The organism is Alkalibacterium sp. 20 (genome assembly GCF_001885615.1).
GTDB lineage: Bacteria > Bacillota > Bacilli > Lactobacillales > Carnobacteriaceae_A > Alkalibacterium.
Genome location: NZ_LSRN01000045.1, coordinates 57,672 through 115,342, shown reverse-complemented (window position 1 = coordinate 115,342; position 57,671 = coordinate 57,672). Strand labels below are relative to the sequence as shown.

Below are 57,671 nucleotides of genomic sequence, written 5' to 3'. Positions count from 1 at the left end.
GCAGATGGTGACGAGAAATTAGCCCTGCATATTGCCGAGGAAATCATTAATCAGCGTTATCAGCCAGCCACCCCAACTTTTCTTAATGCCGGACGTAAGCGGCGTGGTGAATTTGTCTCATGTTTCTTGATTCAGACCACCGATGACATGAACAGTATCGGCCGTACGATCAATTCTGCTTTGCAGTTATCAAGAATCGGTGGAGGCGTCGGTGTCAACTTGACGAATTTAAGAGCGGCAGGCGATCCGATCAAGAAAATCGAGAATGCCTCAAGCGGTGTCTTGCCTGTGATGAAGTTACTCGAAGACAGCTTCAGTTATTCCAATCAGCTCGGCCAGCGAAATGGAGCCGGAGCGGTTTACCTAAATGTCTTCCATCCCGATATTCTGCGTTTCTTATCCACCAAGAAAGAGAATGCAGATGAAAAAGTACGCGTGAAGACATTATCACTGGGCCTCGTGGTACCAGATAAATTCTACGAACTCGCTGCAGATAATCAGGAGATGTACCTGTTCAGTCCTTATGACGTTGAACGTTTTTACGGCGAACCTTTTTCGTACGTCGATATCACAAAAGAGTACGACAAACTGGTCGCCAATCCGGAGATCAAGAAAACAAAGATCAATGCACGCGAACTGGAGAATGAAATCTCTAAACTTCAGCAGGAGTCAGGTTATCCGTATATAATTAATATCGATACGGCCAACAGAGAAAACCCGGTCGACGGGACGATCACGATGAGCAATCTGTGCAGTGAAATCCTGCAGATCCAGACCCCGTCAGTCATCAAAGACAATCAGGAATATGAAGTCTTAGGGACTGATATCAGCTGTAATTTAGGTTCTACCAACGTGGTCAATTTAATGAACACGCCAGACTTTGAACAGTCCGTTAATACGATGGTCAGAGCGTTGACGTATGTGACCGATCATTCCAGCATCGATACGGTACCTACCGTGAAAAATGGCAATGACAAGTATCATACGATAGGTCTTGGAGCTATGGGACTGCACACCTTCTTTGCCCTGAATCAGATGCATTATGGCTCTTTGGAATCGATTGAATTTACCGATGTTTACTTCATGCTGCTTAATTACTACACATTGAAAGCAAGCAATGACATGGCTAAAGAACGTCAAACCGTGTTCCATAACTTCGAAAAATCAGAGTATGCCAGCGGAACGTATTTTGACAAATTTATAGAAGAACCGTTTGCTTTCAAACACGATAAGGTTGAGCGGATTTTCAGCAATCGCGGCATTTCCGTTCCTTCAAAAGAAGATTGGGAGTCTCTTAAAAAAGAGGTGCAGACACATGGCCTGTATCATCAGAACCGTTTGGCAGTGGCGCCCACAGGGTCGATCAGTTACGTGAACGAAACATCTGCCAGTATCCATCCGATCACGCGCCTGGTGGAAGAGCGTCAGGAAAAAATGACCGGGAAGACATATTACCCGGCACCTCATTTGTCTAATGAAACGATGCCTTTCTATACGAGTGCCTATGATATGGATATGCGACGAGTCATTGATGTCTATGCCGCAGCTCAAAAACATGTCGACCAGGGAATGAGTTTGACGCTCTTTATGCGTTCGGCGATTCCTGAAGGTTTGTATGAATGGAAAGAAGGACGTACCAGCAAGCAAACGACCCGCGATTTGACCATTCTGAGACATTATGCCCATAAAAAAGGGGTCAAATCGATTTATTACGTGCGTACATTTACTGATGACCAGGAAGAAATCGGCGCAAACGCCTGTGAGAGCTGCACGATTTAAACCTGATCTAAACCTGTAAGAATAGTAGAAGACAGCTCGACTGGTCTTCTTTGGAATAAAGGAGAATAAACTATGACAGAAGCATATAAAGCCATTAACTGGAATCGTATTGATGACATGATCGACAAGTTGACTTGGGAAAAATTAGTGGAACAGTTCTGGACAGATACCCGTATTCCTTTGTCCAACGACCTAAGTGACTGGAACAAACTGTCTTTAGGGGAGAAAGATATGATTGCGAAAGTGTTTGGAGGTTTAACCTTACTGGACACACTGCAGTCTCAAGACGGGATAGAAGTCCTGAAAAAAAGTAGTCGCACACAGCATGAAGAAGCGGTCTATAATAATATTGAGTTTATGGAGTCCATGCATGCGAAAAGTTACAGTGCCATTTTCAGCACGCTGAATACGAAATCTGAAATAGAAGAGATTTTTGAGTGGACACAAACCGATCCGATGCTTCAGAAAAAAGCACAGAAAATCAACGGGATCTATCAGGAGGGGACGGAGTTACAAAAGAAAGTAGCCAGTGTCTTCCTGGAATCCTTTTTATTCTATTCCGGATTTTATGCGCCTCTTTATTATTTAGGAAACGGTAAGCTGACCAATGTCGCTGAAATCATAAAACTGATCTTGCGTGACGAATCGGTACACGGAACCTATATCGGCTATAAATTTCAGATTGGATACAATCAGTTAGGTGAAAAAGAAAAAGACGAATTGAAAAACTGGACATTCGAGTTGTTGTTCGAACTTTATGAGAATGAAACCGAGTATACAAGTTACCTGTACGATGAAATGGGCTGGACAGAAGATGTCGGGGTCTTTCTGCGTTATAACGCCAATAAAGCGTTGCAGAATCTGGGCTTTGATCCATTGTTCCCCGATAAAGCCGATGATGTCAATCCCATCATCATGAATGGGATATCGACCGGCACAAGCAATCACGACTTCTTCTCTCAAGTCGGCAATGGTTACCTTGTCGGCATGGTTGAATCCATGGATGACAGTGACTACGAAAAGTGGATGAGTTAAGGGATACCGATTTAGTTTACAGGCGTTTCTCTCTGTGTGAAACGCCTGCAGCTAAATAATATAAGTACATATTTTTTTAGCCGGTATTGTGAATTGTTGAATAAGCAGGAGGAGTTAATGGATGCAAAATAGTAAGGTGACCAATCAAGTAGTAAAACAGAACGGTTCGAGTGATAGCATATCAGACGTTGAAAAACGTGATGGAAGAGTACAAACGTTCAACCGCAAAAAAATAACAGAGGCTTTGTTTCAGGCCGCTCAGCAACTGGACTTGACTTATTCGTTTGATGAGTTGAAAGACATCTCGGCAGAAGTGGAAGAGAATATCGTCACAAACGGGGCAGCAAACATAGATACCAAAGCCATTGATCTGGTCGTTTTAGCTGTGCTGAAAAAACATGGATGCGACGACTTAGCGGAAGGTTATGTCCAAAGAAGAGAAGAAAAAGAGAACAATCGTGAAACCAGACGTGATGTGAACGCTATGGTCGAACGTTTGCTGAAACAAGATAAATCAATTATAAATGAGAATGCCAACAAAGACAGTAAGGTATTCAACACCCAGCGTGATCTGACGGCAGGTATCGTAGGGAAGGCTTTAGGTTTGAAATTTTTGCCTCCTCATGTCGCCAATGCCCATGAAAAAGGAGACATCCATTATCACGACCTGGATTACACCCCGTATTCTCCAATGACTAACTGCTGCTTGATCGACTTTGAAAACATGTTTGAAGAAGGCTTTCAAATCGGCAATGCAGAAGTGGAATCTCCCCGGTCCATTCAGACCGCGACGGCTCAAACGGCTCAAATCATTGCGAATGTGGCTTCAAGCCAATATGGTGGCTGCAGCTTTGACCGCGTGGATGAAGTACTGGCTCCTTATGCTGAACTGAACTATCAGAAACATTTGAGAACAGCGCGGGAGTGGATCGACGGCGCAGACAAGCATGAAGCCTTTGCTATTGACAAGACTAAAAAAGATATTTATGATGCGATGCAGAGTTTGGAATATGAAATCAATACCCTTTATACAAGCCAAGGCCAGACACCCTTCACCAGTTTGGGATTCGGTTTGGGAACGAATTGGATCGAACGAGAAATCCAAAAGGCTATTCTGACCGTGCGAATCAAAGGCTTGGGCAAAGAAAAACGAACCGCTATTTTTCCTAAACTCATTTTCGCCTTGAAAAGAGACTTGAACTTGAATGCAACTGATCCAAACTATGATATTAAACAGTTGGCTTTAGAATGCTCGACAAAACGCATGTATCCGGATGTACTGAACTACGAAAAATTAGTGGAAATCACTGGCAGTTTTAAAACACCGATGGGTTGCCGTTCATTTCTACAGGGATGGAAAAATGAACAGGGGGAAGATGTGTCAGTCGGGCGCATGAACCTGGGTGTCGTTACATTGAATGTGCCCCGTATAGCCATCGAATCGAAGGGCAATAGGGAAAAATTCAATGCTTTGCTGGAAGAACGTCTTTCCGTCCTTAAGGATGCGCTGTTATTTAAAGCTAACCGGGTAATGGAAGCTGAGCCGGTAAATGCCCCTATTTTGTATATGTATGGTGCTTTTGGAAAACGACTGGCCAAAGAAGATAATGTATCTGATCTCTTTTTGAATAAACGCGCGACCGTTTCATTAGGATATATTGGTCTATACGAAGCAGCCACCGTTTTTTATGGTAACGAATGGGAAGATAACGAAGAAGCCAAAACGTTCACCTTGGAAATCATGCAGACACTCAAAGCGCATGCAGACGAGTGGGGGCAGGAAAGTGGTTTACACGTGAGTGTGTATTCGACACCGAGCGAAAGTCTGACGGACCGTTTCTGTCAGCTGGACACTGAAAAATTTGGCAGCATCTCGGATATCACGGATAAGGGTTATTACACAAACAGTTTCCATTACGACGTGCGTAAAAATCCCACACCATTTGAGAAGATCGATTTTGAAAAAGACTATGCCAAGTACACTGGCGGCGGTTTTATTCATTACTGTGAGTACCCTAAACTGCAAACGAATCCGAAAGCTTTGGAAACCGTCTGGGACTATGCGTATGATCGAATCGGTTATCTCGGTACAAACACGCCCATCGATCGCTGTTATAAGTGTGATTTTGAAGGAGACTTCAAACCGACTGAAAATGGCTTTGAATGTCCGCAATGTGGCAATACTGATGCTGAGACCTGTGACGTGGTCAAACGGACATGCGGCTATCTCGGCAATCCGCAAAAACGACCAATGGTTGGCGGACGACACAAAGAGATTTCTTCACGCACGAAACATATGAAAGGGTTTGGTCCTGATGCCAGTTGATCCGATTGCCTGGACTTCTGAGCGGTTCAGTAAAAATTTTATCGCCGACTACAAACCGTATAACTTTGTTGACGGCGAAGGAGTCAGGTGCAGCCTGTATGTCAGTGGCTGTCCTTTTGCCTGTAAAGGCTGCTACAACAAATCCGCCCAAGATTTTTCGTATGGGACTCCTTACTCAGAAGCGTTGGAAGAACAGATAATGGAAGACTTGCAAGCCGATTACTGCCAGGGATTAACGCTGTTGGGCGGCGAGCCGTTTTTGAACACCGGCGTGACTGTTCCACTGTGCAGGAGAATCAGAGAAGATTTCGGTGAAACCAAGGACGTCTGGTCCTGGACCGGATACACTTGGGAAGAACTGATGCAAGGTACGAAAGACAAGAAAGAATTGCTGGAAGTTATCGATGTCCTCGTTGACGGCCGGTTCGAACAAGATAAAATGGATCTAAATTTAGCTTTTAGAGGCAGCTCCAATCAGCGCATTATTGACGTGAAAAAGTCTTTAGCGGTTGAAGAAGTCGTTCTCTGGAAGAACGGCGACTACAAATAAAAGACTTCAAGAAGGTGAGACTTCAATTCATCCACCTTCTTGAAGTCTTTTTTCTTTTGATTTTGGGTTTGATAAGTGTGTTGTTCTTTCTGAAAGTTGATTATAGCGAGACGAATCAAAGAAATATGAGCTTTTTAGGTGACGTTAGGTTTACTCAAGAGAGTTTTTTGACGAGTGATGCTAAGAGCAGATACCTTCGGCAAGCTCAGGCGGAAAGAGCGGTGAGTAAACCGAAGAGGGAGCAACTTCGGCAAGCTCAGGCGGAAAGAGCGGTGAGTAAACCGAAGAACGGGCAACTTCGGCAAACTCAGGCGGAAAGAGCGGTGAGTAAACCGAAGAATGGGCAACTTCGGCAAGCTCAGGCGGAAAGAGCGGTGAGTAAACCGAAGAGGGAGCAACTTCGGCAAGCTCAGGCGGAAAGAGCGGTGAGTAAACCGAAGAGGGAGCACCTTCGGCAATCTCAGGCGGAAAACGAATTGGGCTAACCGAATAGAGCGCTAAATCAACCCGCAAGAGCCTGTCATTTGCTTATTTTCCAGAAAATGGTATACTAAGAGGACGTTAAAAGTAAATATGAAATATAATATAAACACGTTTTAAGGAAATTTATTCAAACTGGCGCAACTATGGAGTTGTAAGGACACGGTAGAGGTAGGGATTGTGTCGTATAAATGAGAAACTTAGTCGTATTCATATGAATAGGAATACCAACGATTCACTTTAGAAATATTTATTTTTGATTATAGAAAGCCGCTCACTTGTGAGCGGCTTTTGTCAATTCTACGGTCTTTTTTTATTTATCAAAAAGAAGCAAAAAAACGATGATGTTTTTGGTATACTTAATAAAATGATGATAAAGGAAGCAAAAGTATTATGGAAATTCAATTGAAAAACGATGAACGCATTGATCAGCTGATGCAATACGATTTAGAAATCATACAAAGCCCGTCTGTCTTTTCATTTTCTCTGGATGCAGTCTTGCTAGGTGACTTTGCTAAAGTCCCTAAACATAACCGGGCCAAAATCGTTGATTTGTGTTCGGGTAACGGTGCAGTGGCATTGATGCTGAGTCAGAAAACCAAGAGCAAAATAATAGCATTGGAACTGCAGGACCGACTCGTCGATATGGCGCAGCGAAGCATTCAACTGAATCACTTGGAAAGCCAGGTCGAGATGATCCACGGCGATGTCAATGAAGCAACGACGCATATCAAAAAAGATTCAGTGGATGTACTGACATGTAACCCGCCTTATTTTATTGTGTCAGATGCGAGCCGGAAAAATCCGAACGAACATCTAGCTATCGCCAGGCACGAACTGCATCTAACGCTGAGAGAATTAATGACTGTTTCGGCAGGCTTGCTTAAAACTAAAGGGAAAGCCTATTTCGTCCACAGACCTGAACGGTTTCTGGAAATCATGGATGAAATGCGGGCCGTCGATCTGGCACCTAAACGCATCCGGTTTGTCTATCCGAAACCAGATAAAGAGGCCAACATGATACTGATAGAAGGCATCAAACAAGGAAAAGAAACCGGGCTGAAAATCTTGCCTCCGTTGTATGTGTTTGATGATAATGGAGAGTACTTTCCAGAAGTAAGAAGGATGATCTACGGCAATGAGTGAAGCACAGACGAGTTACTTTTACGTTTTGCACTGTAAAGATGGATCACTGTACGGTGGTTATACGACTGATTTAACTAGAAGATTGAAAGAACACAATGACGGCATCGGAGCCAAATACACTCGGCCTAAACGTCGTCGCCCGTTATATATGGTATACGCTGAGGCATACGCCACTCGCAGCGAAGCGACCAAAGCGGAAGCCGCGTTTAAAAAGCTGATACGTAAACGAAAAGACGATTATTTAAAACAGCACGGGGTTGCATGGCCATTTAGGCAGCAAACGACGTGTGTAGTGAAAGAGGTGACAGGCAAACATGATTGAGACACAAAAAAGTTTCGAAAAGCAGGAAACAGGGACATTATATCTAGTTCCGACACCCATAGGTAATTTAGAAGACATGACCTTTCGGGCGGTCAACATTTTGAAAGAGGTCGATTTGATTGCTTCAGAGGATACCAGAAACACCCAAAAACTGTTGAATCATTTTGAAATCGTCACACACCAGATCAGTTTTCACGAACACAATTCAAAAGAACGGACACCCCAGCTCGTTGATAAACTGCTTAACGGAAATTCGATCGCTCAAGTGAGTGATGCCGGGATGCCTTCGATAAGTGATCCGGGAGTCGATCTAGTGAAAGCGGTAATCGAAGCGGATATCTCTGTTGTTCCGTTACCTGGACCGAATGCAGCCTTGACAGCCCTGATAGCATCGGGCTTATCCCCGCAACCTTTTTATTTTTTAGGCTTTTTACCGCGGAAGAAAAAAGAGTTGATCGCTGAACTGGAAGAACTGAATAAGAGGAAAGAGACCCTTGTTATTTATGAATCACCACATCGGGTCAAACAAGTTGTCGAAGAGATGAGTAACGTCTTCGGTGCTGAAAGGAAACTAGTTTTAGCTCGCGAAGTGACCAAGCGTTTTGAGGAATTTATTCGTGGAACCGTTGAAGAAGTGGTCGAGTGGTTAAATAATGAAAAAATACGAGGAGAATTTGTGGTCATCGTTGAAGGCAATGAAGATGCCGACACCGAAGAAGACAAAGTTTGGGAAAATTGGACATTAAAAGAACATGTCGAATTCATCATGGAGAATTATTCTCTCTCCAGTAAACAAGCAATGAAAGAAGTAGCCCTATTAAGAGACATACCAAAGCGTGAAGTCTATACTGCGTATCATGAATTGGATAGTTAAACAGATAGAGGAGGAAAGTAAAATGAAAAACAGAAAATATATTGTGCCGTTGGTTGCGCTAAGTTTTGGTTTGGCAGCCTGTCAAGCTGATGAGGCAGAAACAAGTACGCCTACCGAAGAAAGCTCAAGCGAAAATGAATCAAGTACTGATAAGGTAACATCTGAGCTCGTTGATGATGAAGAGCTCCTGACTGAAGAGGAGCCCGCTGATCCAAATTATGACTTGCTAGAGCAGGCTAAAGATGAATATTATAGCGGAGAACTGGATGCCGCAGCTGGAACGTTATCCAGATTACTTCAAAATGATTTATCAGATAATGAACTGTTGAAAGCTGAAGCAGAAGATTTGAAAGAAGAGATCAGTCAGCAGCAGGCAGAAAATGCCAAGGCAGCTGCCGAAATCCAAGTGGCATCAGAGTTTACAGAAGAACGTCAATCAACACTGTTAAGTGAAGAATTCGAGGAAGCCAAGGAACAGTCTTTATCAGAAGCGACAGACGAAGAGTTGGAATCGTTTTTAACTGAGAAAGAAGTACAAAAAACTGAACCGCTAGTGGATGCAGAAGCAACGGAAACAACTGAAAAAATCGCCATGACAAAACAGGAAGCCGAAAATCACGCTTTCGAACAGGTATTGGACCGCGCTGTAGTTGAAGGAGAAAATTACTTCTATTTTGTCAATTATGCACAAGAGAACTGGGTGCAAGTCGAAGCACGCGAAGCTGTGGAACAAGACGGTGTTACTTTTTCTAATTTGATCGGTATTTATCGCTATAACGTTGAAACCGATGAAATACAAAAATTAGATATCATCACAGGAGAATACAACACCCTAGAGGAACAATAAAGTGTACGCGTAAATTTGAACCAAAGGAGAGTGCGTTTGTGTCAGACAAATTATTGAGCTACATATCGTTAAATGATGAACAGCGAAAGAAAATCAATGAAACGGCGCCTGCATATGAAATCATTGAGTCATTGAGCGAAGTTGAGGATATTTCAGAAGTGAGAGCTATTTACGGATGGGATAAGGACGTCACGTCTCAACTGTTAGATGATCCTGAAAACAAGCTTAAATGGGTTCAACTGATTTCTGCCGGGGTTGATTTTGTTGATTTGAACAAGCTTGAAGAACACGGCATAACGTTGACAAATGCAAGTGGGATTCACGGACACGCAATCACTGAATCCATCTTTGGCATGATTTTGAATCACACACGTCAAATTGGTCATGCATTACTTAAGCAGCGTCAAAGGAAATGGGATCCTGTGTCAGAAGCATCAGAACTCAATCAAAAAACCATGCTGATCGTCGGAACAGGAGCCATCGGCACACAGACAGGAAAAGTGGCTCAAGCGTTTGGGATGAAAACAATTGGTGTCAACAGAAGTGGACGTCCAGTTGCGTTTATGGATGAATTAGTGACACAAGATCAGTTGGATGATGTGTTACCTCTAGCTGATTTCGTTATCAACATCTTGCCGCTGACTGATAAAACAAAGGGTCTGTTCAATTTAGGTAAATTTAGAGCAATGAAAAGTTCTGCTATCTTTGTAAATGTGGGACGTGGACAGACGGTAGTCACTGCCGACTTACTCAAAGCTCTGGATGAAAACTGGCTGAAATACGCTGCCTTGGATGTCGTTCATGAAGAGCCTTTGCCTAAGAATCATCCGATTTACAGCAGAGAAGACGTGCTCTTGACACCGCATATATCTGGAAATCTGGAAGATTACAACGCCAGCGCCTTTCCGATATTTCTGGAAAACTTACAGGCCTTTGTAAACGGACAGGATATACCAAAAAATGTTGTCGATTATGAAGCAGGTTATTAATCCAAAAGTATAAACGAATAAACAACCCTGGTACATCGTTTGGTGCTTTACCCTAAAAGTTAGAGTAAGAATCTAACTTTTAGGGAAGCACCTTTGGACAAGGTATCAGGGCGTTTTTTATAACCGATTATGATTATAGAACGATGATAAAAAGACGAGTTTTACACCGGGAATTATTAAAAAAAACTCACATTGCTAGGATAATCATGCTATAATACCCACATGAGTAATTTTTTTAATGTAGATATGACACAACGTCATAAATTTTAATAGAGTTTAAGGGGAGAAAAATATGTCAGAAGAAATACTAGATCGTTCAAGCGTAGCTGAAGACTTGAAATGGGACCTGAGTGCTATTTTTCCTAGTCAAGTAGCTTTTGAAGAAGCGTTAGAGGCGTTACCAAAAGAAGTCGACGCGTTTTCAGCAAAATATAGAGGTAATCTTACAGATGCGAATACAGTCGTTGACGCCATCAAAGAGTACGAAGATATCGTAGCAGAAGCCTCACACCTAGGTCAATATGGACACTTACCGGTATCGGTGGATATCTTTGACAGCGAAGCGTTGCAGCAAGCGCGCTTTACAGCCAACGTGCTAGCCGGTGTCAGTGCTAAATTGAGCTTCTTTAAATCTCAAATCGAAGATTTAGCTGAAAGTACACTAGATTCTGTGGTTGCTAAAGAAGCAACGTATGCAGCCTTTGTAAGACAAATAAAAAAATCCAAACAAGCCAAACTTGATCCGAATGTGGAAGAAGCCCTAGCGCAATTATCACCAGTCTTTGAAGCACCTTCAGAAATTTTTGAGCAAGCCCGTTCGGCCGATGCTGACTACGGCACATTTGAAGTGGACGGTAAAGAATACCCGCTCAGCTTTGTTTTGTATGAAGAAGTATATATGTACTCGGATGATCCGAAAATCCGTCGTGCGGCTTACGACCAATTCAGTAAAGTTTTAGGTCAATATAAAAACGTTGTGGCGACCGGTTATTACACGCATCTTCAGAAAGAAAAAACACTGGCAACTATGCGTGGCTATGATTCGATTTTTGACTATTTACTCGAAAATCAGGAAGTCGATCAGGAGTTATATCACCGTCAGATCGACATGATCATGAATGATTTTGCACCTGTCATGCGTAAATTCATCACCCATCTCAAAGACGTTCACGGTCTGGATAAAATGACCTATGCCGACTTGAAAGTGGACTTGGATCCGAACTACACCACACCGGTAAGCATTGAAGAATCGAAAGACCTTGTGAAGGAGGCCATGGCACCCCTCGGCGAAGATTACGTTAACATGATTTTACGCGCTTATCCAGAACGCTGGGTCGATTTTGCACAAAACAACGGAAAACGTTCCGGCGCTTTCTGTTCGACAACTTACGGCAAACATCCTTTTGTCATGGTGACCTATACAGGTCAATTATCCGATGCCTATACCTTGTTCCACGAATTGGGACATGCGGGTCAAGGGATCTTATCAAATGAAAATAACCCGTTGACCAGTGCGCGTCCATCCTTATATATAATCGAAGGACCGTCGACCTTTAACGAGTTGCTCTTAACGGATTACTTGAAAGATAAAGCGGAAGATCCGCGTATGGAACGTAACGTGTTATCTAAAATGATTTCAAAAACATACTTCCATAACTTCGTGACGCATTTACTTGAAGCGGCGTACCAGCGTGAAGTGTATCGTTTGATCGATGCAGGCAAGAGTTTCGATGCTAACAAGTTGAGTGAATTGACACGTAATGTCCTGGAAGAATTCTGGGGAGATTCAGTTGAACTGGAACCAGGTGCAGAACTCACTTGGATGCGTCAGATCCACTATTACATGGGACTTTATCCGTATACCTACTCAGCAGGATTGACGATCGCGACACAAGCTTTCCTGAAAATCAAGAGTGGCGAAGAAAAAGTGGATGGCTGGTTAGACTTTCTGGCATTAGGCGGACAAAAAGTGCCTGCTGAAGCAACCAAAGTCGCCGGCGTAGATATCACGACCGATCAGCCTCTGACGGACACCATTAAATATCTGGATGAATCTGTCGACCGTATTATTGAACTGACTGATGAATTAAATAAAGGATAAATTAGCAGTGTCTTGGAAAAAATGAGAGCTATAATCTTAATGGAAATCAGAGCGGATTTATCCCGCTCTGATTTTTTATACATTAAAAGAATTATAAATGTATAAAAAACGAGCAAAAAGACATTTTACATACACAAATTAAAAAAATATGCGAAAAAACGAATATTGCTGTTGACATTCTATTACACACGTTATAGACTGCTTCTAACATCAAAGAACAAGAAAGTAAATGATTTCATTCATCATAGCGAGTCAGCACAGAGTGGAAGGCTGACATGAACAATCATTGAAACGAGCTTGTGAGATGCTTTTCTGAAATAAGTCAGCTGTCAAAAAGCGAGTGTGAATCGTAACGGTTCGCCCAGTTTGAGTCAGTCTCTGTCTTAAGTAGAAAAGTCGTGTGCAGCGTTAATGCTTTGAGTTGGCAGACAGCCATTGATTTTTTTCAAAACAATACTAATTTGTCTGCAAATAGAGTGGTACCGCGATGCAATCGTCTCTGTGTAAAAACAGAAGGCGTTTTTTTTATACTCAAAAATAAGTGCAACTGAACCATAATAGAAAAGGAGAATGACATATGACTGAAAAAACTTATAACAAGATCGTACTGGCTTATTCCGGAGGACTAGACACATCCGTCATCATTCACTGGTTAAAAGAGAATTATGGAAGTGAGATCATTGCCGTCACTGCAAACGTCGGTCAGGACGATGAGCTGATTGGATTAGAAGAAAAAGCATTGAAAACCGGCGCATCTAAATTTTATCTGGCAGAGATCGAAGAGGCATTCGTTTATGATTCCATCTTCCCGACTTTAAAAGCAGGTGCCATTTATGAAAATAAATATTTATTAGGAACAGCTACGGCACGACCTATCATCGCAAAAGCGCTCGTCGATATAGCTAAACAGGAGGGTGCAGATGCCATCTGTCATGGTTGTACGGGTAAAGGAAACGATCAGGTTCGCTTTGAAATGGGCATCAAGGCACTGGCACCCGAAATGGATATCATTGCCCCATGGAGGACTTGGGACATCACTTCCCGTGAAGAAGCCATCGACTATGCTGAATTGCATCAGATTCCTTTAAAGATTTCTCGTGAGACCAACTATTCGAAAGACAAGAACCTGTGGCACTTATCCCATGAAGGACTTGATCTGGAAAATCCATTAAATGAACCGAAATATGATTCCATTTTAGAAATGAGTGTCTCACCTGAACAGGCTCCGGACAAACCGACCAATGTCAGCATCACCTTTGATGAAGGCATTCCAGTCGCCATCGACGGGAAAGAAATGAATGGCGTGAGCTTGATCAAAGCATTGAATAGTATTGGTGGTTCAAATGCCATCGGAATTCAAGACATCATCGAAAACCGTCTTGTTGGGATGAAGAGTCGTGGGGTATATGAAACACCGGGTGGTACGCTGCTGTATTTCGCACATGAGCAGTTGGAAATGATCACATTGGATAAAGAAACGCTTCAGTATAAACAGGAGCTGGCACAAAAATACGCGAACCTCATTTACAATGGTCAGTATTTTACACCTTTGAAGCAGGCATTGGATTCATTCGTGGATGAAACACAAAAAACAGTTTCAGGAACAGTTAAGTTGAAGTTATATAAAGGCAACATGATCGTTTCAAGCGTTGAGTCTCCATACAGCTTGTATTCAGAAGCCTTTGCAACATTCGATCAGGACGACGTTTACGATCAGAATGATGCAGCTGGTTTTATCAATCTTTATGGATTATCCAGTGTGATATATGCTGAAATGAAACAGAAAATCCAATTTGGAAAACAGGCTGAAGAATCATTTCAACTGAAACAGGCAGGAATAAACGCATGAGTCAAATAAAAGTGGGCGTTATTGGCGCCAGCGGTTATGTGGGTTCTGAGTTGATCGGTATCCTTCTCAAACATCAAAACGTAACGATCGCAGGGATTTCTTCAGGAAATAATAAGGATAAACCCTTCTCTGACCTGTACCCTTCTTTTATTGGACAGTTCGATCAGTTGTTTGAAGACAATGAGAGTGTCATGAACAAATCAGAAGTCGTATTCCTGTGCCTGCCTCACGGGCAAAGTGAACAGCTGGTTAAACAGTGCATCGACGAAGGAAAAAAAGTGATCGATGTCGGTGCAGATTTCAGACTCAAGGATCTGGATGTCTATGAAGACTGGTATCACGTTGAAAGTCATTACCCAGACTTACATGAACAAGCTGTTTATGGTCTGCCGGAAATGAACCGTGAGCAGATCAAAAAGACATCCCTGGTTGCGAATCCGGGATGTTATCCAACGAGTATCCTACTGGGTCTCTATCCTGCGGTCTCAAGCAAGCTGGCAAATCCCAGTAGTTTGATCATTGATGCCAAGTCGGGAGTGACGGGTGCCGGTAAAAAACTATCCGAAGCAACACATTTTGTTACAAAAAATGAAGGATTCAATGCCTATAAAGTTGCTTCTCACCGTCACACACCTGAAATCGAAGAAAAGTTGAATCAGATGGGAGCAAATGACATCAAAATATCGTTTGTTCCTCACTTGCTTCCGGTCAATCGGGGTATTTTATCAACCATGTATATGGATCTGGAAACAGAAACAGATTTAGACAGCATCCACGCATTGTATGAAGAGTGGTACACGGATGAGCCGTTTGTCACCGTACTGAAAAATGGTTTGTGGCCAGACATCAGTCATGTCCAGCATTCCAATCAATGTCACATCGGTTTAACGGTAGACGAACGAACCAATCGGTTGATCGTCGTGAGTGTCATTGACAATATGCAGAAAGGCGCAGCCGGTCAAGCTGTTCAGAATTTCAATATTATGCTGGGAATAGAAGAGACAGAAGGGCTAGCGATGGTTGCACCATCGTTTTGAGGTGAAAAAATGGAAACCATACAAAAAACTAAAAGTGAACAGCTATTGAAAAAAGTGTCTGGAAATGTCTGTGCAGCGACGGGCTTTGCTGCTTCCGGTATTCATGCGGGCTTCAAGAGAAAAAGGAAAGATCTCGCGCTGATTTATAGTTATACGAAAAGTACGACGGCGAGCGTCTACACACAAAACAAAGTGATCGGGGCACCGCTTGTGATCACAAAACAGCACAGTCAAAACGGACACGCGCAGGCGATCATATGCAACAGCGGAAATGCAAACACGTGTAACGCCAATGGGCTGGAGATAGCAAGTGACGTGTGTTCGATTTTAAGTGCGAAACTGGGTATTGCTCAAGAGGATATTCTAGTGGCTTCAACCGGAGTCATCGGGCAGCCCTTGAGTTTGGATCCCTTTAAAATGGGTATTCCGGCGTTGGTCGAACAGCTTGAGAACACAGGCGGAAGCCATGCAGCCAAAGCTATCCTGACTACTGATAAAGAAATAAAAGAATCCGCCGTTGAGTTTCAGTTGGGAGAAACGACCGCTCGTTTAGGCGGTATTTCAAAAGGCAGCGGCATGATTCATCCTAATATGGCGACCATGCTCGGATTCATTACAACAGATGTGGCGATTACGCCCACAGCATTGAAGCAGGCACTTAAAGAAGTGACTACGGATACGTTTAATATGATCAGTGTAGATGGCGACACTTCTACCAATGATATGGTGACCGTATTGGCAAATGGACAGTTAGGAAACAACGAAATAGTGTCCGATCAGGATCCGGATTACACGGTTTTTAAACAGGCGTTACATGCAGTCTGTGAAGAGCTGGCCATTGCAATCGCGAAAGACGGAGAAGGAGCGAGCACCCTCATCACCTGTAACGTATCGAAAGCCAAGACTGAACAACAGGCCAAACTCGTTGCGAAACAGGTGATCAGCAGTAATCTGGTTAAAGCAGCCGTTTATGGAAGAGATGCAAATGTCGGACGTCTGCTTTGCGCAGTAGGCTACAGCGGGGCAGAAGTGGATTTCCAGCTTGTGGACATATCCTTACGTTCAAGAGAGCTTGGAACGGTTTGTGTATGTGAAGCAGGAGCGATCGTCCCATTCGATGAGGATAAGGCCTATGCCATATTAGGGACCGATGAGCTGTTTATTGATGTTTCGTTCAATGAAGGCGTAAAACAAGCGACAGCATGGGGATGCGACTTGACTTATGATTACGTGAAAATCAACAGTGCATACAGATCATGACGATAAAGGGCATGGATAGTGCTGAAACTGCAGTCAGACTAGAGGGTCGGAGTATAACTAAATGAGAGTCATTTAGTTGGGAAATGGGGGATCAGTATGACAGAGAGTAGAGGTGTAGAAATGAACTCATTTGAGATCGGAAAGATTTTAACGGGAGCATTACCCTACATTCAACACTATGATAAGAAAATGGTCGTCATTAAATATGGTGGCTCGGCTATGATGGATGAAGCGCTGAAGAAATCAGTTTTAAGCGATGCGATGCTGTTAGCAAAAGTCGGTATGAATGTCGTGATCGTCCATGGCGGTGGACCAGATATCAATTACTGGATGGAAAAAGCGGCTGTGGAAAGTACCTTCGTAAATGGGTTGAGAAAAACAGATCTGGAGTCCATGGAAATCGTTCAGATGGTCCTGGCAGGAAAAGTAAACAAGGATCTCACTCGAGTGATACAGTCTCTCGGCGGAAAAGCCATGGGGATCAGCGGAATCGATGGCGGCCTTGTCAAAGCAACGCTTAAGGACCCTGAAAACCTTGGAGCTGTCGGAGAAGTCAGCGAAGTAAATACACAGGTCATCGAAGATCTGGTTGGCAACGGCTATATACCCGTTATTTCCAGTATCGGAATGGATGAACATGGTAATGTGTGTAATATAAATGGAGACGAAATGGCCAGTGGTATCGCCAAAGCGCTGAATGCAGATAATTTTGTTTTGATGTCCGATGTCCCAGGCGTTTTAGAAGACGCATCAGATCCTGCGACACTGATTTCCCAAATCGAAACAGGGAGCGTAGCAGAATTGTACCGCCGAAATATTTTAAGCGGTGGCATGATCCCGAAGGTTCAATGCTGTGTGGAAGCAGTCAATGACAGTGTCAGACAAGCGGTCATTCTGGATGGAAGAATACCGCACGCGCTGATCGTAGAATTTCTAACGGACAGCGGGATCGGAACGTTGTTTTATAAAGAAAAACTGCCAATGGAGGCGAGTTTGAAATGAATACGATCAAGTTAACAGATACATTTGTGACGCCTACCTATAATCGCCTACCAGTGGTGTTTGAGAAAGGAGAAGGCTACTATCTTTACGATCAGGAAGGAAAGGAGTACTTAGATTTTACAGCAGGTATCGGCGTGAATGCTTTAGGGTACAATCATCCCCAGTGGATCACCGCCACTCAGAAGCAATTGGGTCAACTGCAGCACACGTCTAATCTTTACTACACAGAACCCGGAGCCAAAGCGGCTCAAAAACTTTGCGTGCAAACGGGAATGGAACATGTCTTGTTTGTCAATTCTGGAGCGGAAGCAAATGAGGTAGCCATCAAAGTAGCAAGAAAATATGGCCATGCAACAGCTCCAGAAAAGCATGAAATCTTGACTTTACGTAACTCCTTCCATGGGCGAACCCTCGCAACCTTATCTGCAACAGGACAGGACTCATTTCATCAGCATTTTGGTCCGTTTTCTGAGGGATTCGATTATATCGAAACCAACAGTGTAAGTGATTTGCATGAAAAAGTAACGGACAAGGTCTGTGCCATTATGATTGAAATTGTTCAGGGAGAAGGCGGAGTCATTCCTCTGGATGTCGATTTCATAGAAGAAATAGCTTCAGTTTGCGAACAAAAAGATATATTATTAATTATAGATGAAGTGCAGACTGGGATGGGTCGTACAGGCAAACTGTTTGCCTACGAGCACTACGGAATAAAGCCTGATATCGTGACATGTGCCAAAGGACTGGGAAACGGATTACCTATAGGCGCTGCACTCTTGGGTCAGAAAGTGAAAGATGTCCTGCAACCTGGAGACCATGGCTCTACTTTTGGAGGGAATCCGGTGGCAACTGCCGGGGCCAATGTGGTCTTAGATTCGCTGACAGAAGAGTTTTTGATAGCGGTCGAAGAGAATAGTCTTTATTTGAAAGAGCAGCTTGAGGCACTGGACGAAGTTGAGCAGGTAAGCGGATTGGGCTTGATGATTGGCGTCACCTTTAAAAACATGACTGCGAAAGACGTCATGCTGAAAGCAAAAGAGGAAGGGGTGCTGTTTTTAACGGCTAAAGATAAATTGCGTTTGCTGCCGCCTCTTATCATTGACAAAAAAGGTATCGACTCGGGCATTGCCTGTCTCAAAAAAATAGTGACTATCCATAATTTGGAGGGTGTTAAATGAATCACTTACTGAAATCTAACGATTTAAAGAAAGAAGAGCAGCTTGCTGTTCTTGAAAAGGGACATGCTTTGAAACTGAAACTTAAGATGGAACTGAAAAACTCACAAGTCGCGATGCTTCATCTGCTGGGGGTGTCATCTGATGTCAACTGACAAAAATAAAGTGTGGCAGGGACGTTTGAGTGGTGAAAGTGCGAAAGAGGTCGATGTGTTCAACTCCTCGATCAGTTTTGATTATGTATTGTTTGAAGAAGATATCGCAGGGAGCGTCGCGCACGCCAAGATGCTAGGCAAGCAGTCTGTCATTACTAAAGAAGATGCTGCGCTCATAGTGGACGGGTTAGAGGGAATTCTGATGGATTTAAAAAAAGGCTCTCTACTCTTCGATCCCAATGCAGAAGACATCCATATGTTTATCGAATCCGAACTGACTGAACGCATAGGTGAGGCAGGGAAAAGACTGCACACGGGCAGAAGCCGAAACGATCAGGTAGCATTGGATTTGAGATTATATGTCAAAAAACAAGTGGCAGAAATCAAAAACCATTTGTTGGATTTTGAAAAGGTGCTGATCAACAAGAGCGAGCAGCATCTGCACACGATCATGCCGGGGTATACCCACCTGCAGATTGCCCAACCTGTTACTTTTGCTCATCATTTAATGGCGTATGCACAGATGATCCAACGAGATATCAAGCGATTGGAAGAAGTCTTGGAACATACAGATGTCATGCCCTTGGGTAACGGTGCACTCGCGGGGACGACTTATCCACTTGACCGTCAGTATGTAGCCGAGCAGCTGGGATTTGAGGCAGTCACTGCCAACAGCCTGGACGGCGTTTCTGACAGAGATTTCGTCATCGACACAGCCTATGCCTTGAGCATGATCATGATGCATTTATCCCGACTATCCGAAGAAGTGATTTTATGGTGTTCTCAGGAATTCAAATTTGTGGAATTGGATGATGCCTTTGCTACCGGTTCATCGATCATGCCCCAGAAGAAAAATCCTGACGTAGCCGAACTGGTTCGCGGAAAAACGGGTCGGGCATACGGGAATCTGCAGACGCTGCTGACCATGATGAAGGGCATTCCGCTGGCATACAATAAAGACATGCAGGAAGATAAAGAAGCCTTGTTCGACAGCGTCAGCACGGTGAAATTGGCACTCTCCGCCATGATCCCCATGATCGATACCATGGAGGCGAAAAAAGACCGCATGCGAGAAGCGGCGTCAAAAGGGTTTATCAATGCGACCGACTGTGCTGATTATCTGACTAAAAAAGGTGTCCCATTCCGTGAAGCGTACGGTGTGATCGGGACACTGGTGCAGACATGTATTGAAACGAATCAGACACTGGAAGACGTCTCCTTGGAAACGTATCAGTCATTGCATGAATTATTTGAAGAAGATATTTATGAAGCCATTAGTCTAGAGAACTGTGTAACCAAACGAAATATTGACGGCGGACCGGCTCCTGAAGCTGTCAAGAAACAAATCGAACAGCTGAAAGAAAGACTGGGTCTTTCTAATTTGAAGGATTAAATTACACTAAATGTAGTTCAGTTAGTGAATTCAAGGCTAAACTAAACAATATAGATGGATAATGGAGTTCAGTGAGGAATGATCTTGCTGAACTCCATTATTTAATAGAAGAGAGCAGTTGACCTTTGATCAAACAACCTGAACTCATCCTAAGTCCCAACTAGGTAAAGTACAGAAGCAGTCAAACAACCTGAACCCCATCTAGATCCCTATTAAGTGCAGTCCAGGAGCAAGGAAACAGTCTGAACTCGACCTAAGCATCAATAAGTCCATTCTTTATTTCCAAAAGATCTTTTAAAATATAAAAAGGAAAATCTGGCACAGCCAGATTGATCTGCATTAAAAAAGCTAAATAAAAAACCCTTGTCGGCTATCAACCGACAAGGGTTTCATTCTTCGTTTATTTTTGAGCTAAGGCTGACTCGGCCGCATGCATCCCAGCTACTCGACCGGTAATGAAGGCGCCGGTGATGTTGTAGCCGCCGGTATAGCCATTGTAATCAAGAATTTCGCCTGTGAAATACAAGTTCTTTTTCTTTTTACTCTCAAGGGTCTTAGGATTCACTTCTTTCGTATGCACGCCACCGCCAGTAACGAAGGCTTTTTCGATCGGCAGTGACCCGTGTACGTCAAAGCGGAAGTCTTTAAGAAAGGCTATGATCGCTTCGACTTCTTTAGGGGTCAATGTCTTGAAAGCATTATCGCTGTCGATAGATTGGTGTTCTAAACCGAACAGAATGTAACGTTCGGGACCGAACTGTTTCAGAACATTTTTAATGCTCTTATCACCGTCGTGCTTTTTCAACTGTTCGAATTTCTGCTTCAATTCTCCTAGGGACTGATCCGGAAGGGAATCGATCGTCATCGTGGCAAAATCGGTCTTGTCGCGTTTCATCGTCTGCAGGACAAACATGGAACAACGCAGCACGGCAGGACCAGAAATGCCTAAATGAGTGAAAATCATATCCATTCGATGCGTGATCACTGATTTGTTTTTCTTGTTTAAAACACTAAGATTGATGTCTCTCAAGGACAACCCTTGCAAGATCCGTCCCTCAATAAAGGATTCATTGGATGTGATCGGTACTTCAGTCGGGTACAATTCTTTGATGGTATGTCCGGCTCTTTTTGCCCATTGATACCCGTCGCCTGTCGAACCGGTCTTAGGCATCGCGCGTCCACCGGTAGACAGGATGACCGAGGTTGCTGTGAATTCACGGCCGTCGATCAGTCTGACTCCCGTCACTTTTTCATCATCATATAAAACGGCATCAACGGGAGCATCGATATGCAAATCGATCTTTAAATCTTCAATAACTTGTTTCAAGGCATCAACGATCGTTCGTGATTTATCGGTTGTCGGGAACATCCGGCCGTGGTCTTCTTCCTTTAAATCGATTCCACGTGATTGAAAGAATTTCATAATATCGTAGTTATCGTACTGATAAAAAGCACTGTACAAGAAGCGTCCGTTTCCCGGGATATGGGCAATGATTTCTTCTTTGTCAAGATTGTTGGTTACATTACAGCGACCATTTCCAGTCACCAGTAGTTTTCGTCCAACAAATTTGTTCTTTTCAATAAGTCCAACAGTAGCGCCATGTTCTGCTGCCGAAATAGCAGCCATCATTCCACTTGTTCCGCCACCGATTACAAGGACATCATAGTGTGTCATTTCAATTTCCTCTTTCCTAAGACTATAGTCACAGCCACTTTAACATAATATTCGGCATTAAACTAGTTAACAAAAAGTGAATTTATTTTACGATTTGTCTTGTATGTAATGGATTACACTCTATAAACTGAAAGAGTACTGGAAAAACAACACCATATATAAACTACTAGGAGGAAGACACATGGGATTCAAAAAAGATTTCTTATGGGGCGGCGCAACAGCGGCTAACCAGCTGGAAGGCGGATATGACGAAGGCGGAAGAGGACTGGCGAATGTGGACGTCGCACCAGTCGGCGAAGATCGTCGGGCTATTATTTCTGGAAAAGTAAAACATTTAGATTTTGATGACGAGCATTTTTACCCTGCCAAAGAAGCGATCGATCATTTTCACCGCTACAAAGAAGACATTGCCCTGTTCGGCGAAATGGGATTCAAAACCTATCGACTGTCTATCGCCTGGACACGCATCTTCCCTAAAGGTGATGAAACAGAACCTAATGAAGACGGACTAAAATTTTATGAAGATTTATTCAAAGAATGTCACAAACACGGCATTGAACCACTGGTTACGATCACGCACTTTGATTGTCCAATGCACCTGATCAAAGAATACGGAGGCTGGCGCAACCGTAAGATGGTCGATTTCTATGGTAACTTGACCCGCACCTTGTTTACTCGCTACAAAGGTTTGGTCAAATACTGGTTGACCTTCAACGAGATCAATATCATTCTGCATGCACCGTTCATGGGTGCCGGCCTGGTGTTCGAAGAAGGCGAAAACAAAAAGCAAGTGATCTATCAAGCGGCTCACCATGAATTAGTATCCAGTGCTCTGGCAACCAAAATCGCCCGTGAAGTGGATCCGGAAATTCAAGTAGGCTGTATGCTGGCTGCAGGTAAGTATTACCCGAACACACCTAACCCGGTAGATGTTCTGGCCGCACAACAAGCAGACAGACAAAATTACTTCTTCATTGATGTTCAATCACGTGGGGAATATCCGGCTTATGCCCTGAAAGAGCTGGAACGTGAAGGCATTGAAATTCCATTTGAAGAAGGCGATAAAGAACTGCTCAAAGAATATACGGTCGACTTTATTTCATTCTCTTACTATTCAAGTTGTGTTGCTTCTGGTGATCCGGAAAATAAAGAGAAATCAGAAGGCAACATCTTCGCATCCGTGAAAAACCCTTATCTTGAAGCAAGTGAGTGGGGATGGCAGATCGATCCACTTGGTATTCGTATCACAATGAACGAGATCTACGATCGCTATCAGAAACCTCTGTTTGTGGTAGAAAATGGTCTCGGCGCTATCGATACGCCGGATGAAAACGGCTATGTCGAAGACGATTACCGTATCGATTATTTATCATCACACATCAAAGCAATGAAGGATGCCGTAGAATTGGATGGCGTAGACTTGATGGGTTATACTTCCTGGGGATGTATCGACTTAGTCAGTGCCGGAACAGGTGAGATGAAGAAACGTTACGGTTACATCTACGTGGATCGTGATAACGAAGGTAACGGAACATTGGAAAGAACACCTAAAAAATCATTCTACTGGTACAAAAATGTTATTGAAACAAACGGTGAAGACTTAAGCAACGAATAGTTGAATATGAATGAAAAGTGCTGTTCCTTTGGGCTGGCGCTTTTTTTCGTGTTCACTTACGCGACTGATCTCATAACGACGAGCAGTTGTTGAGAGATGAAATGAAATACTGTAGAGCATAAAAAATTCAAACTGTATTGTTTGATAAGTCACAAACGTAACCGTATACTTAACGTGAAATCATTACTAAATTAGTCATGTTTTAGAAATTCGAATTATTTATTTCTATCGTTGGGGCATGGAAATTACGGTTTTGATGAATAATAGAAAGCTATCTTACATAAAAGGAGAAATTAAAGGAGGATGTAAAATGTTTGAAAAAATAATGGTTGCGACTGATTTGTCCAAATCTTCATATGCCCTGGTTGAGTGTCTGGATAGTTTGAAAGAATATGGAACAAAAGAGATATTGTTAGCACAATGTTTAAGTATGCAAGAGGTCACGTCTGCTGCCTTGAGTTATTCGACTGTCTTTATGGATAGCATCTTACAGGAACAAAAAGGAATGCTTGAAAAAAAAGGTTTTACTGTAGATACGAGGATCCTCAGTGGTTCAGTGGATAATGAAATGAATGAAATAGCCGAGAAAGAGGGTTATTCAGTTATTGTTGTCGGTGCAGAAAGTGAAAACATGATGAAAGTACGAATGTTTGGCAGTTTCGCCTATGATGTCATTAGATACGCGCAAAAACCTGTTTTATTAATCAGACTTCTTGAAAAAAAGAAAAAAGGTGAAGAAACTGTTGAGGCAATAAACTGTGGCATAGGAGATAGTGTTTTATTTCCGACAGATTTTTCAGAGAATGCGGAATACGCTTTTGATCATTTGAAAAAAATAATAGCTGAAGGTGCAAAAAAAATCACATTGACGCATATCCAGGATGAATCCAAGATCGTCCCTCATCTCAGCGATAAACTTGAGAGATTTAATGAAATCGATGCTAAACGTCTGGAGGACATGAAGCAGACAATCAGCGGTGGTGGAGAGGTTGAAGTAGATACAGTGATACGCTTCGGTTCACCATCTGTTGAAATTTTGAAATTAGTGAAAGAGCGAGACATAAAACTTGTTGTCTTGGGTAGCCAAGGTAGAGGTTTCGTAAAACAATTATTTTTAGGCAGTGTGAGTAACAACGTTGCCAGAAGATCTAGTTCATCAGTTCTACTGATACCAGCTTTTAGGAAATAAAACCGAAGAGATATCAAGTTGATAAAGCCAAGGTTTCATAGTCGATAGGTCTAATAACAAAAAATTATAGGTCTGCTGTGCTCAAACGAGTATAGCAGTCCTATTTATTAGAATGAAAAAAGTGACAGATGAGTGCAGTAACTTGCTACGTAAATCAATAGAGAGCAGGTACTTTTTTGATGCATGATGTCAGCATGAATGTTAAAGTAATAATGCAGGGCAAAAAGGTATTCGCAAAATGTTGGCCTGATCAACGACTATAGATCTAAACAATCTGGAGGATGATTATGAAAAAAATATATTTTTTGTGCACGGGTAATTCATGCCGAAGTCAAATCGCTGAAGGGTATGGTCACAAGTTTTTAGATCCGGCTAAATTTGAAGTGAGAAGTGCCGGGATTGAAGCACATGGGCTGAACCCTAGAGCTATTAAAGTAATGGCCGAGGATGGCATAGATATTACGAAGCAAAATTCAGATATGATTGAGAACGAGTACTTTAATCAAGCTGATTTAATCATCACGCTATGCGGCGACGCCAGGGATAAATGTCCAACTATACCGTCCGGGGTAATCCATGAACACTGGGATCTAGAAGATCCGGCAAAAGCAACCGGGACAGAGGAAGAAATTTTATCAGTGTTCCGTGAAACGAGAGAGACGATCAAAGAAAAAGTAAAAGCAATCAAGTAGGGCTGACGAGTAGAAGAGTCTGTGCCCGAAAAATTGTAAAAAATCTATAGTTTTATTGTGCTGCTCCTTTGAAGTTGGACGAAAAATCTAACAAGAAGGGGTTCTTTTTTTGAAGTATTTAAAAGCATAAAAGATGATAATTAAGGAATAAAACAGTAAACTTGTAAGTGATTACTAATATTATCTAATGTTTTAACGCTAGAAAAAATATAGAAGAGTTGAATGAGCTTAAATTAATCCTAGAGAGGAACCTATTATAATGAAATTAGGCACTGCATTAAAATCTGTGGAGATCATCTCAAAAGATTATCCGAGCCTGAAAACAGACCTGAACGCAATAGAAATCCAAAAAATAGCTTACCATTCCAGTGAAGTGGCACCTGGGACCTTGTTCATTTGTATTCGAGGTTATCACACGGATGGACATAATTATGCGGAAATGGCAGCTGGACATGGTGCTTCAGCGCTTATTGTTGAAAGATACCTGACGGGACTGAAGATCCCCCAAATAAAAGTAACGGACAGTCGTGAAGCCTTAGCGATTATAGCCGGCAATTTTTATGATCAACCTTCCAAAAATCTGCGACTGTTTGGTGTCACTGGTACCAATGGTAAGACAACGATCACCTATATGACTGATGCATTACTTCGCGGTTACGGTCTAGATACGGGTCTTATTGGAACGGTGATGATCAAAAGTAAAGACAGGATCGAAAAAAGTGTATTAACGACACCGGAATCTGCGGATCTGCAAAAGTACTTAGCCAATATGATTGACGAAGGCGTCTCACATGTATCGATGGAAGTGTCATCGTCAGCTCTAGATCTCAAACGTGTTGGTCAAACGCACTTTGATATCGTTGCGTTCACCAACATCAACCACGATCATATCGATCTGCATGGTTCTTTCGAGTCCTATTTCGATGCTAAGGCGTCACTCATACGGGAAGCCTCAAAAGAAAGTGTGGCGCTTCTTAATATTGATGAACCACTGTTGATTCCACTGATAAACCAGACGAAAGCACAAGTCGTGACGTTTGGAATTGAGAACACCTCAGGAACGGTGAATCTGTCAGACATAGATATTTCATCTGGAAAACCCACTTTTACATTCAACCTTACCGAGCCCCTAATTACTTTGAGCGGCAAAAAGATTGATCCATTCTCGTTTGAAATTATACTAACGGTACCTGGCTACCACTCAGTCTACAATGCTACAACGGCCATCTTGACAGCTCTACTGAATGATCTACCTCTTTACTATGTAAAATTAGAAATCGAAAAATTTAAAGGAGTAGAAAGACGCTTTCATGTCCTTTATGATAATGAATTCACCATTATTGATGATTTGCTGCTAAATGAAAATAATATCGATTCATCTATGAAGACAGTAGAAGATCTTAACTATAAATCCTTTCATATCGTCCATGCGATCAGAGGAAATAATGGCCTGAAGTTGAGCAGGCAAAATGCAGAAGTCATGGCTAGGTGGTGCCATAAATTGAACATAGATAAAATAATCTTAACGGCTAGTCGCTTACATGTGAAAGAAAAAGATCGAGTGCTAAAAGAAGAACTGTACACCTTTTTGTATAGTATGGAAAAGGCTCAAATCGAAGTCGATTTCTTTGAAGAACTAGAAGATGCGTTGACATTAGGTCTGAACAGAATGGAACACGGTGATCTCTTTCTCATCTCCGGAGCAAGAGGGATGGATGATGGCGCAAAATTATGTCTGGAGTTACTGATGGAAATGTATCCTTATGTCGATCAGAAAGCAATCAGGGACGTATTAAAGACTAAATTAGTTGGCATGCCTTCACCTGCGGACAGTTGAAGGCTGAAAAAAAGCACCATCAATAGAGAGGTCGTGCTTTGTGAAAATGCAAAAGTTAATTGTGGTTTCGTTTGATAGAAGAAGAATCTGGTGTAGAAAGATGCACCCGGTCATAAACTGAGAGCCAATGTATGATAAAATGGTAACGCGTGTTATTTAAATAATGAGGAGGGGTCGCTTGGTAGCAGTCATGTGGTTTAGAAGAGATTTGAGACTGGAAGACAATGTAGCACTGAAGCATGCCATAGAAGAATCTGATGAGCTGTTTTTATTATTCCATGTGAATCCAGAGCAATTTTTAGGTGAGGGGTCCATTAATCAGTCAGCCTTTTTCAAGAGTGTAGTGATTCTTCAAGAAGAGCTGAAAGAAAAGGGTGCAACTTTACATATTCTTTACGGAGATTTAAAAGATTGTTTTACGAGACTGAAGAAAGAACTCCCGAACTGGTCTGATGTCTATATAAATAGAGATGAGAAAGGATACGGGCTGGAACGAGACAAAGTAGCGGGAGGATTGTTTAAGGAACTAGGCATCAAAGCTCATGGGTATCATGACCATCACCTCCATTCAGCACAGGAAATAAAAACTAATTCCGGAACATATTACAAAGTGTTTACGCCTTACTTTAATAAATGGAAAGAACTGCAGAAACCTCATGTGGTCGATGTGAATTTTGACGCTGAAAAAACAGTCAAACAGCCTGTTTTCATAGAAGACGAGAATCAGTTTGACCAACTGCTTGATAGACAGGTTCATATTGATAATCACCAATCAGGCACTCAAGAAGCCCATAAACGCTTGAATGATTTTGTTGAAAACCATTTAAGTGACTACAAAGAAGCAAGAGATTACCCGTTGAAGGATGCGACGAGTCATCTATCTAAACATTTAAGAGCGGGAGAAATTTCCATTCGAACCGTTTTTGACAGAGTGAATCGGGCGGAAAACTCTTTAGGAAAACACACCTTTATTCAAGAACTGGCATGGAGAGATTTCTACAATGCGATTTATGCCACCCATCCTGACCAAAAAGAAGTCTCTATCAATCCATCTTTCCGCCAGGTGGAATGGGATAATAATGAACAGAATTTCAAAAAATGGAAAGAAGGTCAGACCGGATTCCCGATCGTGGATGCGGCAATGCGACAACTCAATGAAACCGGGTGGATGCATAATCGGTTACGCATGGTAACGGCTTCGTTCCTGACAAAGGATCTACTGACCGACTGGAGATGGGGAGAAAAGTATTTTCAGGAAATGCTGAGTGATTATGATGCAGCCAGCAACATAGGCGGTTGGCAATGGGCCTCCTCAACCGGTGCGGATGGCGTTCCTTACTTTAGAGTGTTCAATCCGACAACACAGTCAGAAAAGTTCGATAAAGATGGCAGTTTCATCAAAAAGTATGTCCCCGAACTTAAACATATCGATAATAAGAAGATACATGAACCGTCAAAACTTACAGCAGAAGAACAAGAAACCTTTGGTGTGGTGATCGGTGAAGATTATCCGGGACCGATCGTCTCGCATAAAAGAAGTCGGGAGCTGGCCATCCAGGCGTTTGAAAACAGCAAAAAGAAAACAGAAAACATGAAAGCTGCAGATCCAAAGTAAAAGTATAATATCAGGTCGATTTGGTTGGTTTTAAATATCGGTCTACAAAACAGAATCAAGCTAGACTGTTTCTAGATTTTTACTATTTGACCTTTACTGACCAATGCGATATAATTTATTTAGATTCAATTCAATATAAAATTATGCTACACTTATTTAGAATCATATTTTAGGAGGAAATTAGATGAATTTAGTACCTACAGTTATCGAACAATCGCCACGTGGTGAACGTGCTTATGACATTTATTCCCGTTTATTGAAAGACCGCATTATTATGTTGGGTGGGCCAGTTGACGATCAAGTCGCTAACTCAATTATAGCCCAGTTATTATTCCTGGATGCACAAGATCCTGAGAAAGACATCTATCTATACATCAATTCTCCAGGAGGAAGCGTTACAGCAGGATTGGCTATCTTTGACACTATGAACTTCATCAAAGCTGATGTTCAAACGATTGCTATCGGTTTAGCAGCTTCTATGGGAAGTTTCTTGCTTGCCGCTGGTGTCAAAGGTAAACGATTTGCTTTACCAAACACTGAAATATTGATTCACCAACCTTTAGGTGGCGCGCAAGGTCAGGCAACTGAAATCGAAATCGCTGCCAGACATATCTTGAAAACAAGAGACCGTTTAAACAAAATTTTGGTTGAACGTACGGGTAACAGTGTAGAAGTAATCGAACGCGACACAGATCGCGACTTCTTCATGACGGCACAAGAAGCAAAAGCATACGGTATCGTAGATGAAATCATGGATAGTACTGCTGATTTAGCTGAATAATTTTTTAATTGAAACGATCTGCTCAACAGAGCAGGTCGTTTTTCTGGCTTACTCATTATAATTTATTGGTGAAGTAAGTAATAATGATAAAGCGTTTGACTGGTCATCTATTTTTTTCGAGAGTATAATTGTAAAAGTAGAGTAATAATGAAGGGAGTGTGTGGATGGATATATCTGTAATCAATAGGAATGCAATTACGACAGAGGGGGGATTTCATTTTGGAGATCCCGAAGCACCTGTCAAAGTTGTTGAATTCATCAATTTAAGATGTCCGTTTTGCAAAATGTGGTGGGAGACCGCTTCAACCGTTTTGGATGAATACGAGAAGAATGGTAAAGTGGAACGAATCGTTAAGCATTTTGATAAAAAGAAGCCCGGACTGGACAAAGGGAATGTTCTGCACAGCTATCTTGATTACGGTGATCCTGAACGAACTCGGGAAGACATCGATTATTATGTGGATCATTTAGATGAATGGGGCAACTTATCCAAAGCGGATATAGCAACCTATGCAGAAGACAAAAGGAATTCAGTAAAGCAGAATAATTCAGACCAATCAGAAGCTATCATTAACGAAACAGAAAAAGTAAATGTCTCGATGGTTCCTACTGTTGTGATAGGTGAGCATATCTTTGATGAGAACATTTCAGAAGATGAATTAAAACAAATTATTGAAGAAGAGTTGTTAAAAAACGGATAAAATAGAGGTTTGGCAGGACCTGAAAAGTCCCGCAAATTTGGGTTGATGGGTTGAATTATGACCCGCATCCTGTTACACTATGAATGAAGTTAAAACAAGAATAGCTGTCCTGATTTAAAAAAGTTGACCAATAGATGCAAAGGAAAGGTGCTTGTGCAAGTATGCTGTCGGTAATCGAAAAAGTTGCGCCAGGAACACTGCACATATTGAAACGGCGGTATTACATTCTGAGTCAAATCCAAAAAGTAGGACCCATTGGACGTCGCGCATTAGCGAATCGTTTGGAGTTCACTGAACGGGTGTTGAGAAAAGAAGTGGATGTTTTACGTAATCAAGGTTTGATTAAATCCTCTTCCCAAGGTATGGAATGTACAACGACAGGTATCACGGTCTTTCATCAACTGGGTAAACTTATGGGACAGCATGTGCAATCACAGGAAAAAGAAGCAAAGTTAGCAAACAAACTAGGTATTCACCATTGTACGATCGTTTTAGGAAATGCCGATGCCGATCAGTCGGGTACCAGTGACATGGCACGAGCCACAACGGAAGTGCTGAACTTTTTACTTCCTGAGGGCAAAACGACAATTGCGGTTATGGGCGGAACGACAATGGTTCAAGTAGCTAAAGCGATGGATCAGCAAATCGGATTAAACCGGGAGTTGCTCTTCGTGCCAGCTAGAGGTGGACTGGGTGAATCTGTAGATATTCAGGCGAATGTCATTGCTGAGAATATGGCAAGACGAACAGGCGGTAAAAGCCGAGCGCTCTATGCGCCGGAGCATGTCAGAAGTGAAACGTATTCTCTGTTGCTCGAAGAACCTGAAATCAAGGAAACGCTCGAAATAGTTGAAAATGCCTCGATTGTTTTGTACAGTATAGGTAACGCGATGGAAATGGCTAAACGCAGAGGAATGAACGATCAGATGTTGAAGCAGCTTGAAGAGTCAAGAGCTGTAGCTGAAGCTTTTGGTGAGTTTATCAATCTGGAGGGTGAGATCGTGTACAAACTTTCTCGCATAGGTTTGCAATCGTCAAAGTTACCGAGTATTCCACATATCGTTGCAGTTGCCGGTGGCAAAAAGAAAGCCAAGGCGATTGAAGCACACATGAAAACTGCTCCTCCGCACACATGGTTAGTGACGGATGAGGCAGCCGCAAATGAGATTTTAAATGGGGGAAACCCTTTAAAATGAAATATATTTAGAATTTAATAGGAGGAAATTATATTATGTCAGTAAAAGTAGCAATTAATGGTTTTGGACGTATTGGTCGTTTGGCTCTTCGTCGTATCTTGGAAATGGATACAGAATTAGAAGTAGTCGCAGTTAACGATTTAACAAGCAACGAAGATCTAGCTTATCTGTTAAAATACGATACAGCTCAAGGTTCTTTCCCTCACGAAATAGAAGTTAAAGAAGATGCTTTAATCGTTGGTGGCAAAGAAATCAAATCATTCGCAGAAAAAGACGCTAAAAACTTGCCATGGGGAGACCTAGGAATCGATATCGTATTAGAATGTACTGGTTTCTATGTTTCTAAAGAAGCTTCACAATCACACGTTGATGCTGGAGCAAAACGCGTATTGATTTCTGCACCTGCTAAAGGCGACTTGAAAACAATCGTTTATGGTGTAAACCATGAAACTATCGAAGCTGATGATAAAATTATCTCTGCAGCTTCATGTACTACAAACTGTTTAGCACCAATGGTCAACGTATTAGACAATGAATATGGTATTGACCATGCTTTAATGAGCACAATCCATGCTTATACTGCTACTCAAGCATTACAAGATTCACCAGGCGGACGTAAAAACCGTGCCGGCGCAGCAAACGCAATCCCAGCTTCAACAGGTGCTGCTAAAGCAGTAGGACTAGTTCTTCCTAATGTTGATGGTAAAATTGACGGTACTGCAGTACGTATCCCAACAATTACTGGTTCAATGGTTGAATTATATTCTGCTTTAGATAAAGAAGTAACTGAAGAACAAGTAAACGCAGCAATGAAAAAATACTCAAGTGATGCATTCTTATACAATGAAGATGACATTGTTTCATCAGACGTAATTGGTGTACCTGCAGGGTCTATCTTTGACGCTACTCAAACTAAAATCATGGGTGGAAAAAATGGTCAAATAGTTAAAACTGTAGCTTGGTATGACAATGAATATGGTTTTACTGGTAACATGGTACGTACTTTAGAATATTTCTCTAGCTTATAATCTCTAGCGTACTGAATATTCTATTACACCTAATCAAACAGAAATAAAATAAAGCGGGGGGAGCAACTACTCTAATATTTATGCGAACAGAACGATGAATGCGTAAGCAGACAATCACACTTGTTCAATCAAATATAGGGGATCGCGCTTCCCCCTTTTTTTTGTAAAAAACGTAAAAAATAAAGAAATTCAGGAGTTAATTTTCATATTCGAAAGGATGGATTCGACTAATGGCAAAGAAAACTGTAAAAGACTTAGAGCTTAAAGGCAAAAAAGTATTAGTTCGTGCTGATTTTAACGTGCCAATGAAAGACGGTAAAATATCTAACGATAACCGCATTCAAGCAGCACTACCAACAATAGAATATGTTTTAGAACAAGGCGGAAAAGCAATTGTCTTTTCTCACTTAGGACGTGTTGCAAGTGATGAAGATAAAGCTGGTTTGTCAATGAAACCTATATCAGAACGTCTAAGCGAATTGTTAGGCAAAGAAGTTAAATTCGTTGCTGAAACACGCGGTGAAGAACTAGAGAACGCTGTAAACAACTTAGCTGACGGCGCAGTCTTGATGTTTGAAAACACACGTTTTGAAGATGTTGATGGTAAAAAAGAAAGCAAAAACGATCCTGAATTAGGTAAATACTGGGCAAGCTTAGGCGACGTCTTTGTTAACGATGCATTCGGAACCGCTCACCGAGCACATGCTTCTAACGTTGGGATTGCTTCTAACGTGGAATCAGCAGCTGGTTTCCTAGTAGAAAAAGAAATCAACTTCATCGGTGGCGCAGTAGATGAACCGAAACGTCCATTTGTGGCTATCTTAGGTGGCGCAAAAGTTTCTGACAAAATTGGCGTTATTGAAAACCTGATTGCTAAAGCTGATAAAGTTCTTGTCGGTGGCGGAATGACTTATACTTTCTATAAAGCATTAGGTAATGATATCGGTAATTCTCTATTAGAAGAAGACAAAGTTTCATTAGCGAAAGAATTAATGGAAAAAGCTGGTGATAAACTTGTTTTACCAGTTGATTCAGTTGTTGCTCCAGAATTTTCAAACGATGCACCAACAGATGTTGTAGGCGAGAATATTCCTGATGGACAAATGGGATTAGACATTGGACCTAAAACGATTGAGCTTTTTGAAAAAGAATTAAAAGGCGCAAAAACAGTTGTCTGGAACGGACCAATGGGCGTATTCGAAATGTCAAACTTTGCTAAAGGAACCGCAGCTGTATGTGAAATCTTAGCTAATTTAGATGATGCAACAACAATCATCGGTGGCGGAGATTCAGCTACAGCAGCACAAGAATTAGGTTTTGAAGATGACTTCAGTCACATTTCAACAGGTGGCGGAGCTTCACTAGAATACCTTGAAGGCAAAGAATTACCAGGAATCGCAGCAATCTCAGACAAGTAATTAAGAAAAGCAAGCCAAGTCGTTCTGATTCCTGTGAAAAATAGGGAATTTAGCCTGAATGAGCATACTGCTCAATGGTTAAATTCATCTTTTGCTCACCGGGAATCAGACTTGGATTGCTAGACAACAAGAAAAGCAAGCCAAGTAAGAAAATGAATAAAATCCAATTGCATCGGGAATCTTAAACCTATAGTGATAGATTCCCAATCAATTGATCATGAACAAAATAAAGCAACAAAAAACGAAAGAGGGATAAAAGAATGCGTAAACCTATTATTGCAGGAAACTGGAAAATGAACAAAACGTCTGTTGAAGCTGCTTCATTTATTGAGGCAGTAGAAGGTAAGATTCCTTCAACTGATAAAGTGGATGCTGTTATTGGCGCACCAAATATTTTTCTTCAAAGTTTAGTCGATTTAACTGCAGGTTCAAATTTAAAAATTGCAGCACAAAATTGCTTCTATGAAGACGAAGGTGCCTTTACAGGAGAAAACAGTCCCAAAGCACTCGCAGACTTAGGCGTAGCTTACGTGATCATCGGACATTCTGAACGTCGTGAATTATTTTTTGAAACAGATGAAATGGTCAATAAAAAAGCACATGCTATCTTTAAAAATGGTATGTTACCAATCATCTGTGTTGGAGAAACACTTGAACAAAAAGAAGCAGGTCAGACAAATGAATTAGTAGCCAACCAAGTGAAAGCTGCTTTAGCAGGTTTATCTGCTGATCAAGTCAAAGAAACAGTTGTCGCTTATGAACCAATCTGGGCAATCGGAACAGGTAAAACAGCGACTTCAAAAGATGCAAATGACACAATTGCTATCATACGTCAGACCATTGCAGGCTTGTATTCTCAAGATGTGGCTGATGCTGTACGTATGCAATATGGTGGTTCAGTTAAACCAGCTAACATTAAAGAATTAATGGCGCAACCAGATGTCGATGGTGCGTTAGTTGGAGGAGCAAGTTTAGAAGCTGAGTCTTTCTTACAATTATTGGAGGCGGCTGAATAAATGAGTAAAGCACCTGTAGCCATCATTATTTTAGACGGATTTGGATGGCGTGAAGAAGAATACGGTAATGCCGTAGCACAAGCAAACAAACCAAATTTTGATCGTTACTGGAACGAGTTTCCACACAATACGATGTTAGCTTCTGGATTAGCCGTTGGGTTACCAGAAGGCCAAATGGGTAACTCCGAAGTTGGCCACACCAATATTGGTGCTGGACGCGTGGTATACCAAAGCATCACACGTATCGACAAAGCAATCAAAGATGGCGAATTTGCTACGAATGAAGCCTTAAATAACGCAATCAACCACGTGAATGAACATGATTCTTCCTTACACTTATTTGGTCTTGTATCAGATGGTGGGGTTCACAGTCATCAACGTCATTTAACAGCTTTAGTCGAAGCTGCCAAAGATAAAGGCGTCGAAAGAGTTTATATCCATGCCTTTACAGATGGTCGTGACGTTGCACCGGATTCAGGCGTGCGCTTCATCGAAGAATTACAGGATATTGTCAAAGATTTAGGCGTTGGAGAAATTGCAACGATCTCAGGTCGTTTCTATGCAATGGACAGAGATAACCGCTGGCCACGTGTGAATCGTGCCTATGACGCTATTTTCCATGGTGAAGGTGTCAAAGCAACGGATCCTGTTCAAGCAATGAAAGACAGCTACGCTGATGAAAAAATGGACGAGTTCGTTGCACCTGTCGTGATTCAAAAAGACGGCAAACCCGTTGCAACAGTTAAAGATAACGATGCCGTTCTGTTCTTCAACTTCCGACCTGACCGTGCGATCGAATTATCTCGCGCATTGACTGAGCCTGATTTTGACGAATTTGACAGAGGCGAAACACCATCAAACGTGAAATTTATAACGTTCACTCAGTATACTGCTCAGATGGACGCTGAAGTCATGTTCCCACCTATATTCTTGAAAAATGTATTAGGTCAAGTATTGGCTGACAACGATTTGACGCAATTGCGAATCGCTGAAACAGAAAAATACCCACACGTGACATTCTTCATGAATGGTGGAACTAATGACGAATTTCCTGGTGAAAAACGTATCCTGATCCCATCACCAAAAGTTGAAACATATGACTTGAAACCGGAAATGAGTGCGTATGAAGTAACAGATGCCTTGCTTGAAGATATCAAAAATGATGTTCACGATGCTATCATCTTAAACTACGCTAACCCGGACATGGTTGGACATTCAGGCATGCTGGAACCTACCATCAAAGCGATTGAAGTAGTAGATGAAAACTTAGGACGCCTGGTTGACTTGATTCATGAAAAAGGCGGTTCAGCGATTATCTTTGCCGATCACGGTAATGCAGATACTGAACTGACGCCGGAAGGCAAACCACACACAGCACATACAACTGTACCCGTGCCTGTTATCGTAACGAAAAAAGGTGCCACTTTACGCACCGACGGTAAACTAGCTGATGTGGCTCCAACAATGTTAGATTTACTTGGAGTAAACAAACCTGAAGAAATGACAGGCGAAAGCTTGATCCAGAAAGACTAATCATATTGATTTTAGATTGTTCTTTGAAAAAAGAACAAGTAAAATAAACTAAACAACTTGTTTCCCGGCAAAATGCCGGGGAATAAGAAAACCCAAAGGAGAGTATTATCAATGCCATTTATTACAGATGTAATTGCACGCGAAGTTTTAGATTCACGCGGAAATCCAACAATCGAAGTCGAAGTTTTCACAGAATCAGGTGCTTTTGGACGCGGTATGGTGCCTTCAGGCGCTTCTACTGGTGAACACGAAGCAGTAGAACTACGTGACGGCGACAAAGACCGTTATCTAGGTAAAGGTGTAACTAAAGCTGTCGACAACGTTAATGATACAATCGCTGACGCTGTTATCGGTATGGACGTTCGTGACCAAATGGGTATCGACCAAACGTTGATCGACTTAGACGGTACACCAAACAAAAGTAAATTAGGTGCGAACGCAATTCTGGGCGTGTCTATCGCTGTTGCACGCGCTGCCGCAGATTATCTTGACTTACCACTTTACAGATATTTGGGTGGAACAAACACTAAAGTATTACCAACACCAATGATGAACATCGTCAATGGCGGATCACATTCAGATGCACCTATTGCATTCCAAGAGTTCATGATTTTACCAGTTGGAGCACCAACATTCAAAGAAGCTCTACGTTGGGGTGCTGAAATCTTCCACTCATTGAAAGGTATCTTGAAAGAACGCGGACTGGAAACTTCAGTTGGTGACGAAGGTGGATTTGCTCCTCGTTTCAACGGAACAGAAGACGGCGTAGAAACAATTCTTGAAGCTATTAAAAAAGCTGGTCTAGAACCTGGTAAAGATGTCTATCTAGGATTTGACTGTGCCGCTGCAGAATTCTACGAAGACGGCATTTATAACTATGCTAAATTCGAAGGCGAAAATGGCGCAAAACGTACTGCTGCACAACAAGTTGATTACCTTGAAGAATTAGTAAATAAATACCCAATCATCTCTATTGAAGACGGCATGGATGAAAACGACTGGGACGGTTTCAAACTATTAACTGAACGTTTAGGCGACAGAGTTCAATTAGTAGGGGACGATCTATTCGTTACCAATACTGAAATCTTAGACCGTGGTATTAAAAACGGTGTATGTAACTCAATCTTGATCAAAGTTAACCAAATCGGTACAATGACAGAAACATTCAATGCTATCGAAATGGCTAAAAAAGCTGGATATACAGCAGTCGTATCTCACCGTTCTGGTGAAACAGAAGATTCAACAATCTCTGATATCGCTGTTGCAACAAATGCTGGACAAATCAAAACTGGTTCATTAAGCCGTACAGACCGTATTGCTAAATACAACCAATTACTAAGAATCGAACACCAATTAGGTGACGCAGCAGTTTACGAAGGCATGCAAGCTTTCTATAACTTAGCTAACAAATAATTCTTAATTGAATAGGAGCTCTCATGCCAGATGCATATGGCATGAGAGCTTTTTTTTTTTGAAATGATGAAACTGACCCACATGGGTCAGTTTCTACTTTCTTGAGTGATAAAAAGAGGCAAGCCTTTCTGAAATCAAGTGTAGTTATTATAGAAATCTTTTTTGGTACGTCATATGGGTTAACAAAGGTCTTATTAGTGCCGACTCGGTGCTTGTTAATGTCGGGTAGTCAGTAGGGCATTTTTTAGTGGTCACTTGGTTAAAGAAAGTATTTGAGCTGGCAGTATTGGTGTCAACTAGTGACTACTCATGCCTAAATGTTACGCGAGCTAGCGTTTTTAGACCTCGGTAGTGACCACTCATATAACAGAGGATCTGGAGTGGGAAGTACAGCACCCTTGTAGTGACCGCTCGCTAAACACTGACCTGTCGGCTGGTCACTACAAGGGGCTAAGTGACCAGCCAGCATTTTTTGACTTCTGAGTGGACGCTATCAGCCTAATAAAGTCCAACTCTGAAAGCTAGACTCATTCAGTGGTCACTAAATATCACCCAAGGTATCACTCAGTAAAAAACTATTACTCAGTAATCACCAATTCTCAATATGAATTTCACTTACGACTTAAATCATTTCTATTTAAAGATTGAATCGCATAAATCTCTTTTTTTTAAGAAATTTTGAAAATAGTTCTCGAATAAAACTGGAAATAATCTCGCACTTGTGCTATATTATACCGTAGGAGAACTGTAGAAGGAGGTTACGTTTTATGTATGATATTTTACTTGCTATTATGCTTGGATTATCTGTATTCATTATCATTGTCATCGCTATGCAGCCGACAAAGACACAAAGTGCATCTAATGCGTTTATGGGCGGTGCAAGCCAATTATTCGGAAAACAAAAAGCACGTGGGTTTGAAGCGGTGCTCATTAAAACGACCATTGTGAGTTTGATACTCTTTTTCGTTTTGACTTTAACCTTAAGCCAATTATTTTAAACTATAAATGACTAGGTAGTACTCTTGTTGATCTTTAACTTACACGAGCGAAAGCTTTTGTAGTGAAGAATTCAAGAGTGCTTTTTTGTTTCGAGATAATATGCGAATGCTGTTTCGGTATAAAAATGTCACAATTTAGGGTAAAATGGAGGAGAGGCTGAAGGAGGATTTTTTAGTGGACAATCAATCATTGTTTTATGAAAGCGGGAAACGCGCAGTCATCTTGTTCCATGCTTTTACAAGCACGCCAAAAGACGTTTTAGGTTTGGGACGAGCATTAGAGCGAGCTGATTACACCGTTTACGCCCCAGTCTTTTCTGGACACGGCACTGGAGACTTGGACGACTTATTGGACTACAAGATCGATGACTGGATGAAAGATGGCGAAGAAGCGGTAACGTTTCTTAAAAGCAAAGGATACGAAGAAATTGCTGTCTTTGGACTCTCTTTAGGTGGTGTCGTCGCTACCCATTTACTCTTAAGTGAAGAGTCTATTATCGGCGGCGGAACATTTTCTGCACCGGTAGTCACGAAATATGACACCAATGTCCCGGATAGTTTCCTGCCATGGTATAAGAATGTGAAGCGAGAAGAAGGCTATGGCCCAGAGGAACTCGCCGGTTTAATGACTAAAGCGGAAGTGCAATTAAAAGAAATGTTTGCAGATTTAACTGAACATGTCGCTGCTATGGAAACAGAGTACGCGTCACTCAGTAAGAAAATATTTATTGCGCAAGGTGGAAAAGATGAACTCATCAAACCAGACACAGCGCGGCTGTTTAGAGAAGCACTGAGTCAGGCCGAAGTGTCAACGCAATTGTATGAAGAAGGACAACACGTTATAACAACAGGAAGTGTAGGGAAAGAATTACAGACGCATGTCTTGACATTCTTATCCTCACTTGACTGGAATGGAGGAATAAAATGAGTAATGAAAAAGAAAGCAGTTTAAAAAAAGACATACTTGAATACATGAAAGAACAAGATCAAAAAGCGATGGAAGTTAGCAAGATCAGTGAAGGTTTGAATCTTTCTGGAGCGGATGACTTTAGAAAGGTAGTCAAAGCTATTGCTGAATTGGAAAGAGAAGATAAGGTTGTCCTTCTGCAAAATGGACAGTTCAGATTAAAAGCAGCCGCAGCGTCTATGACTGGCCGGTTTAGCGGTACTGACCGTGGGTTTGGCTTTGTAACGCTTGAAGAATTTGAGCAGGATATCTTTATTCCGCCTAACGATACCCTATCAGCTTTGAATGGAGATACCGTTAAAGTTGTAGTGACTCAAGAAGCGTTACCGCAAAAAGATAAAGGCCCCGCAGGTAGAATCATCGAAGTCATTGAACGTGGCACAGAGCACATCTTTGGAGAATTTCATGCTTATAATGATGAAGAAGTAAAAGAGAAGAACCTCTATGGTTACGTGAAGCCTAAAAATCAGAAAATGCCTGATTTGATGGTCCAAATTGAAACTGAAGGGATCCGTCCTGTCGAAGGAAGTATCGTTCAAGTAGAAATAACGGACTTTGCACACAATGGCGAAATGAATCATTTAAGCGGTATTGTATCGAAAACACTTGGACACAAAGATGAACCGGGTATTGAAATCTTGACCGTGGTTCATAAATATGATATTCCAAGCGAATTTCCGGAAGAAGTCTTAGATGAAGCAGAAAATGTTCCGGATATGATAGATGAAGAAGATATCAAAGGACGTACCGATTTGCGCGACGAAATGATCATTACCATCGATGGTGCGGATGCGAAGGATTTAGACGATGCGATACAAGTGAAACGCCTGGATAATGGCAATTACTATTTAGGGGTCCATATTGCGGATGTCAGCCATTACGTCACGGAAAACAGCGCAATGGATGTCGAAGCCTTGAATCGCGGAACGAGTGTGTATTTAACTGACCGTGTCATTCCGATGATACCTCAGCGCTTATCCAATGGTATCTGTTCGCTTAATCCGAACGTAGACCGACTAACGTTAAGTTGTGAAATGGAAATCGACAAAGCCGGTGAAATAGTGGATTATACCGTTTCATCAAGTGTCATTAATTCCAAATACCGTATGACCTATAAAGGTGTCAACGGGATTTTAGATGACGATGATCAAGATCTTAAACAGGAATACAGCGAAATCCTTGAGATGCTTGGAGAAATGCGAACACTGCACAATATATTATTGAAAAAACGTGAAGCACGTGGATCGATAGACTTTGATACGCGTGAAGCGAAAATTGAAGTTGATCCTACAGGTTTCCCTGTGGATATCATACTCAGAGAAACAGGTGTGGGTGAACGACTCATTGAATCGTTCATGCTGTCTGCAAACGAAACAGTATCTGAACATTTCGCTAAACAGGATTTACCTATATTATATCGTATACATGATAAACCCGATGAAGGAAAAATGCAGCGCTTTATAGAATTTGTGTCAAGCTTTGGCATTAAAGTCAACGGTCTAAAAGAATCAATTACTCCAAAAAAATTGCAAGATATACTAGATAAAGTAGACGGTAAGCCGGAAGCAGGCGTCATCAGCATGCTGCTGCTTCGTTCGATGCAACAAGCGAAATACGATGTTGTTCCGATCGGGCACTATGGTTTGGCTGCAGAGTATTATTCTCACTTTACGTCGCCGATCAGACGTTACCCTGACTTGATCCTGCATCGACTCATTCATTATTATGAAGACGAAGGAACAGGCCAGAAAGCGAAAGACCGCTGGAACGCTCTCTTGCCAGAAATTGCTGAACGTAGCTCAGTGACAGAACGTCGCGCAGTAAGTGCCGAACGTGAAACGGATGAAATGAAAAAAGCCGAGTATATGTCTACTAAGATTGGTGAAAAATTCGAAGGCGTAATCACATCGGTTACAGGCTTTGGCTTGTTCGTTCAGTTGGAAAACTCTGTGGAAGGACTCGTCCACATTTCCAACATGAAGGATGACTATTATGAATTTAACGAGCGCGAGCTCTTGCTCGTCGGTCAGCGATCAGGTAATATCTTTAGAATCGGAAAAGCAATTGAAATCGTCGTAACAAAAGCCGATAAAGAATCTTATGATATCGACTTTGGTTTAGTCGAAGACGAAAAAGCAAAAGAAAAACGCATCAAAGATAACATAGCGAGAAGAGCACGCAACAAAGACAAAGGTGACAAGAAAAAACGCTTTAGAAAAGGGAAATCTAAAGATGATAAAGGTGACAAAGGGAGTCGTAAAGCGAAAAAACCCAATAAATAATAGGGAGGAATCATATGCCAAAAGGAGAAGGCAAGCTGATTGCTCAAAATAGGAAAGCACGGTACGAATATTCTATTCTTGATACGGTTGAAGCGGGCATCGTCCTGCAGGGAACCGAAATCAAATCGATTCGAGCCGGCCGGATCAACCTGAAAGACGGCTATGCGAGCATTCATAATGGCGAAATATTTTTATATAATGTGCATATCGCTCCGTTTGAACAAGGTAATCAGTTCAATCATGACCCAGTACGCGTTCGCAAACTGCTTATGAAGAAAAAGCAGATCGACAAACTTGCCGTCGAAGTGAAACAAGGTGGCGTGACGTTGATTCCTTTGAAAGTGTATATCAAAAATGGCTTTGCTAAAGTTCTCATTGGTTTAGCTAAAGGGAAGAAACAATACGATAAACGTGAATCATTGAAACGTCGCGATCAGGACCGTGATCTAAGACGAGCTGTCAAAGACAACTATCAATAGGAAAAGGTTGGGACTATTGTCCCAGCCTTTTTTGTTGATGGAAAACTTTGGTTTAATAAGAAAACCGGTAATATTTGAGTGTGATTCGGTAAGTACAGAATGGATTTTGTTCTCTAGATGTCGAAGTCAGCCTAGTTCGTCACTTTGAGTGAGTGAGTTTCAGGCTACTTACCGAATATCCTGTTCATTCGGTAAGTAGCCTGAAACAAGGTGTCTGTAATCGCCGAAGACGCCCTCGTTCGGTTGTTTAGAGTACACAAACATTCTCAAAGTGTCGAATGAGGTACACCTTCGGTAAGTAGAGCGAGACCTCTCGATACAAACGACCGAATGTTTTCAATCGAACTGCATTTCCGACTATAACCAAAGGTATTCTTTTAAATTTGAACAAAAAATATAATGCTGTTTATAATAGACCAAAAGCTTTTTAAAAATTAACTAATTAATCGCTAAATATCCAGGACTTTGTTAGAATGAAAGAAGAAGAAGATGAATGAAGGAGAGGAATTAAATGTCTGAAAAGGGTGTCACTATTTATTTTGTCCGTCATGGAGAAACATATTTTAATTCTTACGGCAGAATGCAAGGGTGGAGTAATACACCACTAACAGAAAATGGGAAAGACGATGTACGACGTTGCGGACGTGGACTGGCTGATACAAAGTTCAATGCAGTCTATACGAGCGATTTATCACGTACTCAAGAGACAGCCAGAATCATATTGGAAGAAAACGGTCAATTAGAAACTCTTAATATGATTCAAATGCCAGAATTTAGAGAAGTTTTCTTTGGTTCCATGGAGGGCATGTTTGGTTCTGAAGCTTACGACAAAGTCAGGGAATATTTAGGCTACGAAACGAAGCAGGAAATGTTTAAAAATACAGATGTTCCAGAACGAATGGATGCCTTTCGCGCCGTTGATCCTGAAGGACATGCGGAAGATTTCATGATGTTCTGGTCACGCGTTGAAAAGGGCTTGCTTAAGTTAATCGATCGCCACCGTGATACAGGCGAGAAAATATTACTCGTTGCTCATGGCGGAACGATTCGCTATATTTTACAAAATTTTGTTCCTGATTTGGATGATACTAAGGCATTACTTAATGTCAGCGTCTCTGTTGCTAAATATCAAGACGGCTCATTTCATCTTGAACGTTATAATGACGTGTCACATTTTAAAGATGCTGAATAATTAGACTGAAAAGGTTAAACTCTTACATTGCGGTAAGCTTTTTCTTGTCTTAGAGAGAAAAGCTGTGATGTGAGAGTTTTATTATATACTTATAAAATAAAAAATAGATACTACTAAATTGATGATAATGATTATAAAAACATTAAAATATTGTTAGTGTATTTTCATGAGATTTTCTGAAAACATTTTTTGCTATGTGATATAATGAGCTTGCAAAATAAAAAAATGAGCTATCAAGCTTTAAATAAGGAGAAAAAACATGATAGATAATGAACAATATACTTTTAAAGATTATTCAAATAAGGTACTTGCGGGTACCGCTAGCGGGATCGTCATTGGTTTAATTGCTAATGCCATCTTAGGAGGAATTTTTAAAGCTTTAATTCCTTATGCTTCAATCTTTGTAACTTTAGCAATGGTTGTTTCCACCATGCAGTTCTTAACACCTGCTTTAATCGGGGTATTGGTTGGGATGCAATTCAAGCTGAATCCTATGCAGAGTGTCATTATTGGTGCTGCTACATTTCTAGGTTCAGGTGCATACGCTGTTACAGAAGCGGGTATTACACTAGTAGGCATTGGTGACCTAGTCAACGTTATGCTTATAGCTGGATTAGCCGTCTTCGTCACTCGCTTTTTAGAAGGAAAATTAGGATCTCTAACTTTGATTTTACTTCCTATTATTGTTGGTGCTGGTGTAGGGACAGTTGGTGTACTTACTTTACCGTATGTCAGTCTAGTAACTACAACAATCGGAAATATCATTAATACCTTCACGCTGCTACAACCATTGTTGATGGCCATACTCATCGCTGTTGCCTTCTCTATCCTTATTATTTCACCGATTTCTACAGTAGCAATCGGCATAGCAATCGGGATATCAGGATTGGGCGCAGGAGCTGCTGCTATTGGAGTGACAGCTTGTACAGCAGTATTGGTAGTCGGCTCTAGAAGAGTGAATCAAAAAGGAACAACGTTGGCCATTCTTTTAGGAGCAATGAAAATGATGATGCCGAACCTTGTCAGACATCCGAGAATCGTAGTGCCAATTATTGTCAATGCTATTCTATCTGGTACCGGTGCGTATCTGTTCAGTATTCATGGTTTACCACAAACAGCAGGATTTGGAATCGTCGGCTTGGTTGGTCCGATTCAAGCAATCAATATGGGATCAGCACTTTGGATGGTAATCATGGCATACTTTGTCATTCCATTTGGTGGAGCAGTATTAGTAGATTTATTATTCAACAAAGTACTGAAAATTTACGAACATGAGATTTTTGAATTTTTACCAGCAACAAATTAAACACAAAAGGGGATAAGATTTATGAAAATAGCAATTGCAGGATCAGGAGCATTAGGGTGCGGATTTGGTTATCATTTACAAAAAAGTGGCGAAGACGTGACATTACTAGATAATTGGGAACAACATATCCAAGTAATCTCTGAAAACGGGTTAACCATTACGGTTAATGGCGTTGAAGATAATCAAGCAATGAAGATTTGTAAACCTAATGAATTTAATGAAGAAATGGATGCCATTTTTGTTTTCACAAAATCAATGGGATTAAAATCAATGATGAAAAGTATTGAGCACATCATAGGTAAAGATACTAAAATCATTTGTTTGTTAAACGGCTTAGGTCATTTACAAACACTGGAAGCATTTGTAGATAAAAAGAATATTATCATGGGTACGACAGTATGGACGGCTGGTATCGATGCTCCCGGAATTACACACTTTGATGGACAAGGACCGGTTGAACTACAAAATAGTGTTCCTGAGGAAAAAGATGGAGCATTACAAATAGTCGATATTCTGAAAAAAAGCGGTTTATACGGAGTGTATAGTGACAACGTCAACTATACAACTTGGCGTAAAGCGTGTGTCAACGGCACAATGAATGCCTTGTGCGCATTGCTAGATTCGAATATCGAAGAAGTATTCGCGACTTCAACAATTGATTCAATGTTATCAGGAATCGTAACAGAATTTGCTACATTAGCCAAACGTCAGGATGATATCAACCTTGACGTTGAAGAAACAATTACCTATCTTAAAGCATTAGCTGAAAAAGTAGGGGCTCATTATCCATCTATGCATCAGGACTTGGCAAATAAGAGACCAACTGAAATAGACTTTTTAAATGGTTCAGTAGCTGAAGCTTCAAAAAGACTTAATCTTGAAGCACCTTATTGTCAAAACATTACGGACCTGATCCATGCCAAAGAAGATATTTTAGGTATTAAAAGAGCAACAAAATAATAAAAATATTTAGTTAAGAGTTAAAAATACGATAAAAGACACACCTATTTCAATTAAATAGGTGTGTCTTTTTGTACATTAGTTAAACTTTTACTGATTAAAGTTTGTTCATCGAATTGATTGTCGGACATTACTTATATGGTGAAAAAAGCTTTAGGGCAGTTGTTTTTTGCGATGGATACTTACAAAACGAAAGTGAAGTAGACTTTTATTTTCCACAAATATGTGCTATAATATCTATATAGTCAAATGAGACTCATTTTATTATGTCGGGGTTGTTACGGATTCGACAGGCATAGATTGAGCTTGGGTTGCGTTCCGCAGGTGACGAGACTGCGTATCAACGTCACAGTTAAATATAACTGCAAACAATAATAGCAACACATACGCTTTAGCTGCGTAACAACAGCTTCTTATAGCGTGATCCGACCGGTATCACCCATGTACTCGGTATCGGGTCCTATAATATGTGGGATACGATCAGTCTTTCCGTCTGGAAGACTGAGAAGAGATTATCAGACTAGCAGCGCATGATGCCTGTTTTACGGCTAGTGTTGAGCGAAACTTTAAATAGTAAAGCTATGAACGTAGACGCTTGAGTGTCGATGTGCTTGGACAGGGGTTCGACTCCCCTCAACTCCATTGATTTTTATAAAAGGTTAGAAGTGCTGATTATTCAGTGTTTCTAGCCTTTTTTGTTGTCTTTAGAGGCTATATTATGCTATTTGGGAGACGGACTAGACTAAAAAGGAATACGGAGTGTGATAAGAAAAAGTAAAGGAGAGAAGATGTATGGGGCTTTATACAGTTGATTTAAAAGGTCAAGAGGAATCTATTGAGTTTGGACATATTAGCGGTAAACATAACGAGTTAGAGAATTATTTAGATTTTTTGGAGACTAGACTTAAATTAGAGAACCTTAGACCAAGAACAGTAAGGAATTATATGAAATGGTATAAGCATTATATTAATTATTGCAAGGGACAGAGAATATATGAACTATCGGAATTAAATGCAAATACTATTTATGATTGGCTCTCTATCATGGAGCTGCAAACTCAACAAAAAATATAAGACTAAAGTCATTAAAAGCTAGTTTGAATCGTCTATACGACACGAATTATGTACAGTGTAATTACTGGAAGAACATTAGAATTTAAGTTGATTCAGAACAAAAACATAGTGCGAAGGAAAACGACGTTCAAAATTGTTGTCTACTTTGAACTTTAATGATTTTTTTGGTATACGTGATGCAGAGGCGATCTTTTTGATGTATAGAACAGGAATAAGAAATTCTACTATGATGTTTAACAGAGAAAGACACTTTGATTTTACTGATAATATTGTATACCTCGATGGTACTATAATGATTACCTCTTTATTAATCGATCTGGTGAAGGCATATGCAAAGGAGGGAGCAATTCTAATACTATACAGAAAAGATTATTTGAATACTCCATTAAATATAATTTTAGAAATATTAATCCATATTGTTTAAGAAGAGGGTTCGCAACTAATTTACTGAAAGCAGGAGCAAACGTAGTATTAATAAGTAAAGGGTTTGGTCATAGCAGTTCAGAAGTTACGACAAGATATTTAAATATTACTGAAAAAGAGTTAATCGATGGTGTAAGAGAGTATTTATTTCATTAATGATATCTAATACCCTATTAATAGTTGGGATATGTAGCAGGACAGTTAATAGTTATGTCGTTCAGTATTTAAGTTGTTGCATTGCCTTTCATTAAAGTATTCTACGATGAAATATTTACATCAGCTTCTTAGTTCAAAGCCTTATAATATCCTCGTCGATAAAAGTGTGTTTTTCCAGAACCTATTTAACCTTACGTTAGACCTGAAGGATTAAAATTGAAGTTGTATACTATTAATGTAGTACATGATGTATCGCATGATACTGTGTTATATCGTATCGTATTATATTGTAATGTTAAGTTAAGTAGTAATAAAAAAAGAACCCTGCTAGATACAGTATAGCTTTAGTAGCAAGACTATAGCTATACTGCGGTATTTTCAAACAATTGAACACAAATCAGCACCATGCTTAAGGCCTCAATTCTAATTATGGTGTTTTTTGTGCGTATTATGGCTTTTCCCAGTGTTATCTTAGTCTTTTTTAACTACCTATGAAGGCGGGATCGTGGTTGAGAACGCTTTGGAATCTTCGGATAAGAAAGTGGACTTTCGGTTTGTGCCGGACATGATTTTTACCAACCCGTCCATTGCGACAGTCGGGCTGACTGAACAGCAAGCCCGGAATCAGGTATATGACGTGAAGATTTCCATCCAGCCGCTGGAAAATGTGCCCCGAGTATTAGAAAAAAGGGAAACAAGCGGTGTCTTTAAACTGGTTGTCGATCATCAATCAGGAAAAATCCTTTGGGCACATGTCATGGCTGGAAACGCGGGCGGGGTGATTTACAGCGCAACACTTGCCATACAGTTCGGCTTAACCGCAGACGATTTAAAAGTTTTAATGGCTCCCTATCTGACAATAGCTGTAGGGTTTAAACTGGCCGCCATTACACTGGATAAAGACGGCAGTAAAGTTTCCCGCTACGCCGGGTAACCGGATCGCATGGGCTGTATCGCTAGTTAAGAGGTGATTTTGATGATATGATTGGTAAAATAGTAGGGCTAGTATGATAAAAAGTAAAGGGGAAAAATACTTTCTCTTTTTATATGGAAAGGATGAGGGAAGTGGAAGGGAAATTTGATTTGATTATCATTGGGACGGGTTCGGGAGGTTCCGCTGCAGCTTTCAAGTGTAATAAAGCAGGGTGGAAAGTCGCAATAGTCGATTCACAGCCTTTTGGCGGTACCTGTGCTCTCCGAGGATGCGATCCGAAAAAAGTGCTTGTGGGAGCTGCGGAAATGATTGATGGTATTAATAGAATGAAAGGGAAGGGTATCAGTTCTGATTCCAGCATCAATTGGCCGGAATTGATGGCCTATAAGCGTACCTTTACCGAACCGGTGCCGGATAACAGAGTGAAGAACTTTCAAAAAGCAGGAATTCATGTCTTTCATGGACGAGCTTCTTTTTTGAGCGAAGACAAAATTCAAGTAGGCGAAGACGTTTTGAACGGAAAGTACATTCTGATCGCAAACGGAGCCAAACCTGAACCTTTGCCGATTGAAGGGACGGAACATCTCACATACAGCGATGAATTCTTGGAATTGGACGAGCTTCCAGCAAAAATGGTGTTTATCGGCGGTGGATATATCTCTTTCGAATTTGCCCATATCGCTGCACGGGCCGGATCGGAAGTACATATCATTCACCGTGGCAAACGCCCGCTTGAGAACTTCGAACCGGATTTAGTTGAACTGCTGATGGAGAAATCGAAAGAAATCGGAATTCATATCCATCTCAATACGGAAGCAAAGTCGATTGAAAAAAAAGGATCTTCTTACATCGTAAATGGAGTTAATAATGGCCAACAGATTCACTGGGAAGGTGATCTGGTTCTACATGGTGCAGGGCGTATACCTGACTTAGAAGATATGCAACTTGAAAAAGGGAACGTAGAACGCGAAAAAAGCGGCATTGCCGTCAATGAATTTCTTCAAAGCCGCACCAATCCAAGAGTATACGCAGCCGGGGATGCAGCCGCGACCGAGGGACTTCCGTTAACCCCGGTTGCATCGATGGAGTCGCATGTAGTGGCATCAAATCTGCTCAAAGGAAATCACCGGTTACCTAATTACAAAGTGATGCCGACTGTTGTGTTCACTCTTCCCAAACTGGCATCTGTTGGATTATCTGAAGATCAGGCGAGGGAAAAGGGCCATCAAATCAAAGTGAATAAAATGGAGACATCTGACTGGTACACCTACAAGCGCACAAATGAAAAATTTGCAATGGTGAAAGTTATCACTGATGAAGAGACCGGTAAAATACTCGGTGCCCACTTAATCAGCCACGAAGCAGATGAATTGATCAATCATTTTGCCACAGCCATACAGTTTGATTTAGCGGTCAAGGACCTCAAGCAGATGATCTATGCTTATCCAACGGCAGCTTCTGATTTAGGATATATGCTTTAGAAATAATTGAAGATGCAGGTTAATAAAACATGGACAAAATTGCAGTACCACAGCTGATGATCAGGAATTGAAAACTTTTGATTTCCAGAAATACTTGTTGCCAAAAGCGACATTGAAGGATTTTGAATATAAAACAGTATTAGAACACAGAAGAAACCATTAAATGAATTGAAGGGGAGTAATTAGATGCAACCATTAAAAGCTTTATTCTTAAATGCTTCATTAAAAAGCACAGGCGAACTGTCTCATACAGAAGGATTTATGAACGATGTGCAAGTTCATTACAAACAGTTGGGAGTCGAATCTGAAATTATCCGGCTGGCTGATTATAAAATTGCGCTTGGCGTGCAAGAGGATATGGGTGGAGAGGATGAATGGCCGGAAATTTATGAAAAAGTCCAAGCAGCAAATATTCTCATTATTGGAACCCCGCTATGGCTGGGAGAGAAAAGCTCATTAGCTACCCAAGTTATTGAAAGACTCTACGGTAGCAGCAGCAAAACCAATGATAAAGGACAAGCTGTTTTCTATAACAAAGTCGGAGGAGTAGTAGTGACGGGCAATGAAGATGGCGCTAAGCATGCGTCTGCATCCTTATTATATGGATTGTCTCATATTGGATTCGTGGTTCCACCGAATGTGGATGCGTATTGGGTTGGAGAAGCCGGTCCAGGAGCGTCCTATATGGATGCTGGAAAGGAAAATGAATTTACGAAAGCTGCCATTAAAAGGCTTGCTTACAACACATATCACCTTGCAGGCATGCTGAAGAACACACCTATTCCTGCAGAAGGAAATACACTGAACTGAAAAAAGATGTCTGTCGGACTATAAGAAAACAGTGGCAGACATATATGTGACGTTAAAAAAGAAGCTGTATCCGGCATAAGAGCTATATTTCCGTGATTTCCCGATAAAAGATTTAATAATGAAAATATAGACTTAAATTACCCGACAAGCCTAGGTTTTATTGGAGTATGGTTATTGACAAATGGTAATATACAGAAATACCGACTCCCCTCAACTCCATACTCTTTAAAATAATAGGCACTGTAACGTTGGTTTGACGCTAGTCATCCAATGTTGCAAGGCTTATTTTTTTGTTGAAATCAAATATCGGTTTAAAATTTTTAAAACAATGCAAATAAAAGGTATAATGGAAATGACTCAAACGAATGAAGCCTTATTGTATAAGGAGGATTGTGTGTTTGACCCACTGATGGTTTCTTCAGTGAGATTCCATCAGTGTGCAGAGAAAGGATCCGAAAGCTGGTATGATTGCAATAAATATTCGCCCAGTCCCGAAATAGATAGGGATCAAAATTTCATTGGAGATATAGGTCAATCAAGTAAATATGATTTTAAAAGGAGTATTCAAATGAAGCCAACCGCATTAGTGTTTTTTGATTTGGATGGAACATTGTTAAATGACGAGTCATTAGTGGATGAAGAGGTAAAAGAAGCGCTCGTTCAGTTGAAAGCAAAGGGTGCAGTACCTTTCATAGCGACTGGAAGAAGCCCACTGGAAATCCAGCATGTACTGGAAGAAACGGTGATCGATTCGTTCATTACCCTCAACGGACAATATATCCAATACGAAGGAAAAGAAGTATACCGTAATGTTATTCCGAAGTCACTGGTGGATCTCCTGAAACAAATGATGAATGAAAAGAAACTACCACTTTCTCTATACAGTACTGACAAGATACGAACTACACGCTATAGTGAAACGTTGAAAAAGGCCTATAACTTTATCCATGAAAATCCGCCTGAAATTGATAGTACCCTTGGCGAAAAAGAAGAAATCTTAATGATGCTTGTGGTAAATGAAGATCCTTTCCTGGATCATGAATTCATCGATACATTCCCGGAGTTGTCCTTTTACCGGAATGCTCCTTACAGCATGGACACGATCACAAAAGGACATTCCAAAGCAACGGGCATTGATGCCTTACTTAAAGCCATAGAAATGGAAAATGTCCCGCTATACGCATTTGGAGACGGACCGAATGACAAGGAAATGCTGGAACGTGCTGATTACAGTGTGGTGATGGATAATGGAATCGATGACGTAAAGGAAGCAGCTGACTACATCACCTCCTCCAATACGGATGGCGGAATCGTAGAGGGTTTGAAACGCTATAAGTTGATCGACTGATAATAAAAAGCAGATTAGAGGGTGAGATAAGCATTTCTTTATTAAAAGAAATGCTTATTCCAGCCTCTTTGACATCTTTCGTAGCCTTTTATAATGGAAGAAAATCGCCTGATTGATTGGATCAGATTGGGACTCGTTCTGCACCGGCAAGGACGTCCAACTCGTTCCTTTACTTCTTTTACGTTGTAGGAAGAATTAGTCAGCTTATCACGAAAGAGAGATATGCAGAGGCGTATGATTCAATTGCTCAGAGTGAAGGCTTATCTTTTCAGCAGCCGATCATTGAGGAGCTGGCTGATATGAAAAGGACTATAGTAAACCAAAAATAATTTTTAAATCAGATTTAGTTTATCTGTTTTCTAGAAGGAGAAAAATATGCTTTACAAATCACATGTCGTTGTCACTTATGCCGCAGTGTTACCGCTACTTGTTTCAACCAATTCTTTAACTGCCGGAAACATTATTGCTCTGGGGATCGGTTCGGTTTTTCCGGATATCGACCACCCAAAATCCTTTATCGGCAACCGAACTCGAGGCATTAGCGATGGCATAAGAATGGTCTTCGGACATAGAGGGCTATTGCACTCTATAATCGGCGTTATCTTCTTCATGCTGGCAGCTCAGTTTATTTTGTCGTCTTTTCAGCAGCCTCTAGAATGGGCTTACTGGTCTACTGCCGGCTATATTGCTCACTTAGTCGAAGACTCTTTTTCGAAAACCGGCGTGGCATGGCTACAGCCAGTTTATAATAAGAGGATACAGTTTGGTTTTAAGCTGATATATTACAAGACTGGGAAGGTGAGCGAGACGGTTCTTTTTCTAGCGGCTTGTGCCGGACTATTCTACCAGCTTGTGCTTCTTACCACTTAGGTATCGTATATACTTAGAAACAACGCTTGCTGTTTGATGGATTTACTTCATAAGTAAACGAGCTGAATTTTTAAAAAAGCCGTCTCTTCATAGCAGGAAGAAAAAGTCCAAGCGAGGTGCAGCAGGTCCTTTAAGGGATAGTCATGGACGCCTGCATCATATTCAATGGGATTGGAAAAAAATAGAATGGTCGACTATGTCATTGCTTCTAACGAGTATGGCGGAATAATGAAAGGTATAAAAATTTTTAAGCTGATTGATAATAAAGAAAAAATGCGTTCCTCTCTTCAGTCCTATAATCAGGAAGTGAAACAGGAATGCATTTTTTGCTGGAGACTTTTGTCCTGACTCTTATAACTTAGAAAAGCCTGTCCCAAATAAACTGGGACAGGCTTTTGTGTTTAAGTAGTCAGATTATTAAATTCTTTGATTTTACCATCGATTCCTTTTGGGAAATGATGATACAACTGGGCAAGTAAGTTGGGATCACGACTTGTCATCAGAAGTAAATTGTTCACACACTTAATTAATTCATAATGTTCATAAGTACCTTTTATAGCATTAGAATCTTTGTATTGCGTTAAACCATCTAGAACTGAGTGAAATTCAGTTACAAAATATTTGAACTCGGATCCTTTATTCAGCAGCACAGATTTTAAAGCTTGATTTTTTTCGTGAAGACTTAAAGCATATTCTTCAGGTGTCATACCTATTGATTCCGCATGTCGTTTCAAGTCAATGTAATCATTTTTAGCTAATTCGTCCATATTTTCACCTCTACTTACTACAAGCGTTTTACTACAAGCGTTCTTTTATAAAAGTTGAGCAAGTTATTTTATAGTACTTATTATATGATTTTAAAGCGTCAAAGTAAATATTGGAGAGTGAACTCTCATAAACATAAAAAGGGATGTTCAACGCTTAGACACTAAGCGTTTGTATAACTAAAATTTATCACACTGATTAAACTAAAGGGATGTCATAAATGATAACAATTAACTGTTTGCCATATTTTATCCACATTTGATTGTAAGCGCTTTGTTGCCGAAAACGACAACTATAATGAGTTATAATAAAGAATTTGATTAGAATACAATGATAGGAATAAAGGTAAAAGCATTGACAATCGGTTTTGTAGTGTATAGACTTTAAAAAACGACACGAATTATTAAAAGATTCTCATTTTCATTAGATTAATCTAATTTAGGAGTGGGTCACATGTTAATTAACCAACTAGAAAAAGAATTGAATCAATGTTATCCCACTACGGTAAAGTGGCGCAGACATTTACATCAACATCCGGAGCCATCATTTGAAGAATGGCAGACCAGAGAATATATCGCAGATAAATTGAGAGCGTTCGGTTATACAGAGGTTGAAGAAAATGTTGGGGGCGGAGGGATTGTCGCTTATTTAAGAGGAAGCAAATTGGGACCAACGATTGCTTTAAGGGCTGACTTTGATGCCTTACGCATAGAAGAACAGACTGGCTTACCCTTTGCATCACAAAATACGGGAATCATGCACGCGTGTGGTCATGACGGCCATACAGCGACTTTACTCAGTGTAGCTAAAGTGATGAAAGCATATGAAGACGAACTTGCAGGCTCGATTAAATTTATCTTTCAACATGCGGAAGAAGTTTTACCCGGTGGCGGAAAATCAATAGTCGATGCCGGCGCGCTGGAAGACGTAGATGCCGTTTATGGGTTGCATTTAAGATCGCCACTCGAATACGGAACAGTATCTTATTGTTCAGGGTATGCGATGGCCGCGGCTGATTTCTTCGATATTACGATACAAGGAAAAGGGGGACATGCAGCCTATCCAAATGCTACGGTCGATTCGATCGTCGTCGCTTCATACGTGGTCAATCAGTTACAGTCTATTATCAGTCGAAACAAAGATCCTAAAAAAGCCGGTGTGTTAACTGTTTCCACATTAAAAGCGGGAAATGGTGCGGACAATGTGATTGCAGACAAGGCATCGATCAAAGGAACCGTTAGGACCTTCGATCCGGAATTAAGAGATTTGATCGAAGGAAAAATAAAATCCATGACAGAAAGCATTTGTGACGCTCATGATGCCACATGTGAGGTCAACTATATACGTGGGTATCCGGCACTATTCAATCATGAGAAAGAAACGGCACTGATTCAGACATTATTTGAAACGAACCGTAAAGATATGAAAGTTGAATCGATTCCTCTGCGTATGGGAGGCGAAGATTTCGCTTATTACCTGCAGGAGAAACCCGGCTCATTCTTTTTTGTTCATTCAGGTAATAAAGAAAAAGGGATCAGCTACCCACATCATCATCCTAAATTTGATTTTGATGAACGCGCCATGTTAATCGGAGCGAAATGCTTCGTTGATATTATTGATTATTATTTATTTAGTGGCGTGGAAGTAGTAGCGGAAACAGAAACCGCAGTCTTAGACTAAGAGTGAAAGAAGGGTGACGAATGACTTTAGACAAATGGAGACAAGAGTTAGCAGATAACTTTCAGGAAACAGTGAAATGGCGAAGATATCTACATGAACATCCGGAACCGTCTTTTGAAGAAGTTGAAACAGCAAAGTATATCAGCGAACAGTTAGAAACGATCGGCGTGGATGACATTCGAACGAACGTCGGAAATGGCTACGGCATTGTGGCAACGATCAAAGGGAAGCACGACGGTCCAACGATTGCCTTGCGCGCTGACTTCGATGCCCTGCGCGTGACCGAAGAAGTCGAGAGTGACTTCAAGTCCAAAGAAGAGGGCATCATGCACGCCTGTGGCCACGATGGTCATACCGCATCCCTGCTCAGTGTCGCTAACGTACTGGTGAATCACCAGGAAGAGCTGCACGGCAATATCGTCCTGCTCCATCAACATGCGGAAGAAGTATTGCCCGGGGGGGCCAAATCGATGGTGGAAGATGGTGCACTGGATGCAGTCGATTATGTCTTTGGCATCCATCTCGGCGCCGAACAACCGCTGAACAGAGTCTATTACAATTACGGGTTTGGGTCAGCTAACTCCGATACCTTTTCAATGAAAGTCCAGGGTAAAGGTGGACACGGTGCTGCACCTCACGATACCCATGATGCCTTGACCGTCGGCACACAGATCGTCACGAATCTACAGCAGATCGTGAGCCGCATGACCGATCCAGTGAAGCCAGCAGTTTTAACCTTTGCCGGCTTTCAATCAGGTGGCGAGGCCTATAACATTATCGCAGACACGGCCGAAATAGTCGGGACAGTCAGAACGATGCATCAGGATATCCAGCAGCTGATGGAATCAAAATTAAAAACAATGAGTGCCCAAATCGCGGCAGCTTATGACGCAACCGTAGAGATCGATTATACACATGGTTATCCGTCCATCCAGAACACCACTGAGGAAGTAGACAAAGTCAAAGCTGCGTTTCTAACTGCCTTTGCAGCAGAGGAAGTGGAAGAAGTGGAAGGACAAATGGGTGGCGAGGATTTCGCTTACTTCTTATTAAATAAACCGGGAGCATTTTTACGCGTCGGGGCCAAGCCTCCTGAAAAGGAAGTTACTTATCCACACCACCATCCGAAATTTGAAATCGATGAACAAGCACTATTAAGATCTGGGGAGGTCTTTTTAACCATTATCGATAGCTACTTGACAAATTAAGGTATGTTTCAAGAGGAAAGAAGGGGAGAAAATGAAAAAGTATATTTTAAAACGGCTGCTGACAGCTCTTCCAGTCTTGCTGATGATATCGATCGGAGCATTTATCATGATGAATCTTGCACCAGGAGATCCAACTGATCTATATATCACACCTGATGCGACACCGGTGCAAGTTGAAGCGACGAGAACAGCATTGGGATTAGATCAGCCATATCCTGTTCAATACGTAAGATGGCTTGGGCGAGCGCTTAGAGGAGATTTGGGAATCAATTATTCTACACGCTATCCGGTCTTACCTATTTTAGTTTCTCGTATAGGACCAACTATTGTTCTGATGGGGGCAACCTTACTCTTTTCTTATTTAGTCGCGATTCCACTTGGGATATTAAGTGCTAGAAAACACGGAACGTGGGTAGACACCTTACTGACCGGGGGCGCATTTGTCGGAGTTTCCATACCGAACTTTTTCTTAGGACTGGGGTTGATTTATATCTTTTCAGTCCGACTCGGCTGGTTCCCAACAGGTGGGATGTCGCAGCTAGGTGAAGAGAGTAGCATATTGACTGTTCTGCATCACCTGATATTACCCGTAAGTGTTCTCTCAGCCTTTTATATTGCGAATATGACGCGTTATATGAGAGCGACGATGATCAAGGTATATGGGGAAAATTATATTCGAACCGCCACGGCAAAAGGTCTGGCAGCTCAA

At 41.3% G+C, this 57,671-nt stretch carries 50 protein-coding genes, 1 other RNA gene and 1 other annotated feature (2 of these 52 cut by a window edge); of the genes, 49 read left to right on the top strand and 2 right to left on the bottom strand.

What is annotated here, in order from left to right; genetic code table 11:
- From nrdE to argH, 18 genes are all read left to right on the top strand, one after another.
- On the top strand, positions 1-1,779 hold the 3' portion of the coding sequence (gene nrdE, locus AX762_RS08530) for a class 1b ribonucleoside-diphosphate reductase subunit alpha (RefSeq protein ID WP_143139335.1). It extends 390 nt beyond the left edge of the window; only the last 1,779 of its 2,169 coding nucleotides appear in the window; its start codon lies beyond the left edge, outside the window; its stop codon occupies positions 1,777-1,779.
- Between the two features lie 72 nt (positions 1,780-1,851).
- Positions 1,852-2,814, top strand: a complete 963-nt coding sequence (gene nrdF, locus AX762_RS08525) for a class 1b ribonucleoside-diphosphate reductase subunit beta (protein WP_071848717.1) — start codon at positions 1,852-1,854, stop codon at positions 2,812-2,814.
- Between the two features lie 121 nt (positions 2,815-2,935).
- Positions 2,936-5,140, top strand: coding sequence for an anaerobic ribonucleoside-triphosphate reductase (gene nrdD, locus AX762_RS08520; RefSeq protein ID WP_071848716.1), 2,205 nt, complete (start codon positions 2,936-2,938; stop codon positions 5,138-5,140).
- The gene (gene nrdG, locus AX762_RS08515) at positions 5,130-5,690 is read left to right on the top strand and encodes an anaerobic ribonucleoside-triphosphate reductase activating protein (protein WP_071848715.1); all 561 of its coding nucleotides are present in this window, start codon (positions 5,130-5,132) and stop codon (positions 5,688-5,690) included. The genes nrdD and nrdG overlap by 11 nt, the downstream gene beginning before the upstream one ends.
- Before the next feature lie 14 nt (positions 5,691-5,704).
- Positions 5,705-6,175: a hypothetical protein gene (locus tag AX762_RS08510; protein ID WP_071848714.1), complete on the top strand. Its 471-nt coding sequence runs from the start codon at positions 5,705-5,707 to the stop codon at positions 6,173-6,175.
- 388 nt (positions 6,176-6,563) lie between these two features.
- Positions 6,564-7,316 carry a tRNA1(Val) (adenine(37)-N6)-methyltransferase gene (locus AX762_RS08505; protein WP_071848713.1) on the top strand — a complete coding sequence of 251 codons (753 nt, stop codon included), beginning with the start codon at positions 6,564-6,566 and terminating at the stop codon, positions 7,314-7,316.
- Positions 7,309-7,638 (top strand): GIY-YIG nuclease family protein, encoded by a 330-nt coding sequence (locus tag AX762_RS08500; protein ID WP_071848712.1) that lies wholly within the window; start codon positions 7,309-7,311, stop codon positions 7,636-7,638. The genes AX762_RS08505 and AX762_RS08500 overlap by 8 nt, the downstream gene beginning before the upstream one ends.
- Positions 7,631-8,512 (top strand): 16S rRNA (cytidine(1402)-2'-O)-methyltransferase, encoded by an 882-nt coding sequence (rsmI, locus tag AX762_RS08495; RefSeq protein WP_218162490.1) that lies wholly within the window; start codon positions 7,631-7,633, stop codon positions 8,510-8,512. The genes AX762_RS08500 and rsmI overlap by 8 nt, the downstream gene beginning before the upstream one ends.
- 22 nt (positions 8,513-8,534) lie before the next feature.
- Positions 8,535-9,359, top strand: coding sequence for a hypothetical protein (locus AX762_RS08490; protein ID WP_071848711.1), 825 nt, complete (start codon positions 8,535-8,537; stop codon positions 9,357-9,359).
- A gap of 38 nt (positions 9,360-9,397) precedes the next feature.
- A complete protein-coding gene (locus tag AX762_RS08485; protein ID WP_071848710.1) occupies positions 9,398-10,348 on the top strand; it encodes an NAD(P)-dependent oxidoreductase in 951 nt (316 codons plus the stop codon).
- Between the two features lie 292 nt (positions 10,349-10,640).
- A complete protein-coding gene (gene pepF, locus AX762_RS08480) occupies positions 10,641-12,449 on the top strand; it encodes an oligoendopeptidase F (RefSeq protein WP_071848709.1) in 1,809 nt (602 codons plus the stop codon).
- Positions 12,450-12,653: 204 nt separating this feature from the next.
- Positions 12,654-12,953, top strand: a binding site (T-box leader).
- Positions 12,954-13,026: 73 nt separating this feature from the next.
- Complete coding sequence (locus AX762_RS08475; protein WP_071848708.1) at positions 13,027-14,298, top strand: argininosuccinate synthase; 1,272 nt, start codon at positions 13,027-13,029, stop codon at positions 14,296-14,298.
- Positions 14,295-15,335: an N-acetyl-gamma-glutamyl-phosphate reductase gene (gene argC / locus AX762_RS08470; protein ID WP_071848707.1), complete on the top strand. Its 1,041-nt coding sequence runs from the start codon at positions 14,295-14,297 to the stop codon at positions 15,333-15,335. Before AX762_RS08475 ends, argC begins: the two co-directional genes overlap by 4 nt.
- Positions 15,336-15,344: 9 nt before the next feature.
- A complete protein-coding gene (argJ, locus tag AX762_RS08465) occupies positions 15,345-16,595 on the top strand; it encodes a bifunctional glutamate N-acetyltransferase/amino-acid acetyltransferase ArgJ (RefSeq protein ID WP_071848706.1) in 1,251 nt (416 codons plus the stop codon).
- A 96-nt stretch (positions 16,596-16,691) separates the two neighbouring features.
- The gene (argB, locus tag AX762_RS08460) at positions 16,692-17,597 is read left to right on the top strand and encodes an acetylglutamate kinase (RefSeq protein WP_218162489.1); all 906 of its coding nucleotides are present in this window, start codon (positions 16,692-16,694) and stop codon (positions 17,595-17,597) included.
- Positions 17,594-18,775 (top strand): aspartate aminotransferase family protein, encoded by a 1,182-nt coding sequence (locus AX762_RS08455; protein ID WP_071848705.1) that lies wholly within the window; start codon positions 17,594-17,596, stop codon positions 18,773-18,775. Before argB ends, AX762_RS08455 begins: the two co-directional genes overlap by 4 nt.
- Positions 18,772-18,927 (top strand): hypothetical protein, encoded by a 156-nt coding sequence (locus tag AX762_RS12810; protein WP_177244077.1) that lies wholly within the window; start codon positions 18,772-18,774, stop codon positions 18,925-18,927. Before AX762_RS08455 ends, AX762_RS12810 begins: the two co-directional genes overlap by 4 nt.
- A complete protein-coding gene (gene argH, locus AX762_RS08450; protein ID WP_071848704.1) occupies positions 18,917-20,320 on the top strand; it encodes an argininosuccinate lyase in 1,404 nt (467 codons plus the stop codon). Before AX762_RS12810 ends, argH begins: the two co-directional genes overlap by 11 nt.
- A 400-nt stretch (positions 20,321-20,720) precedes the next feature.
- Here argH and AX762_RS08445 read toward each other — a convergent pair whose 3' ends face one another.
- Positions 20,721-21,995, bottom strand: a complete 1,275-nt coding sequence (locus AX762_RS08445) for an NAD(P)/FAD-dependent oxidoreductase (protein WP_071848703.1) — start codon at positions 21,993-21,995, stop codon at positions 20,721-20,723.
- 181 nt (positions 21,996-22,176) lie between these two features.
- On the opposite strand from AX762_RS08445, the gene AX762_RS08440 reads away from it, so the two are divergent.
- The 28 genes from AX762_RS08440 to AX762_RS08300 all read left to right on the top strand — a co-directional run bounded on the left by AX762_RS08440 (position 22,177) and on the right by AX762_RS08300 (position 53,309).
- On the top strand, positions 22,177-23,610 hold the full coding sequence (locus tag AX762_RS08440; protein ID WP_071848702.1) for a 6-phospho-beta-glucosidase: 1,434 nt from the start codon (positions 22,177-22,179) through the stop codon (positions 23,608-23,610).
- Between the two features lie 310 nt (positions 23,611-23,920).
- Positions 23,921-24,799, top strand: a complete 879-nt coding sequence (locus AX762_RS08435; RefSeq protein ID WP_071848701.1) for a universal stress protein — start codon at positions 23,921-23,923, stop codon at positions 24,797-24,799.
- Positions 24,800-25,086: 287 nt separating this feature from the next.
- Positions 25,087-25,491 (top strand): arsenate reductase (thioredoxin), encoded by a 405-nt coding sequence (gene arsC, locus AX762_RS08430; RefSeq protein ID WP_071848700.1) that lies wholly within the window; start codon positions 25,087-25,089, stop codon positions 25,489-25,491.
- Between the two features lie 259 nt (positions 25,492-25,750).
- Positions 25,751-27,328, top strand: coding sequence for a Mur ligase family protein (locus tag AX762_RS08425; RefSeq protein WP_071848699.1), 1,578 nt, complete (start codon positions 25,751-25,753; stop codon positions 27,326-27,328).
- 178 nt (positions 27,329-27,506) lie between these two features.
- Entirely contained in the window at positions 27,507-28,943 is a 1,437-nt protein-coding gene (locus AX762_RS08420; RefSeq protein ID WP_143139331.1) for a deoxyribodipyrimidine photo-lyase, read from the top strand.
- 184 nt (positions 28,944-29,127) lie between these two features.
- Positions 29,128-29,724, top strand: coding sequence for an ATP-dependent Clp endopeptidase proteolytic subunit ClpP (clpP, locus tag AX762_RS08415; RefSeq protein ID WP_071848697.1), 597 nt, complete (start codon positions 29,128-29,130; stop codon positions 29,722-29,724).
- Between the two features lie 164 nt (positions 29,725-29,888).
- Positions 29,889-30,425, top strand: a complete 537-nt coding sequence (locus AX762_RS08410; RefSeq protein WP_071848696.1) for a thioredoxin domain-containing protein — start codon at positions 29,889-29,891, stop codon at positions 30,423-30,425.
- 134 nt (positions 30,426-30,559) lie between these two features.
- Entirely contained in the window at positions 30,560-31,621 is a 1,062-nt protein-coding gene (locus tag AX762_RS08405) for a sugar-binding transcriptional regulator (protein ID WP_071848695.1), read from the top strand.
- A 35-nt stretch (positions 31,622-31,656) separates the two neighbouring features.
- On the top strand, positions 31,657-32,649 hold the full coding sequence (gene gap, locus AX762_RS08400; protein WP_071848694.1) for a type I glyceraldehyde-3-phosphate dehydrogenase: 993 nt from the start codon (positions 31,657-31,659) through the stop codon (positions 32,647-32,649).
- Between the two features lie 230 nt (positions 32,650-32,879).
- A complete protein-coding gene (gene pgk / locus AX762_RS08395; protein ID WP_071848693.1) occupies positions 32,880-34,067 on the top strand; it encodes a phosphoglycerate kinase in 1,188 nt (395 codons plus the stop codon).
- A 260-nt stretch (positions 34,068-34,327) separates the two neighbouring features.
- Positions 34,328-35,083 carry a triose-phosphate isomerase gene (gene tpiA / locus AX762_RS08390; protein WP_071848692.1) on the top strand — a complete coding sequence of 252 codons (756 nt, stop codon included), beginning with the start codon at positions 34,328-34,330 and terminating at the stop codon, positions 35,081-35,083.
- Positions 35,084-36,616, top strand: coding sequence for a 2,3-bisphosphoglycerate-independent phosphoglycerate mutase (gene gpmI / locus AX762_RS08385; protein WP_071848691.1), 1,533 nt, complete (start codon positions 35,084-35,086; stop codon positions 36,614-36,616). It abuts the gene before it with no gap.
- 111 nt (positions 36,617-36,727) lie between these two features.
- A complete protein-coding gene (gene eno, locus AX762_RS08380; protein ID WP_071848690.1) occupies positions 36,728-38,029 on the top strand; it encodes a phosphopyruvate hydratase in 1,302 nt (433 codons plus the stop codon).
- A 767-nt stretch (positions 38,030-38,796) separates the two neighbouring features.
- On the top strand, positions 38,797-39,027 hold the full coding sequence (secG, locus tag AX762_RS08375; RefSeq protein WP_071848689.1) for a preprotein translocase subunit SecG: 231 nt from the start codon (positions 38,797-38,799) through the stop codon (positions 39,025-39,027).
- Positions 39,028-39,202: 175 nt separating this feature from the next.
- A complete protein-coding gene (locus tag AX762_RS08370) occupies positions 39,203-39,955 on the top strand; it encodes a carboxylesterase (RefSeq protein WP_177244076.1) in 753 nt (250 codons plus the stop codon).
- Positions 39,952-42,276, top strand: a complete 2,325-nt coding sequence (rnr, locus tag AX762_RS08365; protein ID WP_071848688.1) for a ribonuclease R — start codon at positions 39,952-39,954, stop codon at positions 42,274-42,276. Before AX762_RS08370 ends, rnr begins: the two co-directional genes overlap by 4 nt.
- A 14-nt stretch (positions 42,277-42,290) precedes the next feature.
- Positions 42,291-42,755 (top strand): SsrA-binding protein SmpB, encoded by a 465-nt coding sequence (gene smpB, locus AX762_RS08360; protein ID WP_071848687.1) that lies wholly within the window; start codon positions 42,291-42,293, stop codon positions 42,753-42,755.
- A 511-nt stretch (positions 42,756-43,266) separates the two neighbouring features.
- Complete coding sequence (locus AX762_RS08355) at positions 43,267-43,947, top strand: histidine phosphatase family protein (protein WP_071848686.1); 681 nt, start codon at positions 43,267-43,269, stop codon at positions 43,945-43,947.
- 259 nt (positions 43,948-44,206) lie between these two features.
- A complete protein-coding gene (locus tag AX762_RS08350) occupies positions 44,207-45,253 on the top strand; it encodes a PTS sugar transporter subunit IIC (protein ID WP_177244075.1) in 1,047 nt (348 codons plus the stop codon).
- A gap of 21 nt (positions 45,254-45,274) precedes the next feature.
- Complete coding sequence (locus tag AX762_RS08345; RefSeq protein ID WP_071848684.1) at positions 45,275-46,213, top strand: 2-dehydropantoate 2-reductase; 939 nt, start codon at positions 45,275-45,277, stop codon at positions 46,211-46,213.
- A gap of 271 nt (positions 46,214-46,484) precedes the next feature.
- Positions 46,485-46,858, top strand: a transfer-messenger RNA (tmRNA) gene (gene ssrA / locus AX762_RS08340).
- Positions 46,859-47,005: 147 nt separating this feature from the next.
- Complete coding sequence (locus tag AX762_RS08335; RefSeq protein WP_071848683.1) at positions 47,006-47,287, top strand: hypothetical protein; 282 nt, start codon at positions 47,006-47,008, stop codon at positions 47,285-47,287.
- A 273-nt stretch (positions 47,288-47,560) separates the two neighbouring features.
- On the top strand, positions 47,561-47,866 hold the full coding sequence (locus tag AX762_RS13395; protein ID WP_083432894.1) for a tyrosine-type recombinase/integrase: 306 nt from the start codon (positions 47,561-47,563) through the stop codon (positions 47,864-47,866).
- A gap of 505 nt (positions 47,867-48,371) precedes the next feature.
- The gene (locus AX762_RS08325) at positions 48,372-48,800 is read left to right on the top strand and encodes a hypothetical protein (protein ID WP_071848682.1); all 429 of its coding nucleotides are present in this window, start codon (positions 48,372-48,374) and stop codon (positions 48,798-48,800) included.
- Between the two features lie 122 nt (positions 48,801-48,922).
- Positions 48,923-50,281 (top strand): NAD(P)/FAD-dependent oxidoreductase, encoded by a 1,359-nt coding sequence (locus AX762_RS08320; RefSeq protein ID WP_071848724.1) that lies wholly within the window; start codon positions 48,923-48,925, stop codon positions 50,279-50,281.
- A 186-nt stretch (positions 50,282-50,467) separates the two neighbouring features.
- The gene (locus AX762_RS08315; RefSeq protein WP_071848681.1) at positions 50,468-51,091 is read left to right on the top strand and encodes a flavodoxin family protein; all 624 of its coding nucleotides are present in this window, start codon (positions 50,468-50,470) and stop codon (positions 51,089-51,091) included.
- 394 nt (positions 51,092-51,485) lie between these two features.
- Positions 51,486-52,439, top strand: a complete 954-nt coding sequence (locus AX762_RS08310; RefSeq protein ID WP_256244645.1) for a Cof-type HAD-IIB family hydrolase — start codon at positions 51,486-51,488, stop codon at positions 52,437-52,439.
- Positions 52,440-52,814: 375 nt separating this feature from the next.
- The gene (locus AX762_RS08300; protein ID WP_071848679.1) at positions 52,815-53,309 is read left to right on the top strand and encodes a metal-dependent hydrolase; all 495 of its coding nucleotides are present in this window, start codon (positions 52,815-52,817) and stop codon (positions 53,307-53,309) included.
- A gap of 401 nt (positions 53,310-53,710) precedes the next feature.
- On the opposite strand, the gene AX762_RS08295 is transcribed toward AX762_RS08300, so the two are convergent.
- The gene (locus tag AX762_RS08295; protein ID WP_071848678.1) at positions 53,711-54,076 is read right to left on the bottom strand and encodes a hypothetical protein; all 366 of its coding nucleotides are present in this window, start codon (positions 54,074-54,076) and stop codon (positions 53,711-53,713) included.
- 451 nt (positions 54,077-54,527) lie between these two features.
- Between AX762_RS08295 and AX762_RS08290 the strand changes: the two genes are divergently transcribed.
- The 3 genes in view from AX762_RS08290 to AX762_RS08280 are tightly spaced (at most 31 nt apart) and all read left to right on the top strand, a layout consistent with a single transcriptional unit that may run on beyond the window.
- Positions 54,528-55,754 (top strand): M20 family metallopeptidase, encoded by a 1,227-nt coding sequence (locus tag AX762_RS08290; RefSeq protein ID WP_071848677.1) that lies wholly within the window; start codon positions 54,528-54,530, stop codon positions 55,752-55,754.
- Between the two features lie 20 nt (positions 55,755-55,774).
- Positions 55,775-56,962, top strand: a complete 1,188-nt coding sequence (locus AX762_RS08285; protein WP_071848676.1) for a M20 family metallopeptidase — start codon at positions 55,775-55,777, stop codon at positions 56,960-56,962.
- A 31-nt stretch (positions 56,963-56,993) separates the two neighbouring features.
- Positions 56,994-57,671, top strand: the 5' portion of a protein-coding gene (locus AX762_RS08280) for an ABC transporter permease (RefSeq protein ID WP_071848675.1). It continues 273 nt past the right edge of the window; the window shows 678 of its 951 coding nt (coding positions 1-678); the start codon lies at positions 56,994-56,996; its stop codon lies beyond the right edge, outside the window.

Excerpts from the sequence above, each read along its gene's own strand:
- AX762_RS08455 (WP_071848705.1), top strand. The coding sequence starts at position 17,594 with ATGAATACGATCAAGTTAACAGATACATTTGTGACGCCTACCTATAAT.
- argH (WP_071848704.1), top strand. The coding sequence starts at position 18,917 with ATGTCAACTGACAAAAATAAAGTGTGGCAGGGACGTTTGAGTGGTGAA.
- AX762_RS08290 (WP_071848677.1), top strand. The coding sequence starts at position 54,528 with ATGTTAATTAACCAACTAGAAAAAGAATTGAATCAATGTTATCCCACT.
- arsC (WP_071848700.1), top strand. The coding sequence starts at position 25,087 with ATGAAAAAAATATATTTTTTGTGCACGGGTAATTCATGCCGAAGTCAA.
- AX762_RS08335 (WP_071848683.1), top strand. The coding sequence starts at position 47,006 with ATGGGGCTTTATACAGTTGATTTAAAAGGTCAAGAGGAATCTATTGAG.
- AX762_RS08345 (WP_071848684.1), top strand. The coding sequence starts at position 45,275 with ATGAAAATAGCAATTGCAGGATCAGGAGCATTAGGGTGCGGATTTGGT.
- AX762_RS08355 (WP_071848686.1), top strand. The coding sequence starts at position 43,267 with ATGTCTGAAAAGGGTGTCACTATTTATTTTGTCCGTCATGGAGAAACA.
- AX762_RS08435 (WP_071848701.1), top strand. The coding sequence starts at position 23,921 with ATGTTTGAAAAAATAATGGTTGCGACTGATTTGTCCAAATCTTCATAT.
- AX762_RS08320 (WP_071848724.1), top strand. The coding sequence starts at position 48,923 with ATGAGGGAAGTGGAAGGGAAATTTGATTTGATTATCATTGGGACGGGT.
- AX762_RS08315 (WP_071848681.1), top strand. The coding sequence starts at position 50,468 with ATGCAACCATTAAAAGCTTTATTCTTAAATGCTTCATTAAAAAGCACA.
- gap (WP_071848694.1), top strand. The coding sequence starts at position 31,657 with ATGTCAGTAAAAGTAGCAATTAATGGTTTTGGACGTATTGGTCGTTTG.
- AX762_RS12810 (WP_177244077.1), top strand. The coding sequence starts at position 18,772 with ATGAATCACTTACTGAAATCTAACGATTTAAAGAAAGAAGAGCAGCTT.
- AX762_RS08300 (WP_071848679.1), top strand. The coding sequence starts at position 52,815 with ATGCTTTACAAATCACATGTCGTTGTCACTTATGCCGCAGTGTTACCG.
- argJ (WP_071848706.1), top strand. The coding sequence starts at position 15,345 with ATGGAAACCATACAAAAAACTAAAAGTGAACAGCTATTGAAAAAAGTG.
- AX762_RS08350 (WP_177244075.1), top strand. The coding sequence starts at position 44,207 with ATGATAGATAATGAACAATATACTTTTAAAGATTATTCAAATAAGGTA.
- AX762_RS08505 (WP_071848713.1), top strand. The coding sequence starts at position 6,564 with ATGGAAATTCAATTGAAAAACGATGAACGCATTGATCAGCTGATGCAA.
- gpmI (WP_071848691.1), top strand. The coding sequence starts at position 35,084 with ATGAGTAAAGCACCTGTAGCCATCATTATTTTAGACGGATTTGGATGG.
- nrdF (WP_071848717.1), top strand. The coding sequence starts at position 1,852 with ATGACAGAAGCATATAAAGCCATTAACTGGAATCGTATTGATGACATG.
- pepF (WP_071848709.1), top strand. The coding sequence starts at position 10,641 with ATGTCAGAAGAAATACTAGATCGTTCAAGCGTAGCTGAAGACTTGAAA.
- AX762_RS08295 (WP_071848678.1), bottom strand. The coding sequence starts at position 54,076 with ATGGACGAATTAGCTAAAAATGATTACATTGACTTGAAACGACATGCG.
- nrdD (WP_071848716.1), top strand. The coding sequence starts at position 2,936 with ATGCAAAATAGTAAGGTGACCAATCAAGTAGTAAAACAGAACGGTTCG.
- AX762_RS08285 (WP_071848676.1), top strand. The coding sequence starts at position 55,775 with ATGACTTTAGACAAATGGAGACAAGAGTTAGCAGATAACTTTCAGGAA.
- eno (WP_071848690.1), top strand. The coding sequence starts at position 36,728 with ATGCCATTTATTACAGATGTAATTGCACGCGAAGTTTTAGATTCACGC.
- pgk (WP_071848693.1), top strand. The coding sequence starts at position 32,880 with ATGGCAAAGAAAACTGTAAAAGACTTAGAGCTTAAAGGCAAAAAAGTA.
- AX762_RS08445 (WP_071848703.1), bottom strand. The coding sequence starts at position 21,995 with ATGACACACTATGATGTCCTTGTAATCGGTGGCGGAACAAGTGGAATG.
- AX762_RS08440 (WP_071848702.1), top strand. The coding sequence starts at position 22,177 with ATGGGATTCAAAAAAGATTTCTTATGGGGCGGCGCAACAGCGGCTAAC.
- AX762_RS08500 (WP_071848712.1), top strand. The coding sequence starts at position 7,309 with ATGAGTGAAGCACAGACGAGTTACTTTTACGTTTTGCACTGTAAAGAT.
- AX762_RS08490 (WP_071848711.1), top strand. The coding sequence starts at position 8,535 with ATGAAAAACAGAAAATATATTGTGCCGTTGGTTGCGCTAAGTTTTGGT.
- argB (WP_218162489.1), top strand. The coding sequence starts at position 16,692 with ATGACAGAGAGTAGAGGTGTAGAAATGAACTCATTTGAGATCGGAAAG.
- rnr (WP_071848688.1), top strand. The coding sequence starts at position 39,952 with ATGAGTAATGAAAAAGAAAGCAGTTTAAAAAAAGACATACTTGAATAC.
- AX762_RS08405 (WP_071848695.1), top strand. The coding sequence starts at position 30,560 with ATGCAAAGGAAAGGTGCTTGTGCAAGTATGCTGTCGGTAATCGAAAAA.
- tpiA (WP_071848692.1), top strand. The coding sequence starts at position 34,328 with ATGCGTAAACCTATTATTGCAGGAAACTGGAAAATGAACAAAACGTCT.
- AX762_RS08425 (WP_071848699.1), top strand. The coding sequence starts at position 25,751 with ATGAAATTAGGCACTGCATTAAAATCTGTGGAGATCATCTCAAAAGAT.
- clpP (WP_071848697.1), top strand. The coding sequence starts at position 29,128 with ATGAATTTAGTACCTACAGTTATCGAACAATCGCCACGTGGTGAACGT.
- AX762_RS08475 (WP_071848708.1), top strand. The coding sequence starts at position 13,027 with ATGACTGAAAAAACTTATAACAAGATCGTACTGGCTTATTCCGGAGGA.
- secG (WP_071848689.1), top strand. The coding sequence starts at position 38,797 with ATGTATGATATTTTACTTGCTATTATGCTTGGATTATCTGTATTCATT.
- rsmI (WP_218162490.1), top strand. The coding sequence starts at position 7,631 with ATGATTGAGACACAAAAAAGTTTCGAAAAGCAGGAAACAGGGACATTA.
- AX762_RS08410 (WP_071848696.1), top strand. The coding sequence starts at position 29,889 with ATGGATATATCTGTAATCAATAGGAATGCAATTACGACAGAGGGGGGA.
- smpB (WP_071848687.1), top strand. The coding sequence starts at position 42,291 with ATGCCAAAAGGAGAAGGCAAGCTGATTGCTCAAAATAGGAAAGCACGG.
- argC (WP_071848707.1), top strand. The coding sequence starts at position 14,295 with ATGAGTCAAATAAAAGTGGGCGTTATTGGCGCCAGCGGTTATGTGGGT.
- nrdG (WP_071848715.1), top strand. The coding sequence starts at position 5,130 with ATGCCAGTTGATCCGATTGCCTGGACTTCTGAGCGGTTCAGTAAAAAT.